Raw genomic sequence first — 55,315 nt, forward strand, 5'->3', positions numbered from 1 at the left:
CTCGAAGGGGCGAGCGGAGTATGGGTATTATGTCATAGGAGGAAAGTCAATAGATGATAGGAATAAAAATGGCAGGAAGGCTGACGTAAGCCGTCATGGCTGGACTTGTCTCCGGCCTCATCCTGAGGAGGGCGCGAATGCGCCCGTCTCGAAGGATGGGCGGCCCCATGCTTCGAGACGCGCCGTTCGGCGGCGCTCCTCAGCATGAGGGCCGAGCGACAAAGGAGTTGTCATGGCCGGGCTTGACCCGGCCATCCCGGTAGGCTGCACGGTGCGGCTTTAAGCGACAGGCTGAGCTCGGTGGCAAGGCGGAGTGACCTAGTTTCGCAAATCCCCCCTACGGATTGGGCAACTTTTGGCTGATGATCGAAGTCAGGTTCTCTTGATCGCTAATTTCGAATGGAAAACCGGGCCTTTGGAAGAGCGGGGAGGTAATTCGTACTTCGACCTTTCGTGCAAGACTGGACGGGCCGTTGGAAGTTGATCGATTGGTGAAAGCGAAGACCGGGCTAGACGAGCTAAAATTGGCAGCAGCACGTGCGTTTAGTTCATCATCTGCCATATCAGGACGCACAATTTGTAAGGCTGATCCGAGGAGGCTTCCTAATTGTTCCCTCAAAAGCTCATTTTCGTCTACTTTTGCAAAAGGCGCAGATATTTCCAAGGCGCGAACTATGTCGTCATATTTCTCGCACACATCTTTCGCTGCAACGGTTGCGACGTCCTCCATCTCATTAGCCGCGGCTTCTGGCTTCCCAAGCGAACCAACAGCCGCGCGATAATAATAGTCTTCAACTGTTCCGCGCCTAAGAATTACGCATCCTGCGCTCGTAAGGACACTAAGCAATGCGTCGTAACGCCTTCGAAGAGCCGATAGTTTGTCATCCAGAAGGCTCGCGAGTTCGCTTTCTGGCGCTGAAAGGAGAGCGGCGAGAGTTGCCCGACGTTTCGCCTTCAATTCTTCTTCGGACCCGTCTCTATGACGGTATGTCCAATACCTGTGCGTGCGAGCGGCGGGCAGCGCTTCGAAAGAGCGGTCTAACATCGCATTAAAGTTTTCCCGAATGTGTTTATCCATTTCGGTGAGGCTTGCCAGGCCATGTTTGGTAGCAGCAGGACGGCCGGCGTCTTGGAATACGTTTACCAATTGATTGTCGTCTGCGAGGCTATCAAGGTCTGCAAGAACGAAAACATTCTTACCGAGGAGCCGGAATAGTTTCACTGTTTCAGCAAATTGACCTTTTCCGATAACGGGAACGATTTGAGTATTGCTCCTAAGAAGCGGATGGTCCAACTTGAGTGATAACCCGTTCACTACAATTTCGTCACTGGGCCCTTCAACGAGGAGGACGTTTCGCGCAAAAAACGCAAGTTTGTGATTGTCGCTAAGTCTGGTGATTAGAGCGCTTAGCTTTTCGCTCTTGATCTCTCCGGCATCGCTAGCAATCTGAATGGGTGCAGTGTGTCGGTCCGTAAATAGCACAAGACGAGGAATGTCCTTTATACGTCGGACCGGTAGCATTGTCGGCGAATGTGTCGCGATTATAATCAGTTTCTTGCTTATATCGGCCGGGTCTCCGGCAAACGCTTCCATTTCTTGTAGCACAAACGCCTGCAATTGAGGATGCAATGAAATTTCTGGTTCATCGATAAGTAGCGCTCCGATTCCATCGTCATAGATTGCGGCGAGCAATGGGATAAGCTGAATTAGTCCGCTCGCTTCCGCGTTCGCGTAGTAGAACTCTCCGCCGGAAATCGGCGTGAATCCGACTTGGAGGCCAGATTGGGCCCATTCAAGTCGGAGTCTGCGTTGATAGAGAGCCTGAAGTCTTGCTTCGACTTTTAGGAGAAGGTCAGGTCTGTCTTTTAGGCGAAGAAACATTCCAGGCGCACCTTCGATCTCTGACCACAGGTTTCGCCACTGTTGATGTCCAATCGCTGCCGGATTACCCGATAGATGGCCCGGGCCTGCTGAGTTCGACCGAAAATTTTCAAACGCGCTCACGCGTCCTGCAGAAAGATAGACCGTGTGACGAGGATGCATATTTGGGGCTTGGTGCTTCAAATGATCCCTCGCCAGTTTCAGCAGTGCTGTTTTCCCTGCACCGTTTGGACCAACGAGAATAGTAAGTCCCGTGTGTAGTATTAGTGGGACTTTCTGCCCGCCGAAAAATACTGCGCTCGATTGAAGTGACATGACGCGCGGGAGATAGTCACTCATTTTAGACCTGTTTGCATGGAGCGAGATCGGGGGCGAGTTGGTGTCACATCGCCGCCGTCTGGCCCTTCTTCTTCGGGGCGAGCGTCTTTGTCGGCCAACGCCGGCTTGAAAGTCTTCCTGGGGTTAGCTGCGCTTTTCCTTGACGATGTTCTCAGGCGTAGCAGGCCAGAATCTCAGGCGAGTAACTTAAGGGCTATCCGAATGGTCCTCAAGCGATGTTGCCGTCCTCCTTCGAGGCTCGCTGCGCTCGCACCTCAGGATGACTGGGCAGGGCCGCCGTCGAAGGCCATGATATAGTCGCGCCGCATGCCCGATTCATGGCTCATGACGCTCGATTGGTTCGGCGTTGCGATCTTCGCGGTGACCGGCGCGCTGGTGGCGTCGCGCAAGCGCATGGACATTTTCGGCTTCGTCCTGCTCGGCGCGGCCACCGGCATCGGCGGCGGCAGCCTGCGCGACCTGATGCTCGGTCAGCTGCCTGTGTTCTGGGTGCAGCAGCCGGCGTCGCTGGCGATCTGCGTCGTCGTGTCTGCGGCGACCTTCTTCCTCGCCCATATTCCGGAGTCGCGTTATCGTGCGCTGCTCTGGCTCGACGCCGCAGGGCTGTCGCTGTTCTGCGTCATCGGCGCCGACAGGGCGCTCGAAGCCGGCACCGGCGGATTCATCGCCATCGCCATGGGCGTGATGACCGCGACCTTCGGCGGCGTCATTCGCGATATTCTCGGCGGTGAAAGTCCGCTGGTGCTGCGCAAGGAAGTCTACGTCACCGCGGCGCTGCTCGGCGCCATGGCCTATGTCGGCCTCACGGCGCTGAGGGCGCCGGAAGCCGTCGCGACAGGCAGCGGCTTTGTGCTGTGCTTCATCGTGCGCGCGTTGGCGCTGCATTACGGCTGGTCTCTGCCGGTGTATCGCGCGCGATCGGGGCGGACGGTCGAAGAAATCGAGAAACTGCGGAAGTGACGCTGGCGTAAAAGATCGTCAGCCCGCGATGACGTCGGTCCGCCGTTCGCGCCAATAGCGGGCGCGCAGCCGCGGCGCGATGATCCACGAAATCGGCGCTGTGAGCACAAAGCTCAACGCGATCATGATCGGCATTGCCTCGAACGCATTGGCGCTCAGGGCCGGCGTCATGAGAATGGTGATCAGTCCGGCGCCGAACAGCACCGCGTTCACCATGAGCCCGACGAGCAACGCGATGCCGAGCCGTAACTTGTTTTCATGTGACATCCTGGTTCCTCGTTCTCCGCCATGTCAATTCACTCGGCGGGAACGTGGTTCCACAATGACTATAAGAGATTCCGATATTCCGGATGCCGGCTGATATAGGCTGCCACGAAGGAACAGCGAGGTATCACCTTGCGGCCTTCCTGGCGGATCTGGTCGAGCATGCCGCGCACCAGCCTGGAGCCGACGCCGCGGCCTTCGACGGCGCGGGGCACTTCGGTGTGCGTGATGGTGATGCTGCGATCGTCGCGCTGGTAGTTGGCGATGGCGAGGCCGGCCGGTGTTTGCAGTTCGAAACGATTGCGCGCCGGATTGTCGGTGACGGTGTCGGTCATGCGCGCTCAGGCCTTGGCTTTGGCCGGGCGCGACATCCAGGCGATGATCGGCATGGCCGGCAGCACCCAGCCGAGGCCGGCGACGATATAATACAGCGTGGCGACGAAGCCGTTGATGTCGGTCAGAGCCGATTGCGCCAGCGCCATGGCGAGCAGGGCCCAGACCATGACCAGGGCCAAAAGCGCGATGGCGCCGATGAACTTGCGCAAGCGAACGGGCATGTCGTCTCCAGAATCGGCCGGGCCGGCGGTCGTCAAATGCGGCGAACTTGCCGCATTTGCCTATCCCGGCGCTCCTGACTATATGGTCGACGCCGCCTGCCGCAAGGCCGCTTTTCGCCGCGATTTCCATCATGAACCTCACGTCGCCCTCACCCGCCGCCACGCCGAAAGCCGGCGCGGTGCGTGTCTGGCTCTACTGCGTCGCCGCCATGATTTTTCTCACGCTGGTCGTTGGCGGCGCGACGCGGCTGACGGAGTCGGGGCTGTCCATCACCGAGTGGAAGCCGGTGACCGGCGTGCTGCCGCCGCTCAGCCAAGCCGACTGGCAGGCCGAGTTCGCCAAGTACCAGCAGATCCCGCAGTATCAGCAGCTCAACAAGGGCATGAGCCTCGATGCCTTCAAGGTGATCTATTTCTGGGAATGGTCGCACCGGCTGCTGGCGCGCACGACCGGTTTCGTTTTCCTGGTGCCGTTCCTGTTCTTCCTGTGGCGCGGCATGATCCCGCCGGGCCTCAAGGCGCGGCTGTGGACCATCTTCGCCGGCGGCGCGGCGCTGGGCGCGGTCGGCTGGTGGATGGTGTCGTCGGGGCTGAAGGGCAGCGAACTCACCAGCGTGTCGCAATATCGCCTGGCGTTTCATCTGACGCTCGCCTGCGCCATCTATTTCGCCGTGCTGTGGACGGCGCAGGGGCTGAAGGCGCGCTTTGAGACCACGCCGTCGCGGCTGCGCGTCGCCGCGCTGGTGATCGCGCTGATGGTGCTGGTGCAGATCTATCTGGGCGCGCTGGTTGCCGGCCTCAATGCCGGGCTGATCTACAACACCTGGCCGCTGAACGACGGCTCGTTCATTCCTGAAGCGGCGCGGCTGTGGCACATCGAGCCGGCCTGGCGCAATCTGTTCGAGAACACGCTGACGGTGCAGTTCGATCATCGCATGCTGGCTTATGCGATCTGGCTGCTCAGCGGCTGGCACGCCTTCGATGCCTGGCGAAGCGGCCGAGCGGCGGGCGGCGCGTTGGCGGTGTTCGCTTTCGTCACGGCGCAGGCCACGCTCGGCATCTTCACGCTGCTGCATCAGGCGCCGCTCGAACTGGCGATCGCGCATCAGGCGCTGGCGGTCATCGTGCTGACCGCGGCGATCGTCCATGCGCAACGGCTGTCGCTTTTCGCATCGGCGCCGGCGCTGCGGACAGTGGAGCAGGGCGCATGATCAACATGCGCCTCGACGACGGCGTCGCCATCGTCACCCTGGAGCACGGCAAGGCCAACGCCCTCGACCTCGAATTCTGCGAGGCGCTCGCGGTGCTGTTCGAAGAACTGCGCGCGATGCCCGAGGTCAGGGCGGTGGTGGTTACCGGGCAAGCCAAAATGTTTTCCGCCGGCGTCGATCTCAAGCGCCTCGGCGCCGGCGGCGCCGATTACGTCCGCCGGTTCCTGCCCTTGCTGCACCGGCTCTATGACGCGCTGTTCTTTTGTCCGAAGCCGGTGGTCGCCGCGGTCAACGGCCACGCCATTGCCGGCGGCGCGGTGCTCGCCGCCTGCGCCGACCGCCGCGTCATGGCGCGCTACAGCGGCAATGTCGGCATCACCGAATTGCAGGTCGGCGTACCGCTGCCGGCGCTGGCTTTCGAGATCGTGCGGCTGGTCGTGCCGCCGCGCTATCTGCCGGAGTTCGTGCTGGGCGCGGCCACCTATGCCAGCGACGATGCGTTGATCAAAGGCTGGGTCGACGAGGTGGTCGATGGCTGGGAGCTGATGCCGCGCGCGGTGCGGCTGGCCCGCACCTATGCGGCGCTGTCGCCGGAGGCTTTCGCGCAGAGCAAGGCGCAGATCCGCCAGCCGGTGGTCGAGCGGATGGCGGCCAGCGGGGCTGCCATCGATGAGGCGGTGACTGCGATCTGGACGCAGGACGCGACCTTGGCCCGCGTCGCCGATTACGTGGCGAAGACGCTGAACAAGGCGTGAAGCGTCAACGCAGCCCGACCGGCACGTCGAAGGCGACGCCGTCGTCGGCGCGGTCATACGAGAAGTGCCACCATTCGCGCTTGTAGTTGGTGAAGCCGTGGCGGCGCATGGCGTCCCACAGCACGCGGCGGTTGGCCTTCTGCGCCGCCGTGATCGACGCATTGACGGTCCAGCTTTTGACGCTGAAGCAATCGAAGCCGGTGCCCATGTCGAGCGAGTCATCGGGCGCGCGGTCGGCCTGCGGTGCGGTGCAGGGGCCGTAGCGATTGCCGCGATCGAAGGCGGCGACCGGCCCGGCCTTCAGCGGCACGACAGTGAGATCGACGGCGACGCCGCGCGAATGCGCCGAGTGGCCGGAGATATAACCGAGCGCGAACAGCTTCGACTTGTCGAGCCCCGGATAGAACCGCGATGTGTCCGGCATGGCGTGCGCATTGCGTGCCCACGCGGCCATGGCAGCGACCGCGCGGGTTGGCCGGTAGCAGTCATAGACCTTCAGCGAATAACCGGCATTGCGGAGATCGGCCTGCACTTGTTTGAGCGCCAGCGCCACCGGCCGGCGCAGCAGGCATTCCGCCGCGTCGTAGCCGGGCAAAGGCCGGCCGGTGAAATTATTGGGACCGGCGTAACGCATGTCCTGGCGGATGCTCGGGTCGCTGTCGCGCAGATGGATGAGGGGCGTCGGTTGCGCGATGGCCGCTGACGCAAGCGCTGAAAACGCTGCTGCGAACATAACCGCCGCTCGTCCCCGCGAAAGCGGGGACCCATTTCTGGATTCCCGCTCTAGGCGTTCGAAGAACACCGTCCTTCGGACGGCTATGCGCGAGAATGAACGGAGTGCGGGGCTGCTCACGGCAAGCAGGAGATGCGCTTACTTCAACCCCTGATCCAGGTCGGCGATGATGTCGGCCTTGTCCTCGATGCCGATCGACAGCCGCACCACATCCGGCCCGGCGCCGGCCTTGACCTTCTGTTCGTCCGACAATTGCCGGTGCGTGGTCGAGGCCGGGTGAATGATCAGTGATTTGGTGTCGCCGATATTGGCAAGATGCGAGAACAGCTTGACGTTGGACACCAGCTTGACGCCGGCGTCATAGCCGCCCTTGAGGCCGACGGTCATCACCGCCCCGCAGCCCTTCGGCACGTATTTCTTGGCGAGGCCGTGATACTTGTCGCCGGCGAGGCCGCCATAGCTGACCCAGGCGACCGCCGGATGCGTCGACAGGAAATCGGCGACGGCGAGCGCGTTGTCGCAATGGCGCTGCATGCGCAGCGGCAGCGTCTCGATGCCGGTCGAGATCAGGAAGGCGTTGAACGGAGACAGCGCCGGGCCGAGATCGCGCAGGCCGAGCACGCGGCATGCAATGGCGAAGGCGAAATTGCCGAAAGTCTCGTGCAGCACGATGCCGGCATACTCCGGGCGCGGCTCGCACAGCATCGGATACTTCTTGTCGCGCGACCAGTTGAAAGTGCCGGCGTCGATGATGATGCCGCCGATCGAGTTGCCGTGGCCGCCGAGGAATTTGGTGAGCGAGTGGACGACGACGTCGGCGCCGAAGTCGATCGGTTTGCACAGATACGGCGTCGCCAGGGTGTTATCGACGATGAAAGGCACACCGGCCTTGCGGGCGATAGCGCCGATCGGCTCGAGATCGGTGACGGTGCCGCCGGGATTGGCGATCGACTCGACGAAGATCGCCTTGGTCTTCGGCGATACGGCGCGCTCGAACGATGAGATGTCGTCCGGGTCGGCCCACACCACATTCCAGCCGAAGCTCTTGAAGGCGTGGTTGAACTGGTTGATCGAACCGCCATAGAGCTTGCGCGAGGCGATGAACTCGTCGCCCGGCTGCAGCAGCGTCTGCATGACGATGACCTGCGCGGCGTGACCGGAGGCGACGGCGAGACCGGCGGTGCCGCCTTCCAGCGCGGCGACGCGCTCCTCGAGCACGGCGCAGGTCGGGTTGCCGATGCGGGTGTAGATGTTGCCGAAGGCCTGCAGGCCAAACAGCGAGGCGGCGTGGTCGACGTCGTCGAACACGTAGGACGCGGTCTGGTAAATCGGCGTCGCGCGCGCGCCGGTGGTCGGATCGGGTTTGGCGCCGGCGTGAATGGCCAGCGTGTCAAATCCGGGGATGCGGTCGGCGTCGGCCATGGATATCTCCGTCGTGAAATCGGGCGCTCCCGGCCCGCGTAAGGTGGCGGGATTAAGAAGCGGGGCCGCTGTGCCGTCAAGTTGAGGCGTCGTTTTAGGCCAGCGGGGCTCGAAAGCGGCGGCGGGCCGGAATAAGTTCGCCAGCTCGCCGCGTCGGACAGGATACTCTTTGCACTCTCCGGTGAACGGGCGCGCGTGCGCCGTTGCTCCTCCGCCCGTAAAGGTAGTACGGTAGTGCGGGGTTGGGGAATTTCACGGCAATGACACGTGTGATCCGGGCGGTGCTCGCCTGTGTGCTGTTGGCGGGGTGCGGCACGACGGCGCTGGAGCCGCAGAACGTCGCACTGCGTTCGGGGATGGCGCGCATCTACCTGATGCGGCCCAGCACGCTGCTGGGAAAGGCCGCGCGCTATTCGATCGCGGTGGATGACAAGCCGGTCGGCAAAATAACGGACGGCTCTTACGTGTCGGTCGACCGCGCGCCGGGGCGGCACAAGATCGCGGTCATGACGATTTACGGAACGCCGGCGATCGAAGACGAGATCCAGGTCGAAGCAGGCCGCAGCTATTATTTCGTGATCAACATGAGGTCGTCGCAAACCGCTGTCGTCAGCAACGGTTTGGTCATGGCCGTGCCAATACCGGGTACCGCCATCGGCAAACCGGTCTCACAACAAAAATGGTTTTCCGGAATCTATTTCGGTCAGCTCGATAGCACCGCCGGGGCGGCGATGGTCGCGAGTTTGCAGAAGCCGTAAGGCGCAGCCGTCAGTTCCTCGGCCTCATGTCTTCTTGCCGCCTTCACCCAGCCCCATGCGCTGAAAGCCGCCGCCGAGATTCTGCGCGCGCTTGTTCGACAAGGTCCGCGAGTTGATGCCCATCCAGGAAATCTCGGACGACAGGCGGCCGTATTCGATCTTCGGGCAGCGGTCCATTACGACCTTGAGCCCGGCCGCTTCGGCGAGCGCCGCCGCCTCGTCGTTGCGGATGGTGAGTTGCAGCCAGATCACCTGCGGCTTCGGCGTCAGCTTGAGCGCTTCCTCGACGATCGGCAGCACGAATTGCGGCGCGCGGAAGATGTCGACCATGTCGATCGGCTCTGGCACGTCGCTGAGCGTGGCGTAGCAGGTCTGGCCGAGGAATTCCTTGCCGGCATGGCCGGGGTTGATCGGGATCACCTTGAAGCCGCGCTCGATAAGATACTTGAAAGCGAAGTAGCTCGGCCGCGCCGTGTTCGGCGAGAAGCCGACCATCGCGATGGTCTTCACGGTGTTGAGAATGCCGCGGATGTAGGAGTCGGGGTAGGCGTCGTGGTTCATTTCACTCACCGGTCATTCCGGGATGGCGCCACAGTCCGTAGGAGACGCGCGTAACGCGCCTGCGGCGCGCCCCGGAATGACGAGAGCTTTAGCTTGTTTTGCTCCGTTCCGCCAACAGCGCCCTGAGCCGCGCGTTCTCGGCCTCCAGCTCGGCGATCTTACGGGTCACGCCGCCCATCGCCTCGGCGATTTCGGCCTCGGTGAAGCGCGTGATGATGTGCTGCGAGCAGTTCACATCCCAGGCGTCGATCGTGAACAGGATGGCGCGCTCGGGCTTGGCCTTGTAGCCGGCGTCGAACAGCTTCTCGACCAGCGCGGCATCGTTCTCGACGACGCGGGCGCGGCCCCACAGCTTGATGCGCTGACGCCGCGCCGGATCGAGCAGAAACAGATAGGCGCGGTCGTTCTCGGAGAGGTTGGCGAGCGTGATGTACTGCCGGTTGCCGCGATAGTCGGCAAAGCCCAGGGTCTTGTCGTCAATGACCTTGATGAAGCCCTTCGGGCCGCCGCGGTGCTGGATGTAGGGCGCGCCGTCCTTGGTGGCGGTCGCCAGAAATGCCGTGTCCTGCTCGGCGATGAAAGCGGCGAGCTCCGGCGTCACCGTGTCCGGAAAGCCTTCGGCAATGCGTGGCGCATAGGCCCTGGCCGAGCCGCGCTCGGCCTGCGCCTGTTGCACCGCTGGTGTGAAGACGATGGAAGCGTTTGACATGACAGGGCCGCCCTCTTGTCGCGCAAGGCCGCCATAGTTAGGCATGCCAGACGCCGACGGAAAGGGCGGCCCGGATCAAGCCGCCGTGAACGGCGCGGCCAGTTACTTCTTGGCGTCAGCGACGACCTTTTTGCAAGCCGCCGACAACTTGTCGTTATTCTTCGACAGGCAGGCCAGAACGCGGCCGCCGCCCGGCATGGTGCCTTTGCAGAACTGGTCGTAGTCGCCCTTGCAGGCGGCGCGTTTTTCGGCGCTGAATTCCTGCGCCGACGCCGCGGTCGCGGCCACGGTGAGCGAAGCGCAAACGAAGGCAGCGAGAATCGTGCGGGTCATGGATGTCCTCCTCGTGCGAACGGCAATGGCCGATTCCAATGGCGCTATGCCACCCGAAACGGGCGGCTTCCACAATTGAAGAAATTTGGCCGGATCGGCTCAGCGTGACGGACGGCGGCAAAGCAGAGCCAACGGCCCGATGGCGATGAGGCCGGTGGCGACGCTGATCAGCGTCGTCGTCGCGACATCGAGTTCGCAGCTCAATCCGCATTGCGCATAGGCCATGCCGAGCAGACCGGCAGCCATGACGAGACCCCAGGTCAGACCGGCGAGGGCGCCGCGCATCAGCACGGTGCGGTCGAAGCGCAGGGCGAGGGTGGTTGCGGTCATCAGCGGTCCTCCCAGGTTGGTTTGCGTTTTTCGATGAAGGCGCAGATGCCTTCCTCGGCGTCGCGCGCCATCATGTTCTCGGTCATCACTTCGGAGGCGTAGGAATAGGCGGCCGACAATCCCATCTCCGCCTGCGCGTAGAAAGCTTCCTTGCCGACCTTCAGCGTGTAGGACGATTTCGATGCGATGAGCTTGGCGAGCGCAATGGCCTCGGCGCGTTCACTGCCCGCCGGCACAACACGGTTGATGAGGCCGATTTGCGCGGCGCGCTCCGCGGAGATCATCTCGCCGGTGAGCAGCATTTCCATGGCGTGCTTGCGCGATACGTTGCGCGACAGCGCGACCATCGGAGTCGAGCAGAAAAGGCCGATATCGACGCCGGGGGTCGCGAACCTTGCGGCATCCGAGGCGACGGCAAGATCGCAACTTGCCACCAACTGGCAACCCGCGGCGGTGGCGACGCCCTGCACGGCAGCGATCACCGGCTTCGGCAGGCTGACGATCTGCTGCATCATGCCGCTGCACACCGTCATGATCTGATGGAAATAGGCGCGGCCGCCGTCGGCATCGGCGCGGCGGGCCGTCAGTTCCTTCATGTCGTGGCCGGCGGAAAAGGCAGGACCGGTTGCCGTCAGCACCACGGCGCGAATGGCGCTTTCGGCGGCGGTCGCGGTCCAGGCCTCGGACAGCGCGATCAGCAGCGCCTCGGACAGCGAATTGCGCGCCTGCGGCCGGTTGAGCGTGAGGATCGCGACCGGTCCGTCGCGCTCGACGAGCAGGACGGGCGCTTTCTGGTCGAGGTCGCGGGCGGTCTGGACGTTCATGGCAGGATCCCGGTTCGGCGTTACATTCAAGATAGTCTCCATAACGCCCGCCCGCAAAGGTGGCGGCGGAACAGGGTTTTGGACGATCGCGTTGAAGCCAAGGAGGAACCGGCCATGGCTCAGAAAGTTTCGGGGCGAAGCGTCGCGTCCCGCAAGATTTGCAAGGTTTCGAAGAAAGCGCCGAACGCCCGACGTAAATCGCATGCGCGCGGCCGGCGGCGCTGGTCGCAGCGCGTTACCCGCGAGAGCGACGCGCTCACGCTCGAGGATGGCGTGTTCACTAAATCGACGCCGCGCAAGATTGCGCTGTCGCTGAAGAGGTCCGCGGACCGCAGCAAACGGCGCAAGGCCGATCCGTATCGCTCGGCGATGTCGATGCTCACCTTCTACATCAACCGCGCCGGCAAGGGCCTGTCGAAGACCCGCAAGGCCAAGCTGCAAAGGGCCAAGGACGAATTGCGCGAGGTGTATGGGAAGGGGGTCGCCTCATCCTGAGGAGCACGCCGCAGGCGTACGTCTCGAAGCATTGGGTGGCCCCATGGTTCGAGGCGCGGCCTGCGGCCGTTCCTCACCGTGAGGCGGGAGAGGTTGAGTGCTTTGGATGCGCCGTCTAAGACTCCCCAATAGTCAAAGGGGGGAACGATGCGCGAATCCGTGATGAGCGCCGACGAGATCGGCAAGCTGCTCGAAAAGGAATTCCCGCAGGCGTTTTTCCCCGGGAGCGGCCTGTCGATCGGCGATGTCGGCTTCGGGGACGTACGCGTGCGCAAGGCGTTTCATGAGGACCACTTGCGCCCGGGCGGCACCATTTCCGGACCGACCATGATGGAGCTGGCCGATTTCGCCATGTATGTCGCGGTGTTCTCGGCGGTCGGCCCGCAGCCGCTGGCGGTGACCACCAACCTCAACATCAATTTCCTGCGCAAACCGGCGCAAGCCGACCTGATCGCCCATGCCCGGCTGATGAAGGTGGGTAAAAGGCTCGCGGTCGGCGAGGTCTGGCTCTACACCGACGGGCAGGAGGACGAGCCGGTAGCCCATGTCACGTCGACCTATTCGCTGCCGGTTCAGAAGTGATTAGAAGATGGTAGCTTTATACCATTCTTTTAAGACGCTGATTCTACAGCACTAATATTCGTCGAACGGCGTTGACGGTGCGAGCAGCCTCCGGTACATAGCCGACACGCTGGCGCGGCTCATCCCGCGCCTTTTTCCATCGTTTTCCACTCTTTGGGATTTGTCATGAAGACCACCCAGTCGGCCAAAGCCGCCGACATCGAGAAGAAGTGGCTGCTGATCGACGCCTCCGGGCTGGTCGTCGGCCGGCTCGCCTCGATCGTCGCTATGCGCCTGCGCGGCAAGCACAAGGCGACCTACACCCCGCATGTCGATGATGGCGACAACGTCATTATCATCAACGCGTCGAAGGTCGTGTTCACCGGCCGCAAGCGCGAGCAAAAAGTTTATCACCACCACACCGGTTTCATCGGCGGCATCAAGGAACGTTCGGTCAAGCAGATCATGGACGGCCGATTCCCCGAGCGCGTCGTCGAGAAGGCCGTGCAGCGCATGCTGCCGCGTGGCCCGCTCGGCCGCGTGCAGTTCGGCAACCTCCGTGTCTATCCGGGCGCCGAACATCCGCATGAGGCGCAGAAGCCGGAACCGCTCGATGTCGCCGCGATGAACCGCAAGAACGTGAGGAGTGCCTAATCGTGGCCGAGACCGTACAGTCAATGGAAGGCCTGGCGCAGCTCAAGCCGGCCGCCGCGGATGCGCCGACCTACGAGAAGAAGGTCGACAAGCAGGGCCGCGCCTATGCCACCGGCAAGCGCAAGAACGCTGTCGCCCGCGTCTGGCTCAAGCCCGGCTCCGGCAAGATCACCGTCAACACCCGCACGATCGAAGTGTTCTTCGCCCGTCCGGTGCTGCGCATGCTGATCAACCAGCCGCTGGTTGCCGCCAACCGCGCCACCCAGTTCGATGTCGTCTGCACCGTGTCGGGCGGCGGTTTGTCGGGCCAGGCCGGCGCCGTGCGTCACGGCATCGCCAAGGCGCTGACCTACTTCGAACCGGATCTGCGCAGCGTGCTCAAGCGCGGCGGCTTCCTCACCCGCGACAGTCGCGTGGTCGAGCGTAAGAAGTACGGCAAGGCCAAGGCCCGTCGTTCGTTCCAGTTCTCGAAGCGCTAAGCAAAGCACATTCGAACGAATCCAAAGAGCGCGCTTCGGCGCGCTCTTTTCTTTTGTGGGCGGCCGATTGAACTGCGGCACATTCTTGGAAATGTGTTTACTGATCGGCAATAATGCCCCGCACAAAAGTGGGGCACGATAACTACCCCCAAAGCATCGTCCGCTTAAATCGGCGGGGGATAGGTGCGGTCAAACCATGCGTCTCGATATTCCGACTTTGGCGATCGTGACAGTCTTCGTCACGGCGCTGCTGGGGGCTCTGCTTGTGTTCGCAGGGCTGCAGAACCGTGCCATTCGCGCGCCAATGACGTGGGGCGTTGCGTTCGTGCTGTGCGCGGCCGGCACCGCGCTGGTCGCGGTGCGCGGCATGGTGCCGGACTGGCTGTCGATCCAGTTCGCCAACATGCTGGTGCTTGTCGGCCTCGGGCTGGTCTGGCTCGGCGCACGCCAGTTCGATGGCCGCCGGCCGCGAGCGGCGCTGATTGCGGTCGCGCCTCTGATCTGGCTCGCGGCCTGTTCCGTGCCGGTCATCCTCGCCGACATCAACGCGCGCACCATCATCGCGTCGGCCCTGGCTGCTGCCCTGGCTCTGGTCGCCGGATTGGAGATATGGCGCGGCCGCGCCGAGCCGCTGCTGTCGCGCTGGCCTACGGTGATCACGCTCTCTGCCTATGCCAGCATCATGTTCGCGCGCGTGCCGCTGACGCTGATGGTGCCGCAGCCCGCCGGCGCGTATCATCTGACCGCCAGCGCGCTTTATCCCTTTCTATCGTTCGGCACTTTGCTGTTCGCGGTCGTGCTGGCCTTTCTGCTGCTCAACATGACCAAGGAGCGCACCGAACTGCGGCACAAGACCGCGGCGCTGGTCGATCCGCTGACCGGCGTCGCCAACCGCCGCGCCTTCCTGACCGGCGCGCAGAAGCTGGCCGCGCAGCAGCGCGCCGACGGGACCGGCCTGGCGATGCTGCTGTTCGACCTCGATCATTTCAAGGCGATCAACGACCGGCTCGGTCACGCCGCGGGCGACGCGGTGCTCATGAATTTTGCCGCCACCGCGACGCGCGCGCTGGGCCCGAACGCCCTGTTCGGCCGCATCGGCGGCGAGGAGTTCGGCGCGGTTCTGCGCGTCCGCGGCGCCGATGAAGCCCTCGCCGTGGCCGAGCAGTTGCGCCGCGCGTTTGCCGCCGCCGAGCAGTCCGACGACATCGCGCCGACAGTCAGCGTCGGCCTGGCGCTGGCAGACAAGACGACCGCCACGCTGCCCGCGCTGATGGCGGCGGCGGATCGCGCGCTTTACCGCGCCAAGGCCAAGGGCCGTAACCGTGTCGTCACCGCAAACTCATTGGCGGTCGGCGGTGCAGCGGCGGACGAGGCCGAACACGACTGGCGCAAGCTGCCGATCAGCGCCTGACGCCGCCGGCGCCCCAGGGCCCGCGGCGCTCCATCCCGCAATTTGAATCGAATTCGCGCCGCTGTTGCGTCAAAGCCTGCCGAAGGCTTCAAAGCTTTCGCATGATCTGAGCGATAGGGTCGGAAGTGGTTAGCGTCCGTCAACGCTGCGACGGTGAACGTCCGTTATCACTCTCACGACCGAGCATTATGACCCAAGCGGCCGCTCTGGACTTTCCAACCCTGATCTTCGCCAGCGTTTGCATTGCCGGATTTCTCGGGGTTTTCCTCATCATCAACTGGATGCAGCAGCGCGATGTCGGCGCGCTGGCCTGGTGGGGCTCGGCTTATCTGATCGGCGCCGCGGCGATCACGCTGTGGGGCGCCCCGGACCAGATCGTCAAGGTCCCGGTAGTGTATGCCGAAGCGCTGATCTTCGTCGCCTGCGGCATGTTCTGGAACGGGCTGCGGCTGTTCTACGGCCGCGACATGCGGTTGTCGTTCTCGCTCGCCGGCGCCGGCGGCTGGCTGGTGCTGACGCAGTGGCCGACGCTGGAAGAAGGCAGCCCGCATCGCGTGATCCTCGGCGTCACCATCGTCGCGCTCTATACCTTCTTCATGGCGTTCGAACTTGGCCGCGAGCGGCGCAAGTCGCTGTATTCGCGCACGGCGACAGTCGTCGTGCCGTTGCTCCATGCCAGCATTTTCCTGATGCCGCTGGGCTTGCGCGCCTGGTATCCCGAAGTCTTCGCAACGCGGTGGCAGACCGTGTTCGCCGTCGAGACCATGATTTATACGGTCGGCACGGCTTTCATCGTGCTGTTGATGGTCAAGGACCGGCACGTTCATTTCTATCGCAAGGCCGCGACGACCGACAGTCTGACCGGGTTGTTCAACCGCGGCGCCTTCCTCGAAGCTGCGCGCAACATGCACGCGGTACAGAGCGGGCGCGGCGAGCCGGTAACGCTGCTGATGTTCGATCTCGACAAGTTCAAGTCGATCAACGACCGCTTCGGCCATGCCGTCGGCGACAGCGCGCTCAAGGTCTTCGCCAAGGTGCTGCAGGACTCGACGCGCGCCAGCGACATCGTCGGCCGGCTCGGCGGCGAGGAATTCGTCGCCATGATCCCGGGGGCGATCGAGGATGCCTGCGTCGTCGCCGAACGTCTGCGCGTCAATTTCCAGGAGGCGGGCGTTGTCATCGACGACATTGCCGTCGGCGCGACGGTGAGCAGCGGACTGGCCACCACCTACCGGCCGGAGGCGACCATCGATTCGCTGCTGCTGCGCGCCGACGAGGCGCTGTACCGGGCCAAGAACAGCGGCCGCAACCGCTTCATCGCCGCCGATGAGGAGCCGGGTACGGAGGCGGCACGGGCGCGCTGGGCCGCGCGCAACAAGCGCGCCGACGGCAAGATTGGCCGCTTCGCCGCGCGCCGCGGCTCGCAGGCCGCTGCTGCGGTTTAACCAGCCGGAACTCCGGTAACGTTCGATTAATCATGCCGGCTCTACTCTAAGAGCATGTCAAGTCCGTCGCACCGTCAGGCGTCCGCCGCCGCTTTATCTCTCGAGGCCTATGCCGAACAGGCTGGCGTGGCACTGGCTTGCGCCTACTCGTCTTCGGCGGAGTTCGATGCGGCCCTGATCGCCGAGCGTCGCGCTGCCGGCGTGTACGGCCCCAAGCGCCAGCGCCGTCAGATGCTGATCGCAGGCGCGGGCGTCGCAGCGGGTCTGGCCGTTATCGTCGCCGCGCTGCAGTTCATTCCCTGAATCACGCGCTCTGAAACACCCGCGCCAGTTCGGCGCTGCCGAGAACGCGGTACCCACCAGGCGCAAGTTCGTCGGGCAGGGCCAGCGCGCCGATGCGATCGCGGTGCAGGGCGGTGACGTGATTGCCGATCGCCGCGAACATGCGGCGCACCTGGTGGTAGCGGCCTTCCGTAATGGTAAGAAAGCCGCGCTTCTCCGACGCCGCCTCAAACTGCGCCGGCAACAGCGGCTTGTCTTCATCATCGAGCATCAAGGTGCCGGCGCCGAACACCTGGCTCTCGTCGCCGCGCAGCGGCCGGTCCAGCGTAACGTCATAGCGCTTGGACACATTGGCCTTCGGCGAGATGATTCTGTGCAGCAGCGCACCGTCGTCGGTGAGCAGCAATAGGCCGGACGTGTCCTTATCGAGGCGGCCGACGGTCGAGAGCGCCGGATTGCGCGCGCGCCAGCGCTCCGGCAGCAGCGAATACACCAGAGGGCCTTGCTCCTTGTGCGAGCAGGTGACGCCGATGGGCTTGTTCATCATCAGCACCAGACCGGGCAGCGGATCGAGCGGCTCGCCCTCGACCGTCATGCGCGCGGCGAGGTCGGGCGTGAGCGCGATGCGCTCGTCGCCGTCGATGACGGCGTCGCCGTCGAGCAGGACATAGCCGGCTTTGATCAGATCCTGCACCTCGCGACGCGAGCCATAACCGAGATTGGACAGCAGGCGGTCGAGGCGGGCCGTGGGCGCTTTGTTCATTTGCGCGCCTCGTAGATCTTGTAGCCGCCGGTTTCGATCACGGGTTTGACCGCCTTGAACAACGGCCTCAGCACGGCCTCATAGGGCAGATGGCGGTTCGCCACCATGATGCAGACGCCACCCTTACGCAGGCTCTCGGCGGCGCGCCTGACGAATGCCTGCGCCAGCCCTTTGTCTTCCTGGCCGGCATCGTGGAACGGCGCATTCATCACCACGAAGTCGAGATTGACGAGTTCGGGATGCGGGTCGCGCAGATCGATCCACAGGAAGCGGGCGCGCGGCGTGTCGAGATTATGCTGGGCGCATTCAATGGCGCGGCGATCAATGTCGATGAGAGTGAGTTCGCCGACGCTGCCATTGGCGAGCACGGCCCGCGCCAGCACGCCGATGCCGCAGCCGAAATCGGCGCCGCGGCCGGACAGGTCGGGCAGGTGCTCGATCAGCATCGCCGTGCCGGGGTCGAGGCGGTCCCAGGAGAACACGCCAGGCTGGGTCCACAATCCGATCTCATCGTCGAAGCGCGGGCCGCCATCGGCGATAACCGCGGCAATGGCATCGTCGATGCCCGCGAGCTTGGCGGGCCGCGCCGCGGCAGCGATCCGATGATGGCGTTTGGCGGTCTCGTTGACGTCGAGGCCAAAAGCTTCGAGCTCCTTGCGCAGGCGCGTGCCGCCGCGGTCATTCGGCGCCAGCGCGACGAGCGGCGCGCCAGGCTTGAGCGCGCGCAGCGCCTGCGCCAGCGCATAGCGGCGCTCGATCGTGCCCGGCGGTGCGAGCAGCGTCATGGCATTGAGCGACGCGGCCGGTTGGCGATCGAGCGACGCCGAGCCCGGGATCAGTGGTGAGAACTGGACGGCGTCGCGCGGCACGTCCGCGAGATCGGACGGCGGCTGGCCGTAGACTCCGACGACGTCCACCATCACGCCATCACATCAAGCAGCGCCGGCTTGACGCCGATCTGATCGATCAGGCGATCGAGCTCGCCGCGCGCCTGCGCATTGGAGCGCTGATGCCGCTCGGCAAGGATCAGTTCGTTCTTCATCGTATGTTCGAGGCCAGTAAACTCGGTGACGCGCACCTTGTAGCCCTGCGCTTCCAGCACCAGGCCGCGAATGACATTGGTGAGATGCGCCCCGAATTCGCGGCGCTGAATCGGGTGCCGCCAGAGCTGGCGCATCGGGCCTTGATGACCGTCGAGCAGTCGCGCGACTTCGGCCTGGCAGCACGGCACCAGCGCAATGTGTTTCGCCTCGTGGCGCAGGGCGAAGCGGATGGCGTCGTCGGTTGCGGTATCGCAAGCATGCAGCGCTGTGACCATGTCGGCGTGACCGCCCGGCAGCACCGCTTCTGCGATCGGCGCCGCCATGAACTCCATGCGTTCGAAGCCGGCTTGTGTGGCCAGCGCCCGCGAAGTCTCGACGAGCTTGTCGCGGGCCTCGACGCCGACGACACGACCCTTGCCGGCGGGGCCGATGATCAGGTCGTAAAGAATGAAGCCGAGATAGGACTTGCCGGCGCCGAGGTCGGCCAGTACCGGGTCGTCCTTCTCTGCCAGCATGGCCTCGATGGCCGGGCGCAACAACTGCGTCAGGTGGAGGACTTGCGTCAGCTTGCGCCGGGAATCGGCGTTGAGCGCGCCGTCGCGCGTCAGGATGTGCAGCGCCTTGAGGAGCGGTTCGGATTTGCCCGGCTGGGCGCTCGGCCACAGCTTCTTCCAGTCGCTCTCGGTGGCGAGCGGTCTGGCGGTAGCGGACTTGTCAGGCTTTGGCGGCTGGCTCATGCCGCCTATCTAGCGGCGGCGCGCCGCCGTTGCCAGCGCCCGTCACCCAAAGAAAAAAGGCGCCCCGGTTAGGGGGCGCCTCAAGTCTTGGGAGGAAACGCCAGCGGCCGTCAGGCCGCCGCCGATTGGCAGCAGCTCACGCCGCCGCCGACTTCGAGGTCGGAACCTCGGAGATGGTCTTCAGGATCTGCGAAGCGATCTGGTAGGGGTCCCCTTGCGAGTTCGGGCGGCGGTCTTCGAGGTAACCGCGGTAGAGATCGCCCTTGACGAAGGAGTGCGGCACGCGGATCGAAGCGCCGCGGTCGGCAACACCGTAGGAGAACTTGTTCCACGGCGCGGTCTCGTGCTTGCCGGTCAGACGCTTGTCGTTGTCCGGACCGTAGACGGCGATGTGGTCGTTGAGGTTCTTGCCGAACTGCGCCATCAGCGCTTCAAAGTAAGCCTTGCCGCCGACCGTACGCATGTACTCGGTCGAGAAGTTGCAATGCATGCCCGAGCCGTTCCAGTCAGTGTCGCCGAGCGGCTTGCAGTGCCACTCGATGTCGATTTCGTACTGCTCGCAAAGGCGCATCATGATGTAGCGGGCGATCCACATCTGGTCGGCCGCAGTCTTGGAGCCCTTGCCGAAGATCTGGAATTCCCACTGGCCCTTGGCCACTTCGGCGTTGATGCCTTCGTGGTTGATGCCGGCCTCGAGGCAGAGCTCGAGATGCTCTTCGACGATCTTGCGGGCGAGCGAACCGACATTCGAGTAGCCGACGCCGGTGTAGTAGGGGCCCTGCGGCGCCGGATAGCCGTGCTCCGGGAAGCCGAGCGGACGGCCGTTCTTGTAGAAGAAGTACTCCTGCTCGAAGCCGAACCAGGCCCCTTCATCGTCGAGAATGGTCGCGCGCTTGTTGCTCGCGTGCGGCGTGACACCGTCCGGCATCATGACTTCGCACATCACCAGAACGCCATTCTTGCGCGCGCCGTCCGGATACACAGCGACCGGCTTGAGCACGCAGTCCGACGAGCGGCCTTCGGCCTGCATCGTCGAGGAGCCGTCGAAACCCCAGAGCGGCAGCTCGGCAAGCGACGGGAACGAAGCAAATTCCTTGATCTGAGTCTTGCCACGCAGGTTCGGCACCGGCGTGTAGCCATCGAGCCAGATGTACTCGAGCTTGTACTTTGTCATTGCGAATCTCTCATGCTGATGACGCCTGTAGCGCCGTGAGTGAGGAGCCTTGTACGAGAACGTCTGCCGCGGGACGGCAGATTGAGCCGCTCAAGGCGCGCCCGGCCTCAACGACCGGTGAGTAGCAAGCATTTTGTGTGCCAACTGACCAGTCCGGCGGGGCCGCGAAAACACGGTGGTTTTGTCACCGGTTCGTCGCCGAGGTGCTGCTCGAACACTGCTGTCTGCCCAGATTCTAGGCGGCTGATGTGCCGGCGATCAAAGTAGCGGCAAGCGTCGGGCCGGAAAGTCGTGCTGCGCCAGTGCCATGCCGCCTGATCAAGCAGATCCTAAGATGCGCAAAATGTAGGCAACTTGCTGATTTTATTGGGGCAATCTGCTCACGGAGTATTCATTTCGTGGTATAGAACACCATGTCTGTGGTGGCGTTGTTTCTGTGAACAACGGTCTGAGCGAAGCGCCGGGAAGCGCGACATCAGAGGAGACCAACGATGACGACAAACGCACAACGAGAGTCCGCGACCATCTACCAATTCCCGGTCGGTGGCCGCGCCGGTCTGGCGCCGCGTAGCGGCCTCAACAGGACCCTCGGTCCGGAAATCCTGCCAACGATCGTCTACGGTGGCAGCTGGTATCACGACGAGGCGATCCGCGAGGCGGCTGAAACGGCGCTCAAGAACTGACCCGCAAAGCTACGCGCCGAAGATCGACCAGCCCATGCGTCGGGTGAGCGCTTCAAGCGCCACGCGGCCGAGATGGGAGTTGCCGGCTGCATCAAGACCCGGCGACCATACGGCGATCGAGGCTTTGCCCGGCGCGACGCAAAGAATGCCGCCGCCGACGCCGCTCTTGCCCGGCAGGCCTACGCGATAAGCAAATTCCCCCGAGCCATCATAGTGACCGCACGTGAGCATCACCGCGTTGATGCGGCGGGCGCGCTCGGCGTTGATGACGGGGTGGCCGGTCGCGGGATTTCGTCCTGACATCGCGAGGTATCGGCCGGCGCGGGCGAGCTGCAAGCACGACATGGCGATGGCGCACTGGTGAAAGTAGACGCCGAGCGTCAGGTCAACCGGGTTGTCGAGTACCCCGAACGATTTCATGTAATTGGCGAGGGCCGCGTTGCGGAAACCGGTGCGCTGCTCGGAGGCGGCGACCTTCTCGTCGATGCCGATCGACTGATCGTCGGCGAGGAAGCGGATGAAGCGCAGGATCTCGCCCAGGGCTTCGCGCGGCTGATGACCCGAGAGGATGAGATCGGTGACGGCGATTGCGCCGGCATTGATGAACGGATTGCGCGGTTTGCCGCGCTCGTACTCGAGCTGGACGACGGAGTTGAACGGCGAACCGGACGGCTCGCGGCCGACACGTTGCCAAAGCCGGTCGCCAGCCTTGCCGAGTGCCAGTGTCAGCGTGAACACCTTCGACACGCTCTGGATCGAGAACGGCATGTCATGGTCGCCGCCGACCACCACCTCGCCATCGACGCCGACCACGGCGATGCCGAAATGCTTGCGATCGACATTGGCGAGTTCGGGGATGTAGGTCGCGACCTCGCCGCGGTCGGTCCGCTCTCGCATTTCGTCGGCGATGTCGCGAACGGCAATCTGAAGCTTCGACACGTCGCACCTTCGTCAACAAGAAGGGCGCTCCTTGACAGGAGCGCCCCGAGAGAGGGCGGCGTCGCGATCCGCGACGCCGCAAAGCAGCGGCACTCAGGCCGAGTAGTACATTTCGAACTCGACCGGGTGCGGCGTGTGCTCGAAGCGGATGACCTCGGTCATCTTCAGCTCGATGTAGCTGTCGATAAAGTCGTCATCGAACACGCCGCCGGCCTTGAGGAAGTCGCGGTCCTTGTCGAGGCTTTCCAGCGCCTCGCGCAAGCTGCCGCACACCGTCGGGATCTGCTTCAGCTCGGCCTTCGGCAGGTCGTACAGATCCTTGTCCATCGCGTCGCCGGGGTGGAGCTTGTTCTTGATGCCGTCGAGGCCGGCCATCAGCAGCGCGGAGAAGCAGAGGTAGGGATTGGCCAGCGGATCGGGGAAACGCACTTCCACGCGCTTGGCCTTCGGGCTCTCGGTATAGGGGATGCGGCACGAGGCCGAGCGGTTGCGCGCCGAGTAGGCGAGCAGCACCGGCGCCTCGAAGCCCGGCACCAGACGCTTGTAGGAGTTGGTGGTCGGGTTGGTGAAGGCGTTGATCGCCTTGGCGTGCTTGATGACGCCGGCGATGTAGGACAGGCACATGTCGGAGAGACCGGCATACTTGTCGCCGGCGAACATCGGCTTGCCGTCCTTCCAGATCGACTGGTGGCAGTGCATGCCCGAGCCGTTGTCGCCGTAGATCGGCTTCGGCATGAACGTCGCCGTCTTGCCGTAGATCTGCGCGACCTGCTGGATGCAATACTTATAGATCTGCAAGTGGTCGGCCATGATGGTCATCGGACCGAACTTCAGGCCGAGTTCGTGCTGCGCCGACGCCACTTCGTGATGGTGCTTTTCGACCTTGGCGCCCATGCGCGCCATCGCGCCCAGCATTTCCGAGCGCATGTCCTGCGCCGAGTCCTGCGGCGGCACCGGGAAGTAGCCCTTCTTGATGCCGATGCGGTGGCCGAGGTTGCCGCCTTCATAATCGGTGTCGGAATTGGTCGGCAGTTCGATCGAGTCGAGCTTGAAGCCGGTGTTGTAGGGATCGGCCTTGTACTTGACGTCGTCGAACACGAAGAACTCGGCTTCCGGGCCGAAGAAGATGGTGTCGCCGTAGCCCATCGACTTGACCAGGGCTTCGGCCTTGCGGGCAATGCCGCGCGGGTCGCGGTTATAGGGTTCGCCCGTGGTCGGCTCGAGCACGTCGCAGACCAGCACCAGGGTGGTCTCGGCGAAGAACGGATCGATGCAGGCGGTGGCCGGGTCCGGCATCAGGTTCATGTCGGATTCGTTGATCGCCTTCCAGCCGGCGATCGACGAGCCGTCGAACATCTGGCCTTCAACGAAGGTGTCTTCCTCGATCAGCGAGACGTCGAACGTGACGTGCTGCCATTTGCCGCGCGGATCGGTGAAGCGGAAATCGACGTATTTGACGTCGTTATCCTTGATCATCTTCATGACATTCTTGGCTGTCGTCATCGGTCGCTTATCCCCTGGCTGGAATGGGTCAATCCGGCCGCGACATTTGGCCAGACGTCAGATGGCGTCAATACCGGATTCACCGGTTCTGATGCGGATCGCCTCTTCGATGTTCGACACGAAGATCTTGCCGTCACCGATCCGGCCGGTCTGGGCGGCGCGGCGGATGGCGTCGACCGCCTTGTCCAGCATGTCGTCGCCGAGCACGATCTCGATCTTCACCTTGGGCAGGAAATCGACGACGTATTCAGCGCCGCGATATAGCTCGGTGTGACCCTTCTGGCGGCCGAAACCCTTCGCTTCCGTCACGGTAATGCCCTGAAGCCCGACCTCCTGGAGGGCTTCCTTCACCTCGTCGAGCTTGAAGGGCTTGATGATGGCCTCGATTTTTTTCATCCACTTGTCTCTCTTCCAACAGTGCCCAAAGCCATCGACGGCTGAGGAGCCGCGCTAACCCTTGCGAGCAGCGCTGGTGTTTGCAGGTCTTGTGCCAGATCGCGCACCAATCGATTTCCATTCCACAGCAATGCTTTGAGCCTTATACCGCAGCAACTAAATCGATCTGCCTAAGATTCAGTGCCGCGCAATTAAGCATTATGCCCATATATTAGCCAGAGCGGGAAAGCCGTTGCAACGCAGCAACTTGAGGCAGGCCATCGCATACGGAAGAACGCTGAATTGTCGGCCATATTCACGGCCGATAGTGTCGAACACATGAATGAGCTTTTGACGACCGCCGAGATGGCCGAGGCGGACCGCGCCACGATCGCGGCAGGCACCTCGGGGCTGCGCCTGATGGAGCATGCCGGCCGTGCGGTGGCCGAAGCGATCAACCCGCAGCAAAAGCGCGTCCTGGTTGTTGCGGGACCGGGCAACAATGGCGGCGACGGCTTTGTCGCGGCGCGGCTCCTGGCCGAACGCGGACACGCCGTGACGGTGATGCTGGTCGGCGACATTGCTCGCCTCAAGGGCGATGCCTTGGCGGCATTCGAGCACTGGCGCGGACCGACGGTGCCGGCGTCGTCCGGCGCCATCAAGGATTGCGACATCGTCATCGACGCGCTGTTCGGTGCCGGCCTCGATCGGCCGGTCGATGGACTGCCGCGGACGATGATCGAGGCAATGAACGCCAGCGGCGTGCCGATCATCGCCGTCGATCTGCCGAGCGGCGTCAATGGCACCACCGGCGCGGTCATGGGCGTGGCGGTTAATGCCGCGCGCACGGTGACGTTCTTCCGCAAGAAGACCGGTCACCTGCTGCTGCCCGGCCGGCTGCATTGCGGCCCGGTCGTGATCGCGGATATCGGCATTCCGCCGAGTGTGCTCGGGGCCATCAAGCCGCAGGCTTTTGCCAACGGGCCTGACCTGTGGCGGTCGCGCTTTCCGGTGCCGCGCGTCGACGGTCACAAATACAGCCGCGGCCACGCCGTGGTGCTGTCGGGCGGCCTGTCGACCACCGGTGCGGCCCGGCTGGCGGCTCGAGGCGCGTTGCGTGCCGGGGCAGGCCTGGTGACGATCGCCTCGCCGCGCGAAGCTCTGGCCGTCAACGCCGCCAGCAACCTTGCGATCATGGTGCGGGCGGTCGATGGGGCGGCGGAACTCGGGATGTTCCTGGCGGACCACCGGCGTAATGCCGTGGCTCTGGGGCCGGGCGGCGGCGTAGGGCCACAGATGCGGGAATTGGCGCTCACGGCGCTGCAGAGCCCGGCCGCGGTGGTGCTGGATGCCGATGCCATAACCAGTTTCGCGGAGCAGCCGGAACCATTGCTGACCGCGATCCGTGGCCGGACTTCCACGACAATTCTGACGCCGCATTCGGGGGAGTTCTATAGAATATTCAAATTAATATCAGATAATCCTAATCTTAATTCTAAGCTTGAGAAGGCCCGCGAGGCGGCCACACTGAGCGGCGCCGTGGTCCTGTTCAAGGGGCCGGATACCGTCGTCGCCGCCCCGGACGGCCGCGCTTCGATTTCTGACAATGCACCGCCTTACCTGGCGACCGCGGGGGCGGGCGATGTGCTGGCCGGCATGATCGTCGGCCTGCTGGCTCAGGGCATGGACGGCTTCGAGGCTGCCAGCGCCGCCGCGTGGCTCCATGGCGAGGCCGCTGTGGCATTCGGCCCGGGATTGATCGCCGAGGACCTGCCCGAGGCCCTGCCGCCGATTTACCGACGACTGCTCGGGTTCCCGACGGCCCCTTGAGCCGGCGGCGAACGGGGCCATCTTAGTGGTGCTTCCAATACAGCCACGACCCGCCCGGCCGCCTCAACGGCGGTGGTTTCCTGCTTTGCCCAATTTTCTTGCCCTTGCCGGGCCGAGGGGTTATGTCCGCGCGTCGCGGGCAGACAGATTTTGAAGGCCCTTTGCGGGCGTGGCGGAATTGGTAGACGCGCTGGATTTAGGTTCCAGTGGCGAAAGTCGTGGGGGTTCGAGTCCCTCCGCCCGCACCAGCCAGGGGACTTAGGTTTTTGAGTTGTTGAATGCGGGGGCGGGCCCCGCAATCCGAGCACCACGGCGCGCCGCTGTCGCGACAGACAGTGTCGCGCGTCCAACGAAGACAAAGTGAGATCATGCAGGTTACTGAAACACTCTCCGAAGGCCTGAAGCGCGAATACGCGGTCAGCATTCCGGTCGCCGAACTCGAGACCAAGGTCAATGCGCGCCTCGAGGAGCTCAAGGACAAGGTCCGCATCAACGGCTTCCGTCCGGGCAAAGTGCCGGTCGCGCACCTCAAGAAGGTCTATGGCCGTTCGGCGATGGCCGAAGTAATCGAAGCGTCGGTACGCGACGTCAACCAGAAGATCGTCACCGACAACAATTTCAAGTTGGCCGCCGATCCGAAGGTGACGCTGCCGTCGGAAGAGGGCGAGGTCGAGAAGCTCATCACCGGTGGCTCGGATCTCCAGTACACCGTCGGCATCGAGATCGTTCCCGAGATCAAGCTCGGCGATTTCAAGTCGATCAAGCTCACAAAGCTGACGACCGATGTCACCGACGCCGAGATCGACGAGGCGGTGGAACGCATCGCAAAGCAGAACCGGCCCTATGCCGCCAAGGCTGAGGGCGCCAAGGCGGAGACCGGCGACCGCGTCATCATCTCGTTCGTCGGCACCATCGACGGCAAGCCGTTCGAGGGCGGCACCGGCGACGACATCGCGGTCGAAATCGGCTCCGGCACGTTCATTCCGGGCTTCGAGGATCAGCTCATCGGCATTGCCGCCGGCGAGAACCGCACCGTGAAGGCGAAGTTTCCGGAGCGCTACGCCAATGCAGAGCTCGCCGGCAAGGACGCCGAATTCGCCACGACGGCGAAGTCGATCGAAGCCCCGGGCGAGGTCACGGTGGACGATGAATTCGCCAAGCAGCTCGGCCTGGAATCGCTGGCCAAGCTGCGTGAGGCCGTGAAGGAACGCATCGGCCGCGACTATCAGCAGATGTCGCGCCAGAAGGTGAAGCGCGCGCTGCTCGACGAGCTCGACAAGCTGCACAAGTTCGATCTGCCGCCGACGCTGGCGGAAGACGAGTTCAACCGCGTCTGGTCATCGGTGACCGAAGAGCTCAAGGCGGAGAACAAGACCTTCGCCGACGAGAACACCACCGAGGAAAAGGCGAAAGAGGAATACCGCGCCATCGCCGAGCGCCGGGTGCGCCTTGGCCTCGTGCTCGCCGAGATCGGCGAGAAGAACAAGATCACGGTGGGCGACGAGGAACTGTCGCGCGCGGTCGCCGAGCGCGCCCGCCAGTTCGCCGGTCAGGAACAGCGCGTCTGGGATTACTACCGCCAGAACCCGGATGCGCTCGCCTCGCTGCGCGCGCCGATTTTCGAGGAGAAGGTTGTCGACTTCCTGCTCGAACTCGCCGACGTGACCGACAAAAAGGTATCGCGCGAAGAGCTGATGAAGGAAGAGGAAGAGGCGGAGGGGGCTTAACCAAATCCCCGCTGTCTCTTGCACGATTGCTTAATCGGCATCGGCCAAAATGGCCAACCGGCAGGTATCGCGACGCCTGCCGGTCGTTATGCCCAACTTCGGGCGTGGCGAACTAACGCCTGTTAGCCTTGCGTCTTAAGACACTTGTCACCAGGCCCTAGGGTGGCCCTTGCGGATGGGGGCAACCGAAAATAGATCGTCGGAGCGCGGCTACCGGCTAATCTAGCCCGTGTGATTCGCGTCGTTACGCCCTTTGGAGCCGCCATGAAAGATCCGATCGATACCTACATGAACCTCGTGCCGATGGTGGTCGAACAGACTAACCGCGGCGAACGGGCGTACGACATTTTCTCCCGGCTCCTGAAGGAACGCATCATCTTCATTACCGGCCCGATCGAAGACGGTATGTCGACCTTGATCGTGGCGCAGCTTCTGTTCCTCGAAGCCGAGAACCCGAAGAAAGAAATCTCGATGTACATCAACTCGCCTGGCGGGGTGGTGACGTCCGGGATGGCTATTTACGACACGATGCAGTTCATCCGCCCGGCCGTCTCGACGCTGTGCATCGGCCAGGCCGCTTCGATGGGTTCGCTGCTGCTCGCCGCCGGCGAGAAGGACATGCGTTTCGCGCTGCCGAACGCGCGCATCATGGTGCACCAGCCGTCTGGCGGCTTCCAGGGCCAGGCGACCGACATCATGCTGCACGCGCAGGAGATTTTGAACCTGAAGAAGCGGCTGAACGAGATCTACGTGCACCACACCGGCCAGGCGCTGAAGAAGATCGAGGATGCGTTGGAGCGCGATTACTTCCTCACCGCTGAGGCGGCGCGCGACTTCGGCATCGTCGACAAGGTCATCGAGAAGCGGCCGCAGGACGCTGGCCTCAAGCCGGCCTGATGCGGTTCGCCAGCTTTCGGGATGCGAAAGTTCCCCGCATCCCGACGTTTAAATGGCCCGGGAGGGCCTTGAGATAACGGTAATTTGCACCGGTTTTGCCCACAAATCCGGCCAACGTTATCGTTAATACATTCTTGATCATCCTCCCCGTAGCATGCTTCGCTTATGCTTCGGTCGGGAAAGGGGTTAGCGGCCGCCCGGAGTAAATGGCCGCCGTGTTGGAGTTGCGGCGCGAAATTTGCTTCGCTGACAATCGGGTCCGGCTTGCCGGGCCATGGCGGGGTGACGCAACGAGCGATACTTTGATCGGTCTGCTTGGTCAGGTATTGGGACGAGTGAGACGGAGAACGGAATGAGCAAAGTCGGCAGCACCGATTCCAAGAACACCTTGTACTGCTCGTTCTGCGGCAAGAGCCAGCACGAAGTCAGAAAGCTGATCGCGGGTCCAACCGTTTTCATCTGCGACGAGTGCGTCGAGCTCTGCATGGACATCATTCGCGAGGAGAATAAATCCTCGCTGGTGAAGTCGCGCGACGGCATTCCGACGCCAAAGGAAATCTGCAAGGTCCTCGACGACTACGTGATCGGTCAGATGCATGCCAAGCGCGTGCTCTCGGTCGCCGTGCACAATCACTACAAGCGGCTCAACCACCAGACCAAGCACCAGGACGTCGAACTGGCGAAGTCGAACATCCTGCTGATCGGTCCGACCGGTTCTGGCAAGACGCTGCTGGCTCAGACGCTGGCGCGAATCCTCGACGTGCCGTTCACGATGGCCGATGCAACGACGCTCACCGAGGCCGGCTACGTCGGCGAGGACGTCGAGAACATCATCCTGAAGCTGTTGCAGGCCGCAGACTACAATGTCGAACGCGCCCAGCGCGGCATCGTCTATATCGACGAAATCGACAAGATCAGCCGCAAGTCCGACAATCCGTCGATCACCCGCGACGTGTCGGGTGAGGGCGTACAGCAGGCATTGCTGAAGATCATGGAAGGGACGGTCGCTTCCGTGCCGCCGCAGGGCGGCCGCAAGCATCCGCAGCAGGAATTCCTGCAGGTCGACACCACCAACATCCTGTTCATCTGCGGTGGTGCGTTCTCTGGGTTGGACAAGATCATCTCGAGCCGTGGCAAGTCGACCTCGATCGGCTTCGGCGCCAAGGTGACCTCGCCGGAAGACCGCCGCATGGGCGAGATCTTCCGCGACGTCGAGCCGGAAGATCTGCTCAAGTACGGCCTCATTCCGGAGTTCGTTGGCCGTCTGCCGGTCGTCGCCACGCTGGAAGACCTGGACGAGGCGTCGCTGAAGAAAATTCTGGTCGAGCCGAAGAACGCGCTGGTCAAGCAGTACCAGCGCCTGTTCGAGATGGAGTCGATCGACCTGACCTTGGCCGAGGAAGCTCTCGGCGCGATTGCCCGCAAGGCGATCGAGCGCAAGACCGGCGCCCGCGGCCTGCGGTCGATCATGGAGGGCATCCTGCTCGACACCATGTTCGATCTGCCCTCGCTCGAGGGCGTCGAGGAGGTCGTGATCTCCAAGGAGGTCGTGGAGGGGACGGCGCGGCCGCTCTACATCTACGCCGACCGCAGCGACCGCACCGCCGACCAGGGCTCCGCCAGCGCCTGATCTTTCCCGGTTCCGAAGTGAACTACCGGCCTCTTTTGGGGCCGGTAGCCCGTTGCCGCGTGCCCAGTTCCAGCAACGCTGCCGGCCCACGGAACGGCGGCTGAATATCCCGGTGCGGGACGGCTTAATCGTCGCAGAATCAAAGCGTTTGTGTTGTGCTTCGACGCTAGCCCGATCTTAACTGGAGTTTCGGGCATTACTTGCGGAGGGGTGGTCACCATCCTACGTATAGTGCTGTCGAACAACTGGCGTACAAAGCGTCGTTTTAGACGAAGGAACTGACCCCGAAACTCATGCTCGGGGGTGGAACGCGAAACAGGAAGCGCGTTCCGACGTTTCTTCTTCCTGCTCGGCACTGTTCTTGCGATGCCGCTGATGCGGGTCACGGAACAGGGGCACAACACAAGGACTGGAAGCAATGACCAACAAGCCACGACCCACGCTGCAGCCGGGCGAATCCCGGGCCTATCCGGTGCTCCCGTTGCGCGACATCGTGGTGTTTCCGCACATGATCGTTCCGCTCTTTGTCGGCCGTGAAAAGTCGATCAAGGCGCTCGAAGAAGTCATGCGCTCTGACACCTTTATCCTGCTGGCGACCCAGAAGAACGCGTCCGACGACGATCCGGCCACCGACCAGATTTTCGAAGTCGGCACGCTGGCGAGCGTCCTGCAACTCCTGAAGCTGCCCGACGGCACCGTGAAGGTGCTGGTCGAGGGCGCGACGCGTGCCAAGGTCTCCAAGTACAGCGACCGCGACGAATACTATGAAGCCGACGCAACCCCGATCGTCGACGATGTCGGCGAGAAGGTCGAAGCGGAAGCCATGGCGCGTTCGGTCGTCACCGAATTCGAAAACTATGTGAAGCTGAACAAGAAGGTGTCGCCGGAAGTCGTCGGCGTGATCCAGCAGATCGAGGATTACGCCAAGCTCGCCGACACGGTGGCTTCGCATCTCGCCGTCAAGATTCCGGACAAGCAGGACATCCTGGAGACGCCGTCCGTCACCGCGCGCCTTGAGAAGGTGCTCGGCCTGATGGAGAGCGAGATCTCGGTTCTGCAGGTGGAAAAGCGCATCCGCACCCGCGTCAAGCGGCAGATGGAGAAGACCCAGCGCGAGTACTACCTCAACGAGCAGATGAAGGCGATCCAGAAGGAGCTCGGCGACGAGGAAGGCAAGGACGAACTTGCCGAACTCGAGGATAAGATCAAGAAGACCAAGCTGTCGAAGGAAGCCCGCGAGAAGGCGCAGCACGAGCTGAAGAAGCTGCGTCAGATGTCGCCGATGTCGGCCGAAGCCACCGTCGTGCGCAACTATCTCGATTGGCTGCTGTCGATCCCGTGGGGCAAGAAGGGCAAGGTCAAGAAGGATCTCACCGCCGCCGAAACCATTCTCGATGCCGATCACTACGGCCTCGAGAAGGTCAAGGAACGCATCGTCGAGTATCTCGCCGTGCAGCAGCGCGCCAACAAGCTGACCGGTCCGATCCTGTGTCTCGTCGGCCCTCCGGGCGTCGGCAAGACCTCGCTCGGCAAGTCGATCGCCAAGGCGACCGGCCGTGAGTTCGTGCGCGTGTCGCTCGGCGGCGTGCGTGACGAGGCCGAGATCCGTGGTCACCGGCGGACCTACATCGGCTCGATGCCTGGCAAGATCATCCAGTCGATGAGAAAGGCCAAGTCGTCGAACCCGCTGTTCCTGCTGGATGAGATCGACAAGATGGGCGCCGATTTCCGCGGCGATCCGTCCTCGGCTTTGCTCGAGGTTCTGGATCCGGAGCAGAACTCGACGTTCAACGACCACTATCTCGAGGTGGATTACGACCTGTCGAACGTGATGTTCATCACGACCGCCAACACGCTCAACATTCCTGGGCCGTTGATGGATCGTATGGAGATCATCCGCATCGCCGGTTACACCGAGGATGAAAAGCTGGAGATCGCGCGCAAGCATCTGATTCCGCACGCGGTCGCCAAGCACGGTTTGGCGCCTCAGGAATGGACCATCAACGATGAAGGTCTGTTGCTGCTGATCCGGCGCTACACCCGGGAAGCCGGCGTGCGTAGTCTCGAACGCGAACTGTCGACCCTTGTCCGCAAGGCCGTGAAGGAGATCATGACTTCCGACAAGAAGTCGATCGCCGTCACCGCTCAGAATCTCGCCGACTATCTCGGCGTGGCGAAGTATCGCTACGGCGAAGTGGAGGCGGAAGATCTGGTCGGCATGGTCACGGGTCTGGCGTGGACCGATGTGGGCGGCGAGCTGCTCACCATCGAAGGCACCTCGATGCCGGGCAAGGGCAGGATGACCGTCACCGGCAATCTGCGTGACGTGATGAAGGAGTCGATCTCGGCGGCGGCGTCCTACGTCCGCTCCCGCTCGGTCGCCTTCGGCATCGAGCCGCCACTGTTCGACAAGCGCGACATCCACGTGCACGTGCCGGAGGGCGCGACACCCAAGGATGGTCCGTCCGCGGGCGTCGCGATGGTCACGGCTATCGTCTCGGTGATGACCGGCATTCCGGTCCGCAAGGACGTCGCCATGACCGGTGAGATCACGCTGCGCGGCAGGGTGCTGCCGATCGGCGGCTTGAAGGAAAAGCTGCTGGCCGCCGCGCGCGGTGGCATCAAGACTGTGCTGATCCCGGAGGAGAACGCCAAGGATCTGGTGGAAATCTCCGAGACCGTCAAGAAGCACCTCGAGATCGTTCCGGTTTCCCGGATGGACGAGGTGCTGGCCAAGGCCCTGGTGCGCAAGCCGGAACCGATCGAGTGGGACGAGGCGGCTGCCGCTGCCGCGGCCGCCGCCGACAAGAAGACCGGCGACGAGTCTGGCCTGACCGCACACTAAGCGGCCGGCCTCTGAATGTGAAAACGGCGCCTTCGGGCGCCGTTTTTATTTGGGTGCTGGCGCGGCAGCGCTTGCACGACGACGCAGTACCGCGTTATCTCGCGGCGGATTGGGCAGTTAGCTCAGCGGTAGAGCATCCCGTTTACACCGGGACGGTCGGGAGTTCGATCCTCTCACTGCCCACCATCCCATCACTCAGGCCATTGCCGGCAATCGCGCCAGGCTCCGGATCGGCGAGCGCAGGATGATCGCCGCCTGGATCAGGAAGCCGATGCAGGCGACGACGATGCAGGCCTCGGCGCCGTAGGCGCCGCCGATGAGACCGCCGAGCGCTGCGCCGACTGGCCGCGCGCCGGTATTGGCCGTCATGAACAGCGCCGACACGCGGCCGAGCAGCGCTTCGGGCGTGACGGCTTGCCGGAGTGTCGTCGACGATATGACCCAGACGATCGGGCCGGCGCCGAACAGGAAGAACGACACGGCGGCCAGCGCGCCCGAAGGCCATTGCAGCGTCGCGAGCATCACCGCGATCGCCGCGACAGACACGACAGGGCCGAGCGCGACCGCGCTGCCGAACGACATCGAGGCGACGACGCGCGGCGCCAGCAGCGCGCCCGCCACCATGCCGATGCCGTAGACGGCGAGCGTCGCGCCGACGCCGGTCGCGGACAGTCCGAGCCGATGCACGGCGTAAGGCACATAGGCCGCCTGCAGGACGAACCACGCGAGATTCCAGGCGACGGCGGTGAGCAGGATCGGCCGCAGCCATTCGTGCCGCCAGACGAAGCCGGCGCCTTCCTTCAGATCGGCGACGATATGGCGCGGCGCTTGTGCCGGACGTTGCGGTTCGGGGATGCCGATCAAGAGCGCGGCGGCGATGGCCGACAATGCGGCCGCGAGGATGAATGTCGGCGACGCGCCGAGCCAGCCGACAAGCGCGCCCGCGAGCGCGGGGCCGGCGGCGAAGGCGACGCTGCGCGCCAGTTCGAGCCGGCCATTGGCGGCGACGAATTGTTGCCGCGGCACGAGCGCCGGCACCAGCGCGGGCGCGGCGACGCTGAAGGCCACGGTGCCGGTGGCGGCGGCAAAACCGATCAGCGCCAATAGCGGCACCGACAGCCATGCGAGCCCGGCTAACATCGGCAGCGACAGCAGCGCGACGCAGCGCAGCGCCTCGGCCAGCGCCATCAGCGAGCGTCGTGAGGTGCGGTCGGCAAGCACGCCCGCCGGAAACGACAGCAGCAGAAACGGCAAGGTCTGCGCCGCCGTGAGAAAGCCGGTCGCGCCCGCACCGGCGCCGAGCACGAGCACGGCGATCATCGGCGCGGCGGCAAGGCCGATCTGGTCGGCCGATTGCGCAATCAGGTTCGACCACGCCAGCCGCCGGAAGGCCGTCGGCAAAGGGTGATGGTGCAAACTTTCCGACATGGCGCCTCGCAACCTGACCGAACGATGCGGTTAGGTCGCAGAAGACGCCAAGGTCCACCACCCGGATCCTGATCGCGAGGCAGTGTCGCTCCGGCGCGCATCAGCGCTCGTCAGTCAGGCCCGCTCTTCCCACAGCGCCGCCAGATGCACGATGGTGCGCACGGCGGCCTGCATGTCCTGGACGCTGACCCATTCCAGAGGCGAGTGGAAGGCGTGTTCGCCGGCGAAGATGTTGGGGCAGGGCAGTCCCATGAAGGACAGCCGCGAGCCGTCGGTGCCGCCACGAATTGAGCCTTTGACCGGTGTCAGACCGGCGCGGCGCACCGCTTCCATGGCGTTGTCGACGATCGCTGGATGCTTGTCGAGCACGACGCGCATGTTGCGGTACTGCTCCTTGAGCTCGAAGCGATAAGTCGAGCGCGGGAAGTCTCGCATCACGTCCTTGACCGTCTGCTCCAGCAACTGCCCCTTTGCGCGCAAGCCGGCCTCGTCGAAATCGCGGACGATGTATTGCAGTTTGGCTTCGCCAAGCTGCGAGGTGACCGACACCGGGTGCAGGAATCCTTCGCGGCCATCGGTCGTTTCCGGGGTGCAGGTGTCCTTCGGCAGCGCATCGACGATTCGCGCCGCGATCTTTATGGCGTTTTCCATCTTGCCCTTGGCGAAGCCCGGATGCGCGGCGACGCCGGTGATGGAGATAATCGCCGCGTCGGCCGAGAAGGTCTCATCTTCAATGCTGCCCGCAGCCTCGCCGTCGATCGTATAGGCGAAGTCGGCGGCAAGCCGCTTCAGGTCGGCTTTGTCGACTCCGCGGCCGATCTCCTCGTCCGGCGTGAACAACACCTTGATGGTGCCGTGCTTGATCTCGGGATGGGCGACGAGAAAACGCATGGCATCGACGATCTCGGCCAGCCCCGCCTTGTTATCCGCACCGAGCAGCGTGGTGCCGTCCGAGGTGACGATGTCGTTGCCGATCTGCTGGGCGAGTGAAGCATGTTCGGCGGCGTGGATGACCTGGGCCTCGTCGCCCGGCAGGACGATGTCGCCGCCCTGGTAGTTCCGCACGATCTGCGGCTTCACATTGGCGCCGCTACAGTCCGGCGATGTGTCCATGTGCGAGCAAAAGCAGATCACCGGGACGGTTTTGTCGGTGTTGGCCGGCAGCGTGGCGTAGACATAGCCGTTATCGTCCATCGCGGCGTCGCTGAGGCCGATGTCGCGCAGTTCGCTCACCAGTAGGCGGCCGAGATCTTTCTGCTTCTGTGTGGACGGCGTCGTCGGCGATGCCGGGTCGGACTGTGTATCGATCCCGACGTAACGCAAGAACCGCTCGAGCACGGTGTAGTCGAAGGCGAGAGAGGCGGACATCGTCGAATCCATCAACACCAAAAACAAAACGGCAGGCCGGGCTTGTCGCCGCAGCCTGCCGTCTAATTTGCCGGAGAGTCCAGCGCCGGAAGCGTCAGACCGCTTCCTTGAGTTCCTTGGCGGCGCGGAACGCGACCTTCTTCGACGCCTTGATCTGAATCTGTTCGCCCGTGGCCGGGTTACGGCCGATGCGCGCAGCGCGCTTGCGCACCTGAAGAATGCCGAGACCACCGATGCGGATGCGCTCGCCCTTCTTGAGGTGCTTCACGATGCTGCCGACGAAATCGCCGAGGACGGTTTCAGCCTGCTTCTTGGACATCTCGTGCGATTCGGCGAGCGCCGCAGCGAGATGCTTCAGGGTAACCGTTGCCGGAGCCTTACTTGCCGTAGCCATCAGGGGACCCTCCTCTTGAGCCGCAAGGCTGGCGAAGCGCCAGACCGTGACGTCCGCATTAGACGATTCGGGTGCGGTCTGACCATGATTCTTAGCGATAAATGGGGCTTTTTCGCAATTGTGACGGGCTCAAACGTGTTTGCCTTGACTTGGCGCGGAGCCCCCTATAACTCACCGCAACGCCCGCGGGGGCGTAGCTCAGTTGGTTAGAGCGCTGCCCTGTCACGGCAGAGGCCGCGGGTTCGAGTCCCGTCGCTCCCGCCATTTCTCCGATGAAAATCAGAGACTTAAAAAGGCTCGCCATTTGGCGAGCCTTTTTCGTTGTGCGATACTGACCCGACACGGCCGGGCCGCTGGGCGGTGGCAGATCATCCCACTGCCGCGCCTGGTCAGCGCCGCCACCGATCGGGACGCCAACCGGAGGAGTTAAGCCCATGCCTAACCCGGATCTGGGCGTCAAAGCCCTGTTTTTCGATGTTTTCGGCACCATGGTGGACTGGCGCATCTCGGTTGCCCGCGAATCCGAGCGAATCCTCGGCGACCTCGGCTTCGACCTCGACTGGCTGGCCTTTGCCGACGGCTGGCGCGGCGAGTACCAGCCCGGCATGGAGGAAGTGCGCTCCGGCCGCATGCCATTCAGCAAGCTGGACGTGCTGCACCGTGCCAATCTCGTGCGCATGGCGCCGCGCTTCGGCCTCGACAGCCTGTCGGACGAAGTGCTCGACGACCTGACCCAGGTCTGGCACCGGCTCGACGCCTGGCCGGAAGTGCCGGCGGCCCTGGAGCGGCTGAAGACCAAATTCCGCATAGCGCCGGTGTCGAACGGAAACATATCCCTGATGGTCGATCTGGCACGGCGCAACGATCTGCCGTGGGACGCCATTCTCGGCGCCGAGATTGCCGGCGACTACAAGCCCAAGCCTAAAGTCTACCTCGCCGCCTGTGCCGCGCTCGATCTCGAGCCGCGGCAGTGCATGATGGTGGCGGCGCATTCCAACGATCTCGCCGCGGCTGCGGCCTGTGGTCTGCGCACCGGGCATGTCGCACGTCCGAATGAGCATGGCCCCGGTACCGGCGAACGCTCGCCGACTGTGCCTGTCGACGTGGCGGGGAGCGATCTTGCCGATGTCGCGTACCAACTGGGCGCTTGAGCGCGCTGGCGCCATCGGGGTTCGCGTCGGCGCCTAGCCCGAGTCGCGCTCATGTTCCGAAGGGCCGGGCGGCGGCCGCCACGATCCACAGTTTGCGCGAGCGGCACGGCGTATTGCGGCCTTTTTGGCGACACAGTCGGCTTGCCAAGGCGTTGCGCGCTGCGCTAAGCCTCAGCCGCTCTGTCCTTGCAACGTTTCCAAACAAGGCCTTGGGTTTTTGAGGGTTTTGCGCGGGAACAGCGGCGCCGACGATGGCGGCCGCGACCGGCCGGAGCTGCCTTACGGGGCAGGGGGCGAAAGACGATAGAGGTCGCCGATGAGCGCATTGCTGCAGGACTATCTGCCCCTCGTGATCTTTATCGCCGTGGCGCTTGTGATCGGGCTCGCGCTTCTCGTCGCGCCGTTCATCGTCGCGTTCCAGCAGCCGGATCCGGAAAAGCTGTCGGCCTACGAGTGCGGCTTCAATTCGTTCGACGATGCGCGCATGAAATTCGACGTGCGCTTCTACCTGGTCGCCATTCTGTTCATTATATTCGATCTTGAGGTGAGCTTCTTGTTCCCTTGGGCGGTCACGTTCCATCAGGTCGGCGCTTTCGGCTTCTGGGCAATGATGCTGTTCCTCGGCGTCCTCACCATTGGTTTCATCTACGAATGGAAAAAGGGCGCGCTCGAATGGGATTGAGCGCGCTGAAGGCATCGCAATGACAATGGTTGCTCCCCAGCCCCGCGGCATTCTCGACCCGTCGACCGGCAAGCCGGTCGGGGCCGACGATCCGTTCTTTGCAAATGTTAATAACGAGCTGTCCGACAAGGGCTTCATCGTCACCGCCGCCGACGATCTCGTTACCTGGGCCCGCACCGGCTCGCTGATGTGGATGACGTTCGGTCTGGCCTGCTGCGCGGTCGAGATGATGCAGGTTTCCATGCCGCGTTACGACGTCGAGCGCTTCGGCTTCGCGCCGCGCGCGTCGCCGCGCCAGTCCGACGTTATGATCGTCGCCGGCACGCTGACCAACAAGATGGCGCCGGCGCTGCGCAAGGTTTACGACCAGATGCCGGAACCGCGTTACGTCATCTCGATGGGTTCCTGCGCCAATGGCGGTGGCTACTACCACTATTCCTACAGCGTGGTGCGCGGCTGCGACCGCATCGTTCCCGTCGACATCTACGTGCCGGGCTGTCCGCCGACGGCGGAGGCACTGCTCTATGGCGTGCTGATGCTGCAGAAGAAAATCCGCCGCGTCGGCACGATCGAGCGATAGGGGCGGGCCATGGACAACCTCACGACGCTCGACAATCTCGGCGCCTCGATCAAGGCCGCGCTGCCCGGCGCTGTGATTGGCCACGAGATCGCCTTCGGCGAACTCAACGTCACCGCCAATGCCGCCGACATCGTCAAGGTGGCGAAATATCTGCGCGACGATCCGTCATGCCAATTCCTCTGCATCATCGACGTCACCGCAGTCGATTATCCAGGGCGCGAGCAGCGATTCGACGTCGTCTATCACATGCTGTCGCCGCGGCTGAACCAGCGCATTCGCGTCAAGGTCATGACCGACGAGGCAACGCCGGTGCCGTCGCTTATCGACGTGTTCCGCGGGGCCGACTGGTTCGAGCGCGAGACCTATGATCTCTACGGCGTGCTGTTCACCGGCCATCCGGACATGCGCCGCATTCTCACCGACTACGGTTTCGAGGGACATCCGCTGCGCAAGGACTTCCCGCTCACCGGCTTCGTCGAGGTGCGCTACGACGACGAGCAGAAGCGCGTTGTCTACGACAAGGTGAAACTGGCGCAGGAATTTCGCTCGTTCGACTTCCTGTCGCCGTGGGAAGGCACCGACTACGTGCTGCCGGGCGACGAAAAGGCGAAGGAGCCGGGGCAGGGCAACAAGCTCACCGGTGAGCCCGAGAAGAAGGCGACGCCGTAATGGCCGAGACCGCAGTCCGCAACTTCACCATCAACTTCGGACCGCAGCATCCCGCGGCGCACGGTGTGTTGCGCCTGGTGCTGGAGCTCGACGGCGAGATCGTCGATCGCGTCGATCCGCATATCGGCCTTCTGCATCGCGGCACCGAGAAGCTGATCGAGGCCAAGACCTACCTGCAGGCGATTCCATATTTCGACCGGCTCGATTACGTCGCGCCGATGAATCAGGAGCACGCTTTTTGCCTCGCGGTCGAAAGGCTGCTTGGTCTCGAGGTGCCGAAGCGCGCGCAGCTCATTCGCGTGCTGTATTCGGAAATCGGCCGCATCCTGTCGCATCTTCTCAACGTCACCACGCAGGCGATGGACGTCGGCGCGCTCACTCCGCCGCTGTGGGGCTTCGAAGAGCGCGAGAAGCTGATGGTGTTCTACGAGCGCGCCTCGGGCTCGCGCATGCACGCGGCGTATTTCCGTGTCGGCGGCGTGCATCAGGATCTGCCGCGCCAGCTCATCGACGACATCTACAACTGGTGCGATCCGTTCCTGAAGGTCGTCGACGATCTCGACACGCTGCTCACCGGCAACCGCATCTTCAAGCAGCGCAACGTCGATATTGCCGTCGTCAAGCTCGAGGACGCCTGGAATTGGGGCTACTCCGGCGTCATGGTGCGCGGCTCGGGCGCGGCCTGGGATTTGCGCAAGTCGCAGCCCTACGAGTGCTACGCCGAACTCGATTTCGATATTCCAGTCGGCAAGAACGGCGACTGCTACGACCGCTATCTCATCCGCATGGAAGAGATGCGTCAGTCGGCCAAGATCATGAAGCAGTGCTGCGACAAGCTTCGCTCGGCCGAAGGCCAGGGCCCGGTCTCGGCAGTCGATCAGAAGATCGTGCCGCCGAAGCGCGGCGAGATGAAGAAGTCGATGGAAGCGCTGATCCATCACTTCAAGCTCTACACCGAAGGCTTCCACGTGCCGGCCGGCGAAGTTTATGCCGCGGTCGAGGCGCCGAAGGGCGAGTTCGGCGTCTATCTCGTCGCCGACGGCACCAACAAGCCGTACAAGTGCAAGATTCGCGCGCCCGGCTTCGCGCACCTGCAATCGATGGACTGGTTGTGCAAGGGCCATCTGCTGGCCGACGTCTCGGCCATTCTCGGTTCCATCGACATCGTGTTCGGGGAAGTTGATCGATGAGCGTTCGCCGCACCGCGCCCGCCGCAGTCCAGCCGAAGGAGTTCGCCTTCACGGCGGAGAACCTCGCTTGGGCGAAGGCGCAGATGGCCAAGTTTCCCGAGGGCCGTCAGGCTTCCGCCGTCATTCCGCTGATGTGGCGCGCGCAGGAGCAACATCACGGCTGGCTGCCCGAGGCCGCGATCCGCTACGTCGCCGACATGCTTGGCATGGAGCACATCCGCGCCATGGAAGTGGCGACGTTCTATACGATGTTCCTGCTGCAGCCTGTGGGCAAGAAGGCGCACATTCAGGTGTGCGGTACGACGCCGTGCCGTTTGCGCGGCGCCGACGACCTGTTCGAAGTCTGCAAGCACCGCATCGCGCATGATCCGTTCGAGGTGTCGGCCGACGGGAATTTCTCGTGGGAAGAGGTCGAGTGCCTGGGCGCCTGCGTCAACGCCCCGATGGCCCTGATCTGGAAGGACACGTACGAGGATCTCACGGCGGAGAGCTTCGAGAAAATCATCGACGGCTTCGCCGCCGGCAATCCGCCCAAGCCGGGGCCGCAGAACGGTCGCCAGTTTTCAGCGCCCGAGGGTGGCCCGACGACCCTGACCGATCCCGCAGTCTACGCCGCCCAGTCCAAAGCGGCTGCTCCGCAGAATACAGGCCCGGCGCTGACCGACAGCGACGCCAAGAAGCCGAGTGTCACCGCGAGCAATCGCGAAGCTCCCGAACCGAAGGCGCCGCTGTCGAAAGCCGGCGCCGACAAAAAGCCGAAACCGAATTGATCGCGCCGAAGATCGAGATAGCCAATGCTCGCTGACAAGGATCGCATCTTCAAGAACCTCTACGGCCTCCACGATTGGGGGCTGAAGGGGGCGCGTGCGCGCGGCTCATGGGACGGCACCAAGGCGATTCTGGAGAAGGGCCGCGACGGCATCATCAACGAGATGAAAGCCTCGGGTCTGCGCGGCCGCGGCGGCGCCGGCTTCCCGACCGGTCTCAAATGGTCGTTCATGCCGAAGGAAATCGGTGAACGTCCGCATTACCTCGTCGTCAACGCCGACGAGTCCGAACCGGGCACCTGTAAAGATCGCGAGATCATGCGGCACGACCCGCATCTGCTGGTCGAAGGCTGCCTGATCGCCGGCTTCGCCATGGGCGCGCATGCCGGTTACATCTATGTGCGCGGCGAGTTTATCCGCGAGCGTGAGCGCCTGCAGGCGGCGATCGATCAGGCCTACGAAGCCAAGCTGATCGGCAAGAACAACGTCAACGGCTGGGACTTCGACCTCTACGTCGCCCACGGCGCCGGCGCCTATATCTGCGGCGAAGAGACCGCGCTGCTCGAAAGCCTCGAGGGCAAGAAGGGTCAGCCGCGCTTGAAGCCGCCGTTCCCGGCCAATGTCGGTCTCTATGGCTGCCCGACCACGGTGAACAACGTCGAGTCGATCGCCGTCGCGCCGGATATCCTGCGCCGCGGCGCGGCATGGTTCTCCTCGTTCGGCGCGCCGAACAATGTCGGCACCAAGCTGTTCTGCATCTCCGGCCACGTCAACAAGCCGTGCAACGTCGAAGAAGCGATGAGCATTCCGTTCCGCGAACTCATCGACAAGCATTGCGGCGGCATCCGTGGCGGCTGGGACAATCTCAAGGCCGTGATCCCCGGCGGCTCGTCGGTGCGCATGGTGCCGGCGGCGCAGATCATCGACACGCCGATGGATTTCGACTCCCTCGGCAAGCTGCGTTCCGGTCTCGGCACCGCCGCGGTGATCGTGATGGACAAGTCCACCGACCTGATCAAGGCGATCACGCGTATCTCGTATTTCTACAAGCACGAGAGCTGCGGCCAGTGTACACCGTGCCGCGAGGGCACCGGCTGGATGTGGCGCGTGCTCTCGCGCATGTCGGAAGGCCGCGCGCAGAAGCGCGAGATCGACATGCTGCTCGATGTGACCAAGCAGATCGAGGGTCACACCATCTGCGCGCTCGGCGACGCCGCGGCCTGGCCGATCCAGGGCCTGATTGCGCATTTCCGTCACGAGATCGAAGAGCGGATCGACCAGTACTCGGCCAATCCGCATGCCGAACCAGTCATGGTCGCGGCGGAGTAGGGCATGACCGGGACCCGCCATCTCGCCCAGTTCAACATCGCGCGGATCAAGTATCCGCTCGACGATCCGCGCATGGCGGACTTCGTCGGCAATGTCGCGCGGGTGAACGGGCTGGCGGATCAGATCGAAGGCTTTGTCTGGCGGCTTGCCGACGACAGCGGCAACGCCATGGGCATGCAGGTATACGGCGACCCGCGGATCCTGCCGAACCTGACCGTGTGGGAAAACGTCGCGGCGCTGGAGCGTTTCGTCTGGAAGACGGTGCACAGCCGCTTCTACGGCCGACGCGCCGAGTGGTTTGAACATACCGAGACGCCGCTGGTGATGTGGCACATTGAAGCCGGACATCGGCCGCCGATGGCCGAGGGCGTCGAGCGCCTCGAGCACTTGAAGGCGCACGGGTCGAGCGAGCATGCATTCGGCTGGGAGTATCTCGCCGATGCGCAACATTGGAAAACTGCGCGCTGCGGCGCGCCTACTCCCCTTCTTGGCGAGCACGCGGCATGACCAAAGTCATCATCGACGGACAGGAACTCGACGTCCCGCCGGAATACACGCTGTTGCAGGCGTGCGAAGCCGCCGGCGCCGAGATTCCGCGCTTCTGCTTCCATGAGCGGCTGTCGATCGCCGGCAATTGCCGCATGTGCCTGATCGAAGTGAAGGGCGGGCCGCCGAAGCCCGTCGCCTCCTGCGCCCAGAACGTCCGCGACCTGCGGCCCGGCCCCAATGGCGAGCCGCCGCAGATGTTCACCAAGTCGCCAATGGTGAAGAAGGCGCGCGAAGGCGTAATGGAATTTCTGCTGATCAACCATCCGCTCGATTGCCCGATTTGCGATCAGGGCGGCGAGTGCGATCTGCAGGATCAGGCCATGGCCTATGGCGTCGATCACACGCGCTATCACGAGAACAAGCGCGCGGTCGAAGACAAGTACATCGGCGCGCTGGTCAAGACCTCGATGAACCGCTGCATCCAGTGCACGCGCTGCATCCGCTTCTCGGCGGAGGTGGCCGGCGTGTCGGAACTGGGCGCCACCGGTCGCGGCGAGGACATGGAGATCACGACCTATCTCGAAGCCGCGATGACCTCCGAACTGCAATCTAACGTCGTCGATCTGTGCCCGGTCGGCGCGCTGACCTCGAAGCCTTACGCCTTCGCCGCGCGGCCGTGGGAATTGTCGAAGACGCCGTCGGTCGATGTCATGGACGCGCTCGGCTCGGCCATCCGCATCGACGCGCGCGGCCGCGAGGTGATGCGCATCCTGCCGCGCACCAATGACGACATCAACGAAGAGTGGATCTCCGACAAGACCCGCCATGTCGTCGACGGTCTGCGCACCCAGCGCCTCGATATTCCTTATATTCGCGAGAATGGCCGCCTGCGGCCCGCGACCTGGAAAGAGGCGTTTGCCGCCATCGCCGACAAGATGCGCCCGGCCAAATCCGAGCGCGTCGGCGCGCTCGCCGGCCAACTGGCTGGCGTCGAGGAAATGTACGCGCTGAAGGCGATGATGACGGCGCTCGGTGTCAAGAACATCGACGCCCGTTATCCGGGTTCGCCGCTGCATCCCAAGCACGGCCGCGGCAGTTACCTGTTCAATTCGACCATTGCCGGTATCGATCAGGCCGACGCGATCATGCTGATCGGCTGTAACCCGCGCAGGGAAGCGCCGGTGCTGAACGCTCGCATCCGCAAGCGCTGGCGCCAAGGCAATGTGCTGATCGGTGTCGTCGGCGAACAGGCCGATCTTACTTATAGCTATACTTATCTTGGCGCCGGCCCGGACAGCCTCACGCCGATGATCGATCATGCGCCGGCTAAGGCGCAGAAGCCGATGTTCATCGTTGGCCAAGGTGCGCTCAACCGCGCCGATGGCGCCGCGGTGCTTGCGCAGGCGGCAAAGGCCGCGGCGTCGCTGGGCGTCGTCAAGGACGGCTGGAACGGGTTCAACATCCTCCATACCGAAGCCGGCCTCGTCGGCGCGCTCGATATCGGCTTCGTGCCGGGTGAGGGCGGCCTCGATACCGGCGCCATGCTCAAGGCCAACGCGCTCGATATGCTGTTCCTGCTTGGCGTCGATGAAGTCGATGTCCCCGCGGGCGCTTTCGTCGTCTATATCGGCACCCATGGTGACCGCGGCGCGCATCGCGCCGACGTCATCTTGCCGGGCGCGGCCTACCCGGAAAAATCGGCGACCTACGTGAACACCGAAGGCCGCGTGCAGATGACGACGCGCGCCGCGTTCCCGCCGGGCGACGCCCGCGAGGACTGGGCGATCCTGCGCGCGCTGTCGGAGACGCTGGGCTGCAAGTTGCCGTTCGACTCGCTGCCGGCGCTGCGAGCGGCGATGTATGCGGCCTATCCGCACCTGATGCGCATCGATCAGATTGCGCCTGGCGCGGCAGCGGATATTCAGAACCTGAGCAAGCTCGGCGGCACAATCGAGAAGTCGGCTTTGGTGTCGCCGGTTTCCGACTTCTATTTCACCAATCCGATCGCGCGGGCGTCCGCCGTGATGGCCGAGTGTTCGGCAATCGCCAAGGCTGCCGCGCAGAAGCTCACGCTGACGGCGGCGGAGTAGGGAACGATGGATTTCTTCTGGACCACCCTTTGGCCGCTGATCATCATTCTGGGGCAGTCGCTGCTGCTTCTGGTGATCCTGCTGGTCGGCATCGCCTACATCCTGCTGGCTGACCGTAAAATCTGGGCGGCAGTGCAGATGCGGCGCGGCCCGAACGTCGTCGGACCGTGGGGCCTGCTGCAGTCCTTCGCCGACCTTTTGAAATTCGTGGTCAAGGAGCCGGTGATTCCGGCCGGTTCGAACAAGGGCGTGTTCCTGCTCGCGCCGCTCGTTACCTGCGTGCTGGCGCTTGCCGCCTGGGCCGTGGTGCCAGTAAGTGCTGGTTGGGTGATCGCCAACATCAATGTCGGCGTGCTCTATATCTTCGCGGTGTCGTCGCTGATGGTCTACGGCGTGATCATGGCCGGCTGGGCGTCGAACTCGAAATATCCGTTCCTGGCCGCGCTGCGTTCGGCGGCGCAGATGGTTTCCTACGAAGTGTCGATCGGCTTCGTCATTATCACCGTGCTGCTGTGCGCCGGCTCGCTCAACTTGTCGAAGATCGTCGAGGCGCAGAACGGGCCCTATGGCATGCTGTCGTGGTACTGGCTGCCGCTGTTTCCGATGTTTGTCGTGTTCTTCATCTCGGCCTTGGCGGAGACCAACCGTCCGCCGTTCGATCTGGTCGAGGCGGAATCGGAACTGGTCGCCGGCTTCATGGTCGAGTACGGCTCGTCACCTTACATGATGTTCATGCTTGGCGAATACGTGGCGATCGCCACGATGTGCGCGATGGGCACCATCCTGTTCCTCGGCGGCTGGCTGCCGCCGGTGCCTTACGCACCGTTCACCTGGGTTCCGGGCGTCATCTGGTTCGTGCTCAAGGCGCTTTTCATCTTCTTCGGCTTCGCCATGGCGAAGGCGATCGTGCCGCGCTACCGCTACGACCAGCTGATGCGGCTCGGCTGGAAAGTATTTCTTCCGCTGTCGCTGGCGATGGTCGTGATTGTTGCGGGTGTCCTGCAATACGGTCACCTCGCCACCGCGGCGATGAAGTGAGGACGTCATGAGATTAGTCGGCGCCGCAAAGGCACTGTTCCTCTGGGAGTTTGTGGTCGGCACCGCGCTCGCCATGCGCTATTTCTTCGCGCCCAAGGCGACCTTGAATTATCCGTTCGAGAAGGGTCCGATCTCGCCGCGCTTCCGCGGCGAGCACGCGCTGCGCCGTTATCCGAACGGCGAAGAGCGTTGCATCGCCTGCAAGCTGTGCGAAGCGATCTGCCCGGCGCAAGCCATCACCATCGAGGCCGGCCCGCGCCGCAACGACGGCACGCGCCGCACCACGCGCTATGACATCGACATGGTGAAGTGCATCTACTGCGGCCTCTGCCAAGAGGCCTGCCCGGTGGACGCCATTGTCGAAGGGCCGAATTTCGAATTCGCTACGGAAACCCGCGAAGAGCTCTATTACGACAAGGCGCGCCTGCTCGCGAATGGCGACCGCTGGGAGCGCGAGATCGCCAAGAACATCGCGCTCGACGCGCCGTATAGGTAACGCCGATGACCGCCGCAGCCGTATTCTTCTATCTGTTCGCCTGCATCCTGGTCGCGAGCGCCTTCATGGTGATCGCGTCGAAGAACCCGGTGCACTCGGTGCTCTACCTCATCCTCGCCTTCGTCAACGCGTCCGGGCTGTTCGTGATGATGGGTGCCGAATTCCTGGCGATGATCCTGGTCGTCGTCTATGTCGGTGCGGTCGCCGTGCTGTTCCTGTTCGTCGTCATGATGCTCGACGTCGACTTCGCCGAACTGAAGCACGGCGCGCTGCAGTATCTGCCGGTCGGCATGCTGATCGGCGGCATCTTCCTCGCCGAACTGGTGATGGTGCTCGGCTCCTGGGCGATCGGCCCCGGCGTGCCGTCGGCGATCACTGCGCCGATCCCGACCAATGTCACCAATACCGAGGCGATCGGCTTGGTGCTCTATACCCGCTACGTCTACTTCTTCGAGGTCGCCGGCATGATCCTGCTGGTCGCCATGATCGGCGCTATCGTGCTGACGCTGCACCACAAGGCGCGAGTCAAGCGCCAGTCGATCAGCGCGCAGAACGCACGGACTCCGCAGATGGCGATGAAGGTGGCGAAGGTCCGCACCGGGCAGGGGCTCGGCTCCAACGAGATTTCCTCCAAGGACGCGGGAGAGGCGGCATGACCATCGGTCTTGGACATTACCTGTCGGTCGCCGCGATCCTGTTCACATTCGGCGTCTTCGGCATCTTCCTGAACCGCAAGAACGTGATCATCATCCTGATGTCGATCGAGCTGATCCTGCTCGCGGTCAACATCAACCTGGTGGCGTTCTCGACCCATCTGGGCGACATCACCGGGCAGGTCTTCGCGCTGTTCGTGCTGACCGTCGCCGCGGCGGAAGCCGCCATCGGTCTTGCCATTCTCGTCGTCTTCTTCCGCAACCGCGGCACCATCGCGGTTGAGGACATCAATATGATGAAGGGCTGAATCCCCGATGTTTCAGGCCATTGTATTCCTGCCGTTGCTCGGGGCCATTCTCGCCGGCGTCATCGCGCTTGTCAGCGCGCGCAGCCGCTTTCCCGGCGAGGCCCCGCCGCCCGGCGCCGAAGACGACGCGACGGGCGCGCCCGTCCATCACCATTCCGCGCATGTGGCTGGCGGCGGCGTCATTCACCACGATAGCCACGAACCCGGCGACGGGCACGGCCACGACGGTCACGGGCACGGCCCGGTTGAGCCGGCGGCTGCGGGCTCGCGCACGGCGGAGCTGATCACCACGACGCTGCTGATGGTTTCGGCGATCTTGTCCTGGATCGCGCTGGTGCAGGTCGGGTTCGGCGGCCATGACGTGCGCGTGCCGCTGATCGACTGGATCGTGTCGGGCAACCTTAAGGTCGAGTGGGCGCTCCGCATCGACACCCTCACCGCCGTGATGCTGGTCGTCGTCAACACCGTGTCGGCGCTCGTGCATCTCTATTCCATCGGTTACATGCACGAGGAGCCGTACCGGCCGCGCTTCTTTGGCTATCTGTCGCTGTTCACCTTCGCCATGCTGATGCTGGTGACGTCCGACAACCTGGTGCAGATGTTCTTCGGCTGGGAAGGCGTGGGTCTGGCGAGCTACCTGCTGATCGGTTTCTGGTACTACAAGCCGGAAGCCAACGCTGCCGCCATCAAGGCCTTTGTCGTCAACCGCGTCGGCGATTTCGGCTTCGCGCTCGGCATCTTCGCGCTGTTCGCCATGACCGGCGCCGTCGATTTCGACACCGTGTTCGCGCAGGCGCCCGGTCTCGTCGGCAAGAGCATCAATTTCTTCGGCTGGCACGCCGACGCGATGACGCTGATCTGCCTGTTCCTGTTCATGGGTGCGATGGGCAAGTCGGCGCAGTTCCTGCTGCACACCTGGCTGCCGGACGCGATGGAGGGCCCGACGCCGGTATCCGCGCTGATCCACGCTGCGACCATGGTCACCGCCGGTGTGTTCATGGTGGCGCGGCTGTCGCCGTTGTTCGAACTGGCGCCGCACGCCCAGGCTTTCGTCATGTTCATCGGCGCCACCACGGCGATCTTCGCCGCGACCATCGGTCTGGTGCAAAACGACATCAAGCGCATCGTCGCCTATTCGACCTGTTCGCAACTCGGTTACATGTTCGTGGCGATGGGGGCGGGCGCCTATTCGGTCGGCATGTTCCACCTGTTCACGCACGCCTTCTTCAAGGCGCTGCTGTTCTTAGGCTCTGGCTCGGTGATCCATGCGATGCATCACGAGCAGGATATCCGAAAAATGGGTGGTCTGAAGGACCGCATCCCGTTCACCTATATCGTGATGCTGATTGGCACTTTGGCGCTGACCGGTTTCCCGTTGACGGCCGGTTATTTCTCCAAGGACGCCATCATTGAATCCGCCTTCGTCGCGAACAACCCGATGGCGCTCTACGCCTTCGTCTGCACTGTCGCCGCGGCGCTACTGACGTCGTTCTACTCTTGGCGTCTCGTGTTCAAGACCTTCCACGGCGCGCCCCATGACGTGAAGCACTGGAAGGAAGCGCACGAGAGCCCGATGGTGATGCTCGTTCCGCTCGCGGTGCTGGCGGCCGGGTCGATCCTCGCCGGCTTCCCGTTCAAGGAGATCTTCGCCGGCCACGGCGTCGAGCATTTCTTCCGCGAGTCGCTGAAGTTCGGACCGAACAACAAGGTCCTTGAGGAGATGCATCACATCCCGATGCAGATCGGCCTGTTGCCGACCGTGATGATGGTCATCGGCTTCATCGTTGCTTGGTATTTCTATATCCGCAAGCCGCAGATTCCGGTCGAACTCGCACGCCAGCACGAGGTCCTCTACAAGTTCCTGCTCAACAAGTGGTACTTCGACGAGATCTACGACGTCATCTTCGTGCGTCCGGCGAAGTGGATCGGCTACTCGCTGTGGAAGAAGGGCGACGGCTGGCTGATCGACGGCTTCGGCCCCGATGGCGTTTCGGCCCGCGTGCTTGACGTCACGCGCAGCGTCGTCCGGCTGCAGACCGGGTACCTCTACCACTACGCCTTCGCCATGCTGATCGGCGCGGCGCTGTTCATTACCTGGTTCATGTTCTCGGCGGGGATTCACTGATATGGCTTGGCCTGTCCTCTCCGTCGTCACGTTCCTGCCGGTCCTCGGCGCGCTTCTGATCATGCTTATGGTCCGCGGCAACGGGCCCTTCGCCAAGGGCACGGCGCGCTGGATCGCGCTGTGGACCACGCTCGTTACCTTTGCCGTTTCGCTGGTGCTGGTGCGGCGTTTCGATATGTCGTCGCCGGAATTCCAGTTCACCGAAAAGCACGATTGGCTCGGCGTTGCCTCCTATCACCTTGGCGTCGATGGCATTTCGCTGCCTTTCATCATCCTGACCACGGCGCTGATGCCGCTCTGCATCCTGGCGAGTTGGACCTCGATCCAGAAGCGGGTCAAGGAATACATGATCGCGTTCCTCATGCTCGAAGCGCTGATGATCGGTACCTTCGCCGCGCTCGACTTGGTGCTTTTCTATCTGTTCTTCGAAGGTGGCCTGATCCCGATGTTCCTGATCATCGGCATCTGGGGTGGCCCGCGCCGCGTCTATGCGAGCTTCAAGTTCTTCCTCTACACCTTCGCCGGCTCGGTGCTGATGCTGCTCGCCATCATGGCGATGTACTGGCAGGCCGGCACCACCGACATTACGGTGCTGCTGCGCCACGGCTTCCCGGCGGGGATGCAGTACTGGGCGTGGCTGGCGTTCTTTGCTTCCTTCGCGGTGAAGATGCCGATGTGGCCGGTGCACACCTGGCTGCCGGATGCGCATGTCGAAGCGCCGACCGCGGGCTCGGTGATCCTGGCCGCGATCCTGTTGAAAATGGGCGGATACGGCTTCCTGCGCTTCTCGCTGCCGATGTTCCCTGTCGCCAGCGATTATTTCGCACCGCTGGTCTGGACGATGTCGGTCATTGCCATCGTCTACACCTCGCTGGTGGCGCTGATGCAGGAGGACGTGAAGAAACTGATCGCGTACTCCTCGGTCGCGCATATGGGCTACGTCACCATGGGTATCTTCGCCGCAACGCATCAGGGCGTCTCCGGCGCGGTATTCCAGATGATCTCGCACGGCATCGTCTCCGGCGCTCTCTTCCTCTGCGTTGGCGTCGTCTACGATCGCATGCACACCCGCGAGATCGCCTTCTACGGCGGGCTCGCGCACCGCATGCCGGTGTTCGCCTTCGTCTTCATGCTGTTCACGATGGCGAATGTCGGCTTGCCGGGGACCTCGGGCTTCGTCGGCGAATTCCTGTCGCTGATAGGCACCTTCAAGGTGAATATCCCGGTCGCGACCTTCGCCACGTTGGGTGTGATCTTCTCGGCGGCCTATGCGCTGTGGCTCTATCGCAAGATGGTGTTCGGTACGCTCAAGCCGGCGGTCGAAGGCATCAGGGACATGGGATTGCGCGAGGCGGTGATCTTCGCGCCGCTCGTCGTGCTGACCATTCTGTTTGGTGTCTGGCCGAAGCCCGTGCTTGACATGTCGTCGGCCTCTGTCGCGCAACTGCTCGACGGCTACGGCAAGGCAGTAAAGACGGCCAAGGATGAGGGCACCAAGGCGGCCGCCGCCAAGGCGCCGACGGTCGAGGCCAGCGTTATTCCGGTGAGCGCCACGCGATGAACAACCTGACGTCCCTCCAATCGCTGCAGCCCGTCCTGCCGGAGATCGCCCTGGCGGTCGGCGCCATGGTGCTCTTGATGCTGGCGGTGTTTGCCGGCGACCGCGCCGCCCGCTTCGTCAACACGCTGTGCATCCTTTTGCTGATCGGCGTTGGCGCACTGATCGTCATGCAGCCGGCCGGTCGCGTCACGATGTTCGACAATGGCTTCGTGGTCGACGATTTCGCCCGGTTCCTCAAGCTTCTGGCGCTGGCCGGCTCGGCCGGTTCGCTGATCCTGTCGCTCGATTACCTGACGAGGGAAGGCCTGCAGAAGGCCGAGTTCGGCGTGCTGGTGCTTCTCGCCACCCTCGGCATGTTGCTGCTGATCTCGGCGAACGATCTGATCGCGCTCTATCTCGGCCTGGAGTTGATGAGCTTGCCGCTCTATGTCATCGCCTCGTCGAACCGGGACAATGCCAAATCGACCGAAGCGGGCCTCAAGTATTTCGTTCTCGGCGCACTGTCGTCCGGCATGCTGCTGTACGGCGCTTCGCTGATCTACGGCTTCACCGGCACTGTGAACTTCGCGGGTATCGCCAAGGCGGTGCAGGGTGGGGCGGGAACCGGACTGATCTTCGGCCTGGTGTTCCTGTTCGCCGGCTTCTGCTTCAAGATCTCGGCCGTGCCATTCCACATGTGGACGCCTGACGTCTATGAGGGCGCGCCGACCCCGGTGACTGCGTTCTTCGCCGCTGCGCCCAAGGTTGCCGGCATTGCCATCTTCGTCCGCGCCTCCGTGGTCGCCTTCCCGGGGATCACCCATTCCTGGCAGCAGATTGTCGTCTTCGTCTCGATCGCCTCGATGGCGCTCGGCGCCTTCGCCGCGATCGGCCAGACCAACATCAAGCGGCTGATGGCCTATTCCTCGATCGGCCATATGGGCTTCGCGCTCGTGGGGCTCGCCGCCGGCACCGCCGAAGGCGTGCAGGGCGTGCTGATCTACATGACGATCTACGTCGGCATGACGCTTGGCACCTTCGCCGTCATCTTGTCGATGCGCCGCGACGGCAGGATGGTCGAGAACATCAGCGACCTCTCCGGCATGTCGCGCACGCATCCGACCATGGCCTTCATGCTGGCGATGCTGCTGTTCTCGCTCGCCGGTGTGCCGCCGCTCGCCGGCTTCTTCGGCAAATTCTACGTCTTCCTCGCCGCCATCAACGCCGGCCTGTATACGCTCGCCGTGATTGGCGTGCTGTCGAGCGTCGTGGGCGCGTTCTACTACCTGTCCATCGTCAAGGTGATGTATTTCGATGCCCCGGCGCCCGCTTTCCAGCGCACGCCGGCGCTGGTCGGCCTAATGATGGTCGTGTTCGGGACGCTCAATATCGTGTTCTTCCTCTATCCGGCGCCGCTGCTCGGCGCGGCGACCGCGGCGGCCAAGTCGCTGTTCTAGTGTCGCTGTTCTGAGCGCGAAGCGCGCGTGGACGTGCCCGGCACGTCCTGATCAATGAACCGCGAAGCCACGGACCTGGCGGGGGTCCGACACATAGCTTTCGAAAGGCTCGGCTCCACCAATGCCGAGGCGCAGGCGCTCGTGCGTGCCGGCGAGCGTGGTCCGTTGTGGGTCACCGCCACCATGCAGGAGGCCGGGCGTGGCCGCCGCGGCAAGGGCTGGGTGTCGCCACCAGGCAATCTCTATTCCTCGCTGCTGCTAACCGATCCGGCGCCGCCGCCGCTTGCCCCGCAGCTCTCTTTCGTCGCCGCGCTGGCGCTGCATGACGCGGTCGCCGAATGCGCGCCGCAACTCGGGCCGCTGCTCAAGGTAAAATGGCCGAACGATCTGTTGCTCGGTGATGCCAAGATCGCCGGTATCCTGATCGAGGGTGAGAGCGGCCCGCCGTTCGCCGCCGTCATCGGTATGGGCGTCAATTGCGCCAGCCACCCGCCGGACACGCCTTATGCCGCAACCGACCTGGCGTCGGCCGGCGCCGTGGTGGCGCCGGAGCATCTATTGGGCGCGCTGGCGCGAGCGATGCAGACGCGGCTCGCGCAATGGGATCGCGGGCAGGGTTTTGCCGCCATCCGCTCGGCCTGGCTCAGGCGCGCTGCCGGCCTCGGCACCGAGATTCACGTGCGGCTACCGGAACGCGAGTTCTCGGGGCATTTTGAAGGTCTCGATGAAAGCGGTCGGCTTTTGGTGCGCGGCGAAGATGGCATCACCGCCGTCACGGCCGGCGAAGTTTTTGGATTTGGACAGATATGAACAGCAACAACACGCGCACTGATCTGGTTTACGCGCCGCTCGGCGGCGTCGGTGAAATCGGCATGAACCTGTCGATCTATGGCCTCGGCAGCGACCACAAAAGGTCCTGGCTGGCAGTCGATCTCGGCGTCTCCTTCGCTCAGGAAGAACATCTGCCCGGTGTCGATCTCATCCTGCCGGACATCGGCTTCCTGGTGTCGGAGCGCAAGAACCTCGCCGGAATCGTCATCACGCACGCCCACGAAGACCACTTCGGCGCACTGATGGATCTGTGGCCGAAATTGAAGGTGCCGTTATTTGCAACGCCGTTTACCGCGGCGCTGCTCGAGGCCAAGCTCGGCAGCGAGCGAGGCGTCGCACCGGAGATTCCGGTGAACATCGTCAAGCCCGGCAGCCGGTTCTCGGTCGGCGCCTTTGACGTCGAGATGGTGGCGATGGCGCACTCGATTCCGGAAGCGACCGCGCTGATCATCCGTACCCCGGCCGGCACCGTGCTGCACACCGGCGACTGGAAGATCGACAAGACGCCGATGCTCGGGCCAGGCACTGACGAAGCCAAACTCCGCGCGCTCGGCGAGGAGGGCTGTCTCGCCGTGGTCGGCGATTCCACCAACGCGGTGCGCGACGGTATTTCGCCGTCGGAGGCTGACGTCGAGAAAACCATTTCGGCGCTGATCCGCAGCGCCAAGGGGCGTGTTGCCGTCACCACTTTTGCCTCGAATGTCGAGCGGCTGCGCAGCGTCGCGCTGGCGGCGCAGGAGTGTGGCCGCGAGGTGGTGGTGGTCGGCCGCGCCATGGACCGCGTCGTCGCCATCGCGCGCGAACTTGGCCTGCTCGACGGCGTCAAGCCGTTCCGCTCCGTCGATGCCTATGGCTATCTACCGCCGGACAAGGTCGTGGCGTTGTGCACCGGCAGCCAGGGGGAACCGCGTGCGGCGCTGGCGCGCATTGCCGAGGACCAGCATCCCGACGTCACCTTGTCGCGCGGCGACACCGTGATCTTTTCCGCCCGCACCATTCCCGGCAACGAGAAGGAGGTCGGCCGCATCGTCAACGGCCTGATCGACCAAGGCATCGAGGTCATCACCGACCGTACGCATCTGGTCCACGTTTCCGGCCACCCGCGCCGCGCCGAGGTCGAGCAACTGCTGTCGTGGGTCAAGCCGAAGATTCTGATCCCCGTCCATGGCGAGGCGTTGCATCTGTCCGAGCACGCCAAGCTCGGCCGGGCCATGGGCATTCCGGAAGTCGTTCAGTGCCGTAACGGCGACTTGGTACGTTTGGTTGAGGGCAAGGCGTCCATCATCGACGAGGTGCCATCGGGCCGCACCTACAAGGACGGCTCCCTACTGGTGCAGGCCGACGCGCGCACCATTGCCGACCGCAAGCGCTTGGCCTTCGCCGGGGCCATTTCTGTGGCGCTGGCGCTGACCGAACGCGGCGAACTGGTTGCGGACCCGGAATTTGACATGATCGGCATACCGGAGCGCGACGCCGGCGGCGAACTGATTTCCGATGCCGTGCTCGAGGCGATCGAGTCCACCTACGAGACGCTACCGCGCAAGCGCCGCGGCGATCCGGATACACTCGCCGAAGCGGTGCGCCGCGCGGTCCGCGCCGCCGTGGCGCACCGCTGGGGC

At 63.5% G+C, this 55,315-nt stretch carries 56 protein-coding genes and 3 tRNA genes (1 of these 59 running past the window's edge); 38 read left to right on the forward strand and 21 right to left on the reverse strand.

Features of this window, described 5'->3' with window-relative positions; translation table 11 throughout:
- Positions 1-337: 337 nt before the first annotated feature.
- Entirely contained in the window at positions 338-2,221 is a 1,884-nt protein-coding gene (locus tag ASD45_RS22980; RefSeq protein ID WP_082540727.1) for an AAA family ATPase, read from the reverse strand.
- Between the two features lie 324 nt (positions 2,222-2,545).
- Here ASD45_RS22980 and ASD45_RS08660 point away from each other — a divergent pair, with 324 nt between their 5' ends.
- A complete protein-coding gene (locus ASD45_RS08660; protein WP_056912664.1) occupies positions 2,546-3,181 on the forward strand; it encodes a trimeric intracellular cation channel family protein in 636 nt (211 codons plus the stop codon).
- An 18-nt stretch (positions 3,182-3,199) separates the two neighbouring features.
- Here the strand turns inward: ASD45_RS08660 and ASD45_RS08665 are convergent, their stop codons facing one another.
- From ASD45_RS08665 to ASD45_RS08675, 3 genes are read right to left on the reverse strand one after another with little or no spacing between them, the layout of a single operon-like run.
- A complete protein-coding gene (locus ASD45_RS08665; protein WP_056911124.1) occupies positions 3,200-3,448 on the reverse strand; it encodes a hypothetical protein in 249 nt (82 codons plus the stop codon).
- Between the two features lie 59 nt (positions 3,449-3,507).
- Entirely contained in the window at positions 3,508-3,780 is a 273-nt protein-coding gene (locus ASD45_RS08670) for a GNAT family N-acetyltransferase (protein WP_056911125.1), read from the reverse strand.
- A 6-nt stretch (positions 3,781-3,786) separates the two neighbouring features.
- The gene (locus ASD45_RS08675; protein WP_056912665.1) at positions 3,787-4,002 is read right to left on the reverse strand and encodes a DUF2842 domain-containing protein; all 216 of its coding nucleotides are present in this window, start codon (positions 4,000-4,002) and stop codon (positions 3,787-3,789) included.
- 131 nt (positions 4,003-4,133) lie between these two features.
- Here ASD45_RS08675 and ASD45_RS08680 point away from each other — a divergent pair, with 131 nt between their 5' ends.
- Both ASD45_RS08680 and ASD45_RS08685 read left to right on the forward strand, forming a co-directional pair.
- A complete protein-coding gene (locus tag ASD45_RS08680; protein ID WP_056911126.1) occupies positions 4,134-5,213 on the forward strand; it encodes a COX15/CtaA family protein in 1,080 nt (359 codons plus the stop codon).
- On the forward strand, positions 5,210-5,968 hold the full coding sequence (locus ASD45_RS08685) for an enoyl-CoA hydratase/isomerase family protein (protein WP_056911127.1): 759 nt from the start codon (positions 5,210-5,212) through the stop codon (positions 5,966-5,968). The genes ASD45_RS08680 and ASD45_RS08685 overlap by 4 nt, the downstream gene beginning before the upstream one ends.
- A gap of 4 nt (positions 5,969-5,972) precedes the next feature.
- On the opposite strand, the gene ASD45_RS08690 is transcribed toward ASD45_RS08685, so the two are convergent.
- Entirely contained in the window at positions 5,973-6,701 is a 729-nt protein-coding gene (locus ASD45_RS08690; protein ID WP_056911128.1) for a M15 family metallopeptidase, read from the reverse strand.
- Positions 6,702-6,839: 138 nt separating this feature from the next.
- Positions 6,840-8,123 (reverse strand): O-acetylhomoserine aminocarboxypropyltransferase, encoded by a 1,284-nt coding sequence (locus tag ASD45_RS08695; protein WP_056911129.1) that lies wholly within the window; start codon positions 8,121-8,123, stop codon positions 6,840-6,842.
- A 269-nt stretch (positions 8,124-8,392) separates the two neighbouring features.
- Between ASD45_RS08695 and ASD45_RS08700 the strand changes: the two genes are divergently transcribed.
- Complete coding sequence (locus ASD45_RS08700) at positions 8,393-8,881, forward strand: DUF2846 domain-containing protein (protein WP_162249401.1); 489 nt, start codon at positions 8,393-8,395, stop codon at positions 8,879-8,881.
- Positions 8,882-8,905: 24 nt separating this feature from the next.
- Here the strand turns inward: ASD45_RS08700 and ASD45_RS08705 are convergent, their stop codons facing one another.
- The 5 genes from ASD45_RS08705 to ASD45_RS08725 all read right to left on the reverse strand — a co-directional run bounded on the left by ASD45_RS08705 (position 8,906) and on the right by ASD45_RS08725 (position 11,638).
- Positions 8,906-9,442 carry a CoA-binding protein gene (locus ASD45_RS08705; protein ID WP_056911131.1) on the reverse strand — a complete coding sequence of 179 codons (537 nt, stop codon included), beginning with the start codon at positions 9,440-9,442 and terminating at the stop codon, positions 8,906-8,908.
- An 88-nt stretch (positions 9,443-9,530) separates the two neighbouring features.
- Complete coding sequence (locus ASD45_RS08710) at positions 9,531-10,151, reverse strand: pyridoxamine 5'-phosphate oxidase family protein (protein WP_056911132.1); 621 nt, start codon at positions 10,149-10,151, stop codon at positions 9,531-9,533.
- A gap of 102 nt (positions 10,152-10,253) precedes the next feature.
- A complete protein-coding gene (locus ASD45_RS08715) occupies positions 10,254-10,484 on the reverse strand; it encodes a cysteine rich repeat-containing protein (RefSeq protein WP_056911133.1) in 231 nt (76 codons plus the stop codon).
- 99 nt (positions 10,485-10,583) lie between these two features.
- Positions 10,584-10,814 (reverse strand): hypothetical protein, encoded by a 231-nt coding sequence (locus ASD45_RS08720; RefSeq protein ID WP_056911134.1) that lies wholly within the window; start codon positions 10,812-10,814, stop codon positions 10,584-10,586.
- Positions 10,814-11,638 (reverse strand): enoyl-CoA hydratase, encoded by an 825-nt coding sequence (locus tag ASD45_RS08725; RefSeq protein WP_056911135.1) that lies wholly within the window; start codon positions 11,636-11,638, stop codon positions 10,814-10,816. The genes ASD45_RS08720 and ASD45_RS08725 overlap by 1 nt, the downstream gene beginning before the upstream one ends.
- Before the next feature lie 114 nt (positions 11,639-11,752).
- On the opposite strand from ASD45_RS08725, the gene ASD45_RS08730 reads away from it, so the two are divergent.
- The 7 genes from ASD45_RS08730 to ASD45_RS08760 all read left to right on the forward strand — a co-directional run bounded on the left by ASD45_RS08730 (position 11,753) and on the right by ASD45_RS08760 (position 16,986).
- Positions 11,753-12,133, forward strand: coding sequence for a DUF3175 domain-containing protein (locus tag ASD45_RS08730; protein WP_082540944.1), 381 nt, complete (start codon positions 11,753-11,755; stop codon positions 12,131-12,133).
- Positions 12,134-12,280: 147 nt separating this feature from the next.
- A complete protein-coding gene (locus ASD45_RS08735) occupies positions 12,281-12,715 on the forward strand; it encodes a PaaI family thioesterase (protein WP_056911136.1) in 435 nt (144 codons plus the stop codon).
- Between the two features lie 165 nt (positions 12,716-12,880).
- Entirely contained in the window at positions 12,881-13,348 is a 468-nt protein-coding gene (gene rplM, locus ASD45_RS08740; protein ID WP_056911137.1) for a 50S ribosomal protein L13, read from the forward strand.
- A 2-nt stretch (positions 13,349-13,350) separates the two neighbouring features.
- A complete protein-coding gene (rpsI, locus tag ASD45_RS08745) occupies positions 13,351-13,827 on the forward strand; it encodes a 30S ribosomal protein S9 (protein ID WP_082540729.1) in 477 nt (158 codons plus the stop codon).
- Positions 13,828-14,023: 196 nt separating this feature from the next.
- The gene (locus ASD45_RS08750) at positions 14,024-15,238 is read left to right on the forward strand and encodes a GGDEF domain-containing protein (protein WP_056911138.1); all 1,215 of its coding nucleotides are present in this window, start codon (positions 14,024-14,026) and stop codon (positions 15,236-15,238) included.
- Positions 15,239-15,426: 188 nt separating this feature from the next.
- A complete protein-coding gene (locus ASD45_RS08755) occupies positions 15,427-16,683 on the forward strand; it encodes a GGDEF domain-containing protein (protein WP_056911139.1) in 1,257 nt (418 codons plus the stop codon).
- A 54-nt stretch (positions 16,684-16,737) separates the two neighbouring features.
- On the forward strand, positions 16,738-16,986 hold the full coding sequence (locus ASD45_RS08760; protein ID WP_056911140.1) for a hypothetical protein: 249 nt from the start codon (positions 16,738-16,740) through the stop codon (positions 16,984-16,986).
- A 1-nt stretch (position 16,987) separates the two neighbouring features.
- Here the strand turns inward: ASD45_RS08760 and ASD45_RS08765 are convergent, their stop codons facing one another.
- The 4 genes from ASD45_RS08765 to ASD45_RS08780 form a co-directional block, all read right to left on the reverse strand.
- Positions 16,988-17,728, reverse strand: coding sequence for a pseudouridine synthase (locus ASD45_RS08765; protein ID WP_056911141.1), 741 nt, complete (start codon positions 17,726-17,728; stop codon positions 16,988-16,990).
- Positions 17,725-18,648, reverse strand: coding sequence for a class I SAM-dependent methyltransferase (locus ASD45_RS08770; protein ID WP_056911142.1), 924 nt, complete (start codon positions 18,646-18,648; stop codon positions 17,725-17,727). The genes ASD45_RS08765 and ASD45_RS08770 overlap by 4 nt, the downstream gene beginning before the upstream one ends.
- Positions 18,648-19,508 (reverse strand): SAM-dependent methyltransferase, encoded by an 861-nt coding sequence (locus ASD45_RS08775; RefSeq protein ID WP_056911143.1) that lies wholly within the window; start codon positions 19,506-19,508, stop codon positions 18,648-18,650. Before ASD45_RS08775 ends, ASD45_RS08770 begins: the two co-directional genes overlap by 1 nt.
- A 136-nt stretch (positions 19,509-19,644) precedes the next feature.
- Positions 19,645-20,682 carry a glutamine synthetase beta-grasp domain-containing protein gene (locus ASD45_RS08780; RefSeq protein WP_056911144.1) on the reverse strand — a complete coding sequence of 346 codons (1,038 nt, stop codon included), beginning with the start codon at positions 20,680-20,682 and terminating at the stop codon, positions 19,645-19,647.
- Positions 20,683-21,173: 491 nt separating this feature from the next.
- Between ASD45_RS08780 and ASD45_RS08785 the strand changes: the two genes are divergently transcribed.
- A complete protein-coding gene (locus ASD45_RS08785) occupies positions 21,174-21,365 on the forward strand; it encodes a DUF2735 domain-containing protein (RefSeq protein WP_056911145.1) in 192 nt (63 codons plus the stop codon).
- A 9-nt stretch (positions 21,366-21,374) separates the two neighbouring features.
- Here the strand turns inward: ASD45_RS08785 and ASD45_RS08790 are convergent, their stop codons facing one another.
- The 3 genes from ASD45_RS08790 to ASD45_RS08800 all read right to left on the reverse strand — a co-directional run bounded on the left by ASD45_RS08790 (position 21,375) and on the right by ASD45_RS08800 (position 24,203).
- Entirely contained in the window at positions 21,375-22,304 is a 930-nt protein-coding gene (locus ASD45_RS08790; protein WP_082540730.1) for a glutaminase, read from the reverse strand.
- A 93-nt stretch (positions 22,305-22,397) separates the two neighbouring features.
- Complete coding sequence (glnA, locus tag ASD45_RS08795) at positions 22,398-23,807, reverse strand: type I glutamate--ammonia ligase (protein ID WP_056911146.1); 1,410 nt, start codon at positions 23,805-23,807, stop codon at positions 22,398-22,400.
- 57 nt (positions 23,808-23,864) lie between these two features.
- The gene (locus ASD45_RS08800) at positions 23,865-24,203 is read right to left on the reverse strand and encodes a P-II family nitrogen regulator (RefSeq protein WP_056911147.1); all 339 of its coding nucleotides are present in this window, start codon (positions 24,201-24,203) and stop codon (positions 23,865-23,867) included.
- Positions 24,204-24,521: 318 nt separating this feature from the next.
- On the opposite strand from ASD45_RS08800, the gene ASD45_RS08805 reads away from it, so the two are divergent.
- From ASD45_RS08805 to ASD45_RS08835, 7 genes are all read left to right on the forward strand, one after another.
- A complete protein-coding gene (locus ASD45_RS08805; protein ID WP_056911148.1) occupies positions 24,522-26,012 on the forward strand; it encodes an NAD(P)H-hydrate dehydratase in 1,491 nt (496 codons plus the stop codon).
- Between the two features lie 163 nt (positions 26,013-26,175).
- Positions 26,176-26,260 (forward strand) — tRNA-Leu (locus tag ASD45_RS08810).
- A 120-nt stretch (positions 26,261-26,380) separates the two neighbouring features.
- Complete coding sequence (gene tig, locus ASD45_RS08815; protein ID WP_056911149.1) at positions 26,381-27,739, forward strand: trigger factor; 1,359 nt, start codon at positions 26,381-26,383, stop codon at positions 27,737-27,739.
- A 264-nt stretch (positions 27,740-28,003) separates the two neighbouring features.
- A complete protein-coding gene (gene clpP / locus ASD45_RS08820; protein WP_056911150.1) occupies positions 28,004-28,636 on the forward strand; it encodes an ATP-dependent Clp endopeptidase proteolytic subunit ClpP in 633 nt (210 codons plus the stop codon).
- A gap of 352 nt (positions 28,637-28,988) precedes the next feature.
- Positions 28,989-30,266, forward strand: coding sequence for an ATP-dependent Clp protease ATP-binding subunit ClpX (gene clpX / locus ASD45_RS08825; RefSeq protein ID WP_056911151.1), 1,278 nt, complete (start codon positions 28,989-28,991; stop codon positions 30,264-30,266).
- Positions 30,267-30,684: 418 nt separating this feature from the next.
- Entirely contained in the window at positions 30,685-33,111 is a 2,427-nt protein-coding gene (gene lon / locus ASD45_RS08830; protein ID WP_056911152.1) for an endopeptidase La, read from the forward strand.
- Between the two features lie 111 nt (positions 33,112-33,222).
- Positions 33,223-33,297, forward strand: a tRNA-Val gene (locus ASD45_RS08835).
- 9 nt (positions 33,298-33,306) lie between these two features.
- Here the strand turns inward: ASD45_RS08835 and ASD45_RS08840 are convergent.
- The 3 genes from ASD45_RS08840 to ASD45_RS08850 all read right to left on the reverse strand — a co-directional run bounded on the left by ASD45_RS08840 (position 33,307) and on the right by ASD45_RS08850 (position 36,301).
- Positions 33,307-34,539, reverse strand: a complete 1,233-nt coding sequence (locus ASD45_RS08840; protein WP_056911153.1) for an MFS transporter — start codon at positions 34,537-34,539, stop codon at positions 33,307-33,309.
- A 114-nt stretch (positions 34,540-34,653) separates the two neighbouring features.
- Positions 34,654-35,907: a peptidase T gene (gene pepT / locus ASD45_RS08845; RefSeq protein ID WP_056912669.1), complete on the reverse strand. Its 1,254-nt coding sequence runs from the start codon at positions 35,905-35,907 to the stop codon at positions 34,654-34,656.
- A 94-nt stretch (positions 35,908-36,001) separates the two neighbouring features.
- Positions 36,002-36,301 (reverse strand): HU family DNA-binding protein, encoded by a 300-nt coding sequence (locus ASD45_RS08850; RefSeq protein WP_056911154.1) that lies wholly within the window; start codon positions 36,299-36,301, stop codon positions 36,002-36,004.
- Between the two features lie 187 nt (positions 36,302-36,488).
- On the opposite strand from ASD45_RS08850, the gene ASD45_RS08855 reads away from it, so the two are divergent.
- The 19 genes from ASD45_RS08855 to ASD45_RS08945 form a co-directional block, all read left to right on the forward strand.
- Positions 36,489-36,565, forward strand: a tRNA-Asp gene (locus ASD45_RS08855).
- Between the two features lie 170 nt (positions 36,566-36,735).
- Positions 36,736-37,452, forward strand: a complete 717-nt coding sequence (locus tag ASD45_RS08860) for a haloacid dehalogenase type II (protein WP_244485264.1) — start codon at positions 36,736-36,738, stop codon at positions 37,450-37,452.
- A gap of 316 nt (positions 37,453-37,768) precedes the next feature.
- Entirely contained in the window at positions 37,769-38,134 is a 366-nt protein-coding gene (locus ASD45_RS08865; protein WP_056911155.1) for an NADH-quinone oxidoreductase subunit A, read from the forward strand.
- 19 nt (positions 38,135-38,153) lie between these two features.
- Complete coding sequence (locus ASD45_RS08870; protein WP_056911156.1) at positions 38,154-38,714, forward strand: NADH-quinone oxidoreductase subunit B; 561 nt, start codon at positions 38,154-38,156, stop codon at positions 38,712-38,714.
- A gap of 9 nt (positions 38,715-38,723) precedes the next feature.
- Positions 38,724-39,383, forward strand: coding sequence for an NADH-quinone oxidoreductase subunit C (locus ASD45_RS08875; RefSeq protein WP_056911157.1), 660 nt, complete (start codon positions 38,724-38,726; stop codon positions 39,381-39,383).
- Positions 39,383-40,573: an NADH-quinone oxidoreductase subunit D gene (locus tag ASD45_RS08880; RefSeq protein WP_056911158.1), complete on the forward strand. Its 1,191-nt coding sequence runs from the start codon at positions 39,383-39,385 to the stop codon at positions 40,571-40,573. Before ASD45_RS08875 ends, ASD45_RS08880 begins: the two co-directional genes overlap by 1 nt.
- Positions 40,570-41,343, forward strand: coding sequence for an NADH-quinone oxidoreductase subunit NuoE (gene nuoE, locus ASD45_RS08885; protein ID WP_056911159.1), 774 nt, complete (start codon positions 40,570-40,572; stop codon positions 41,341-41,343). The genes ASD45_RS08880 and nuoE overlap by 4 nt, the downstream gene beginning before the upstream one ends.
- A gap of 24 nt (positions 41,344-41,367) precedes the next feature.
- Entirely contained in the window at positions 41,368-42,669 is a 1,302-nt protein-coding gene (nuoF, locus tag ASD45_RS08890; protein ID WP_056911160.1) for an NADH-quinone oxidoreductase subunit NuoF, read from the forward strand.
- 3 nt (positions 42,670-42,672) lie between these two features.
- Positions 42,673-43,176 carry a DUF3291 domain-containing protein gene (locus tag ASD45_RS08895; protein ID WP_056911161.1) on the forward strand — a complete coding sequence of 168 codons (504 nt, stop codon included), beginning with the start codon at positions 42,673-42,675 and terminating at the stop codon, positions 43,174-43,176.
- Positions 43,173-45,248, forward strand: coding sequence for an NADH-quinone oxidoreductase subunit NuoG (gene nuoG, locus ASD45_RS08900; RefSeq protein ID WP_056911162.1), 2,076 nt, complete (start codon positions 43,173-43,175; stop codon positions 45,246-45,248). The genes ASD45_RS08895 and nuoG overlap by 4 nt, the downstream gene beginning before the upstream one ends.
- Positions 45,249-45,254: 6 nt before the next feature.
- Positions 45,255-46,286: an NADH-quinone oxidoreductase subunit NuoH gene (gene nuoH / locus ASD45_RS08905; RefSeq protein WP_056911163.1), complete on the forward strand. Its 1,032-nt coding sequence runs from the start codon at positions 45,255-45,257 to the stop codon at positions 46,284-46,286.
- A 7-nt stretch (positions 46,287-46,293) separates the two neighbouring features.
- Positions 46,294-46,782 (forward strand): NADH-quinone oxidoreductase subunit NuoI, encoded by a 489-nt coding sequence (gene nuoI / locus ASD45_RS08910; RefSeq protein WP_056911164.1) that lies wholly within the window; start codon positions 46,294-46,296, stop codon positions 46,780-46,782.
- Between the two features lie 5 nt (positions 46,783-46,787).
- Positions 46,788-47,438 (forward strand): NADH-quinone oxidoreductase subunit J, encoded by a 651-nt coding sequence (locus ASD45_RS08915; protein ID WP_056911165.1) that lies wholly within the window; start codon positions 46,788-46,790, stop codon positions 47,436-47,438.
- Positions 47,435-47,743 (forward strand): NADH-quinone oxidoreductase subunit NuoK, encoded by a 309-nt coding sequence (gene nuoK, locus ASD45_RS08920; RefSeq protein WP_056911166.1) that lies wholly within the window; start codon positions 47,435-47,437, stop codon positions 47,741-47,743. Before ASD45_RS08915 ends, nuoK begins: the two co-directional genes overlap by 4 nt.
- Positions 47,744-47,750: 7 nt before the next feature.
- Positions 47,751-49,868: an NADH-quinone oxidoreductase subunit L gene (gene nuoL / locus ASD45_RS08925; protein ID WP_056911167.1), complete on the forward strand. Its 2,118-nt coding sequence runs from the start codon at positions 47,751-47,753 to the stop codon at positions 49,866-49,868.
- 1 nt (position 49,869) lies between these two features.
- On the forward strand, positions 49,870-51,429 hold the full coding sequence (locus ASD45_RS08930) for an NADH-quinone oxidoreductase subunit M (RefSeq protein WP_082540731.1): 1,560 nt from the start codon (positions 49,870-49,872) through the stop codon (positions 51,427-51,429).
- On the forward strand, positions 51,426-52,865 hold the full coding sequence (gene nuoN, locus ASD45_RS08935; RefSeq protein WP_056911168.1) for an NADH-quinone oxidoreductase subunit NuoN: 1,440 nt from the start codon (positions 51,426-51,428) through the stop codon (positions 52,863-52,865). The genes ASD45_RS08930 and nuoN overlap by 4 nt, the downstream gene beginning before the upstream one ends.
- A gap of 54 nt (positions 52,866-52,919) precedes the next feature.
- A complete protein-coding gene (locus ASD45_RS08940) occupies positions 52,920-53,675 on the forward strand; it encodes a biotin--[acetyl-CoA-carboxylase] ligase (RefSeq protein ID WP_056911169.1) in 756 nt (251 codons plus the stop codon).
- On the forward strand, positions 53,672-55,315 hold the 5' portion of the coding sequence (locus ASD45_RS08945; RefSeq protein ID WP_056911170.1) for a ribonuclease J. 39 nt of this gene lie beyond the right edge of the window; the window shows 1,644 of its 1,683 coding nt (coding positions 1-1,644); its start codon is at positions 53,672-53,674; its stop codon lies off the right edge, out of view. The genes ASD45_RS08940 and ASD45_RS08945 overlap by 4 nt, the downstream gene beginning before the upstream one ends.

The sequence above is a fragment of the Pseudolabrys sp. Root1462 genome (assembly GCF_001426945.1).
GTDB lineage: Bacteria > Pseudomonadota > Alphaproteobacteria > Rhizobiales > Xanthobacteraceae > Pseudolabrys.

Bases quoted from the DNA above. Each gene is read 5' to 3' on its own strand.
- ASD45_RS08725 (WP_056911135.1), bottom strand. From the start codon at position 11,638: ATGAACGTCCAGACCGCCCGCGACCTCGACCAGAAAGCGCCCGTCCTG.
- ASD45_RS08690 (WP_056911128.1), bottom strand. From the start codon at position 6,701: ATGTTCGCAGCAGCGTTTTCAGCGCTTGCGTCAGCGGCCATCGCGCAA.
- nuoH (WP_056911163.1), top strand. From the start codon at position 45,255: ATGGATTTCTTCTGGACCACCCTTTGGCCGCTGATCATCATTCTGGGG.
- ASD45_RS08775 (WP_056911143.1), bottom strand. From the start codon at position 19,508: ATGAGCCAGCCGCCAAAGCCTGACAAGTCCGCTACCGCCAGACCGCTC.
- tig (WP_056911149.1), top strand. From the start codon at position 26,381: ATGCAGGTTACTGAAACACTCTCCGAAGGCCTGAAGCGCGAATACGCG.
- clpX (WP_056911151.1), top strand. From the start codon at position 28,989: ATGAGCAAAGTCGGCAGCACCGATTCCAAGAACACCTTGTACTGCTCG.
- ASD45_RS08670 (WP_056911125.1), bottom strand. From the start codon at position 3,780: ATGACCGACACCGTCACCGACAATCCGGCGCGCAATCGTTTCGAACTG.
- pepT (WP_056912669.1), bottom strand. From the start codon at position 35,907: ATGTCCGCCTCTCTCGCCTTCGACTACACCGTGCTCGAGCGGTTCTTG.
- ASD45_RS08840 (WP_056911153.1), bottom strand. From the start codon at position 34,539: ATGTCGGAAAGTTTGCACCATCACCCTTTGCCGACGGCCTTCCGGCGG.
- lon (WP_056911152.1), top strand. From the start codon at position 30,685: ATGACCAACAAGCCACGACCCACGCTGCAGCCGGGCGAATCCCGGGCC.
- nuoE (WP_056911159.1), top strand. From the start codon at position 40,570: ATGAGCGTTCGCCGCACCGCGCCCGCCGCAGTCCAGCCGAAGGAGTTC.
- ASD45_RS08860 (WP_244485264.1), top strand. From the start codon at position 36,736: ATGCCTAACCCGGATCTGGGCGTCAAAGCCCTGTTTTTCGATGTTTTC.
- ASD45_RS08685 (WP_056911127.1), top strand. From the start codon at position 5,210: ATGATCAACATGCGCCTCGACGACGGCGTCGCCATCGTCACCCTGGAG.
- ASD45_RS08665 (WP_056911124.1), bottom strand. From the start codon at position 3,448: ATGTCACATGAAAACAAGTTACGGCTCGGCATCGCGTTGCTCGTCGGG.
- ASD45_RS08875 (WP_056911157.1), top strand. From the start codon at position 38,724: ATGGACAACCTCACGACGCTCGACAATCTCGGCGCCTCGATCAAGGCC.
- ASD45_RS08865 (WP_056911155.1), top strand. From the start codon at position 37,769: ATGAGCGCATTGCTGCAGGACTATCTGCCCCTCGTGATCTTTATCGCC.
- rplM (WP_056911137.1), top strand. From the start codon at position 12,881: ATGAAGACCACCCAGTCGGCCAAAGCCGCCGACATCGAGAAGAAGTGG.
- ASD45_RS08940 (WP_056911169.1), top strand. From the start codon at position 52,920: ATGAACCGCGAAGCCACGGACCTGGCGGGGGTCCGACACATAGCTTTC.
- ASD45_RS08755 (WP_056911139.1), top strand. From the start codon at position 15,427: ATGACCCAAGCGGCCGCTCTGGACTTTCCAACCCTGATCTTCGCCAGC.
- nuoG (WP_056911162.1), top strand. From the start codon at position 43,173: ATGACCAAAGTCATCATCGACGGACAGGAACTCGACGTCCCGCCGGAA.
- ASD45_RS08750 (WP_056911138.1), top strand. From the start codon at position 14,024: ATGCGTCTCGATATTCCGACTTTGGCGATCGTGACAGTCTTCGTCACG.
- ASD45_RS08735 (WP_056911136.1), top strand. From the start codon at position 12,281: ATGCGCGAATCCGTGATGAGCGCCGACGAGATCGGCAAGCTGCTCGAA.
- nuoF (WP_056911160.1), top strand. From the start codon at position 41,368: ATGCTCGCTGACAAGGATCGCATCTTCAAGAACCTCTACGGCCTCCAC.
- ASD45_RS08720 (WP_056911134.1), bottom strand. From the start codon at position 10,814: ATGACCGCAACCACCCTCGCCCTGCGCTTCGACCGCACCGTGCTGATG.
- ASD45_RS08850 (WP_056911154.1), bottom strand. From the start codon at position 36,301: ATGGCTACGGCAAGTAAGGCTCCGGCAACGGTTACCCTGAAGCATCTC.
- ASD45_RS08800 (WP_056911147.1), bottom strand. From the start codon at position 24,203: ATGAAAAAAATCGAGGCCATCATCAAGCCCTTCAAGCTCGACGAGGTG.
- ASD45_RS08915 (WP_056911165.1), top strand. From the start codon at position 46,788: ATGACCGCCGCAGCCGTATTCTTCTATCTGTTCGCCTGCATCCTGGTC.
- clpP (WP_056911150.1), top strand. From the start codon at position 28,004: ATGAAAGATCCGATCGATACCTACATGAACCTCGTGCCGATGGTGGTC.
- ASD45_RS08805 (WP_056911148.1), top strand. From the start codon at position 24,522: ATGAATGAGCTTTTGACGACCGCCGAGATGGCCGAGGCGGACCGCGCC.
- ASD45_RS08705 (WP_056911131.1), bottom strand. From the start codon at position 9,442: ATGAACCACGACGCCTACCCCGACTCCTACATCCGCGGCATTCTCAAC.
- ASD45_RS08930 (WP_082540731.1), top strand. From the start codon at position 49,870: ATGGCTTGGCCTGTCCTCTCCGTCGTCACGTTCCTGCCGGTCCTCGGC.
- ASD45_RS08765 (WP_056911141.1), bottom strand. From the start codon at position 17,728: ATGAACAAAGCGCCCACGGCCCGCCTCGACCGCCTGCTGTCCAATCTC.
- nuoK (WP_056911166.1), top strand. From the start codon at position 47,435: ATGACCATCGGTCTTGGACATTACCTGTCGGTCGCCGCGATCCTGTTC.
- nuoN (WP_056911168.1), top strand. From the start codon at position 51,426: ATGAACAACCTGACGTCCCTCCAATCGCTGCAGCCCGTCCTGCCGGAG.
- glnA (WP_056911146.1), bottom strand. From the start codon at position 23,807: ATGACGACAGCCAAGAATGTCATGAAGATGATCAAGGATAACGACGTC.
- ASD45_RS08710 (WP_056911132.1), bottom strand. From the start codon at position 10,151: ATGTCAAACGCTTCCATCGTCTTCACACCAGCGGTGCAACAGGCGCAG.
- nuoI (WP_056911164.1), top strand. From the start codon at position 46,294: ATGAGATTAGTCGGCGCCGCAAAGGCACTGTTCCTCTGGGAGTTTGTG.
- ASD45_RS22980 (WP_082540727.1), bottom strand. From the start codon at position 2,221: ATGAGTGACTATCTCCCGCGCGTCATGTCACTTCAATCGAGCGCAGTA.
- ASD45_RS08760 (WP_056911140.1), top strand. From the start codon at position 16,738: ATGTCAAGTCCGTCGCACCGTCAGGCGTCCGCCGCCGCTTTATCTCTC.
- ASD45_RS08675 (WP_056912665.1), bottom strand. From the start codon at position 4,002: ATGCCCGTTCGCTTGCGCAAGTTCATCGGCGCCATCGCGCTTTTGGCC.
- ASD45_RS08870 (WP_056911156.1), top strand. From the start codon at position 38,154: ATGACAATGGTTGCTCCCCAGCCCCGCGGCATTCTCGACCCGTCGACC.
- ASD45_RS08730 (WP_082540944.1), top strand. From the start codon at position 11,753: ATGGCTCAGAAAGTTTCGGGGCGAAGCGTCGCGTCCCGCAAGATTTGC.
- ASD45_RS08780 (WP_056911144.1), bottom strand. From the start codon at position 20,682: ATGACAAAGTACAAGCTCGAGTACATCTGGCTCGATGGCTACACGCCG.
- ASD45_RS08680 (WP_056911126.1), top strand. From the start codon at position 4,134: ATGAACCTCACGTCGCCCTCACCCGCCGCCACGCCGAAAGCCGGCGCG.
- ASD45_RS08695 (WP_056911129.1), bottom strand. From the start codon at position 8,123: ATGGCCGACGCCGACCGCATCCCCGGATTTGACACGCTGGCCATTCAC.
- nuoL (WP_056911167.1), top strand. From the start codon at position 47,751: ATGTTTCAGGCCATTGTATTCCTGCCGTTGCTCGGGGCCATTCTCGCC.
- ASD45_RS08660 (WP_056912664.1), top strand. From the start codon at position 2,546: ATGACGCTCGATTGGTTCGGCGTTGCGATCTTCGCGGTGACCGGCGCG.
- ASD45_RS08785 (WP_056911145.1), top strand. From the start codon at position 21,174: ATGACGACAAACGCACAACGAGAGTCCGCGACCATCTACCAATTCCCG.
- ASD45_RS08895 (WP_056911161.1), top strand. From the start codon at position 42,673: ATGACCGGGACCCGCCATCTCGCCCAGTTCAACATCGCGCGGATCAAG.
- ASD45_RS08770 (WP_056911142.1), bottom strand. From the start codon at position 18,648: ATGGTGGACGTCGTCGGAGTCTACGGCCAGCCGCCGTCCGATCTCGCG.
- ASD45_RS08715 (WP_056911133.1), bottom strand. From the start codon at position 10,484: ATGACCCGCACGATTCTCGCTGCCTTCGTTTGCGCTTCGCTCACCGTG.
- ASD45_RS08880 (WP_056911158.1), top strand. From the start codon at position 39,383: ATGGCCGAGACCGCAGTCCGCAACTTCACCATCAACTTCGGACCGCAG.